Genomic DNA, 57,538 nt, shown 5'->3' with positions numbered 1-57,538 from the left:
CACAGCCGGCGAGGTACTTGGCCAGTCGCATCGGCCTGTCACCATAGCCGTCGTGGATCTGGATCTGCTGGAGCGCACGCTCACCGAACTCGGCGAACCCGCCTACCGTCTGCGCCAGGTGTGGCAGTGGACCGCCGCCGGCGCCGATTCCTACCAGGAGATGACCAACCTTCCGCAGGCGCTGCGCGGTGCATTGACAGCGGCGGTGCCCTTCTCGACACTCACCGTGCAGAGTGAGGCGCGGGCCGCCGACGGCACCGTCAAGGTGCTGATGCGCACCGCCGACGGGCGGCCACTTGAGGCGGTGCTGATGCGCTACCGCGACGGCCGCCACTCGCTGTGCCTCTCCTCCCAGTCAGGGTGCCCGCTCACCTGCACGTTCTGTGCGACCGGCCAGATGCGCTTCGGCCGCAACCTGAGCGCCTGGGAGATCCTCGACCAGGCGCTTTACTTCCGGCGCCTGACGCCGGTTGACCACTGCGTTTTCATGGGGATGGGCGAGCCGCTGATGAACCTCGACGCCGTGCTCGCCGCCTGCCAGCGGCTGCCGGACCTCGGCATCAGCAGCCGCCATACGGCGATCTCGACCGTCGGCTGGATCCCCGGGATCGACCGGCTCGCCGCGCAGCCGCTGCCGCTGCGGCTGGCGCTGTCGCTGCACGCTGCCAGCGCGGAGCTGCGCTCGACGCTGATGCCGGTCAACGACCGCTATCCGCTGCCCGACGTGCTCGCAGCCTGCGAACGCTTCTACGCACGCAAGCGCCGGCGCGTGTTCGTCGAGTACGTGATGCTTGCGGGCGTCAACGACTCAGTCGGCCAGGCGCGCGAGCTGGCGGCGATCCTCGACCCCACGATCTTCAAGGTCAACCTGATCCCGTATAACCCGACCGGGACCGGCCTTCAGGGATCGGCCCCGGGCGCGATCGCGGCGTTCGCCGCCGAGCTCGAGCGCCTTGGGCTGAGCGCGACCGTACGGCTCACCCGCGGACGCGAGATCGCCGCCGCCTGCGGACAGCTTGCAGCCGGAGCCGTGGCTGCCTAGCCACGGTGCGCACCGGCTGTCAGCGGAGCCCACACCCGCTCAGACGCCGGCGCGCGCCTCGCCGGCGCGCAGCAACCGCTCGCGCAGCTCGGCCTCGAGCTCCGGTGGCGCCTGAAAGGCGCTGATCGGCGGCAGCTCGTCGATGCCGCGCAGTCCGAACAGACGCAGGAACAGGTCGGTCGTGCGGTACAGGACCGCCCCGAACTGGGAGCGCCCCGACTCTTCGATGAGTCCACGTTCGAGCAGCGTCGCCGCCGCGGACTCGGCGTTGACGCCACGGATCCTGGCGATCTCCGGCCGTGAGACCGGCTGCAGGTAGGCGATGATCGCAAGCGTCTCAGCCTGCGCCGCCGTCAGCGCGGGCGTTCTGGGGCGCGCAAACAGCTGCCGCGCGGCCTCCTCAGCCTCCGGATGCGACGAGAGCGAGAAGCCGCCCGCCAGCTCCCGCAGCACGAGCCCGCGACCTTCCCGCGCGTAGCTTTGGACAAGCTCATCGATCGCGGCACGCACGTCCTGGACGTCGGCTTCGGTGGCGGCGGCGAGGGCGTCGACGGTGAGCGGATCCGGTGAGAGGAAGAGCAGCGCCTCGATCTTGGCGCTCATGGTTATGCTCATGCCGCCGCCGATCCGAGCTTCGTGTGGCCGTCCGCGGCCGGCCGCACCTCGATCGGGCCAAACGGCTCTGACTGGGCCCAGGTCAGCTCGCCCTGCTTGTAGAGCTCCAGCAGCGAGTAGATCGTCACCGCGACCGTGACCCGGTCGGCACCGGTGACCGCCTCCTCGAAGTCGAAGGCGCCGCGGCGCAGCAGCCTTCGCAGGTGCACGAGGCGATCGGCCACCGTGACCTTCGGGACTGAGATGTGGCGGACGTCAACCTCGGGCGGCAGCTCGAGCAGGCGGCCGATCGCTGCCGCCAGCAACGCCGGCTCGTAGCTCGCGGTGGCGTCGCTGAGCGCGGCGCGGCGCAGGCTCTCAGGCAGCGGGGCAGAGCGGAAGCGATACCCTGCCTGGGCACGCAGGTCGTCGGCCAGCTGCGCACCGGCACCACGGTAGCGGTGCGCGTCAAGCAACCGCTCGACCAGTTCGGTGGCGGCCTGGCCGGGATCGAGCTCCAGCTCCTCCAGTTCCTCCCCAGGCAGCATCAGCCGCGATTTCAGCTCAAGCAGCGCCGCGATCAGCACCAGGAACTCGGTGGCGGCCTCGAGGTCGAGCTCGCCACGCGCCTCGAGGTGGTCGATGTAGGAGATCACGATGTCGGCCAGGTCGACCTCGAGCAGGTCGACCTCCTCGCGCAGGATCAGCGTCAGCAGCAGGTCGAAGGGGCCGTTGAAGATCTCCAGATCGAGCTCGAGGTCGACGAGCCGCAGCGACCTGCGGATGGCGGGCTTCTGGCTCACAGACTGCGAGCTTATCCTGCCCTGCGGCCGACTCCCATCGCCTCGCGCACCGCGCGCATCGTCTCGGACGCGATCCCCCGGGCACGCTGCGCCCCGCGCTCGAGCTCCCGCTCGAGCGCGGGCTCGTCTGCCCGCAGTTGCGCGTAGCGCTCGCGCACCGGCGCCAGGTAGCCCGCCACAGCCTCGCCCACGGCGAGCTTGAAGTCACCGTAGCCAACCCCATCGAACTCGCGTTCCAGCTCCTGAACAGAGCTTGAACGCACGGCGGCCAGGATCTCGAGCAGGTTGCTGACCCCGGGCTTGTCGCGATGGTGGCGGATCTCGCGACCGGAGTCGGTCACGGCCGTGCGGAACTTCTTGATGATCACGTCGGGCTCGTCGGTTACGTAGACGGTGCCCTGCGGGCTGCCGCCAGTCGTCGACATCTTGCGCTCTGGGTTCTGGAGATCCATGATCCGTGCGCCGACCGGCGGGTAGTAGCCCTCGGGGATCACCAGAACCTCGCCGAAGCGGGCGTTGAAGCGCTGGGCCACGTCGCGCGTGAGCTCCACGTGCTGGCGCTGGTCGTCACCCACCGGCACCTGATCTGTCCGGTAGAGCAGGATGTCCGCGGCCATCAGCACCGGGTAGCCGAAGAGCCCGGCGGAGATGAACTCGTGCTGGGCGGACTTGTCCTTGAACTGCGTCATGCGCGTGAGCTCGCCGTAGGCGGTGGAGCTCATCAGCAGCCACTGCAGCTCGGTGTGCTCGGCCACGTCGCTCTGGCGCAGGAGGATCGAGCGCTGCGGCTCGATGCCGGCGGCGAGCAGCACGGCGGCCAGGTCGTAGACGTCGCGGCGCAGTTGCGCCGGGTCGTAGGGCACCGTTATCGCGTGCAGATCGACGATGCAGTAGATGCCGTCGCCGCGCTGCTGACCGGCCACGTACTGTTCGACCGCGCCGATGTAGTTGCCCAGGTGCTTGCGGCCCGTGGGCTGGATGCCGGAGAAAATGCGCACGGCGACGCAGCCTAGCGGCCCGCACGTCGTCTGGCTCCTCTGACGTGGCCGCCTGTCCTAAGCCGCTCCGCTTCCGGCGCCCGCCACGGCGGCAGCGTGACGTTGGTCTGAGCGCGCCAGCCTCCAGGCCACAATCACCCCGGCGACGGCACCGCAGAGATGGTCCTGCCAGGAGATGCCGGCGTGCGGCGCCAGGCTCGCGAGCAGGACCGCCCCCCATACCAGCGCAACCAGCATGCCGACCGCGAGCTCCCAAAGCCGGCGGTCGAAGAAGCCGCGGGCCATCAGGTAGGTCGCGTAACCGAAGACGATCCCGCTTGCCCCGATGGTGCTCGCGTTACCAGGGCCGATCAGCCACGTACCGAAACCGCCGACGACGGCGATGAAGCCGGTGACGATCAGCAGCCGTCTGGCGCCCTGCAGGGCGATGATCAGACCCAGCACGACGAACGGGATCGTGTTGTCGAACAGGTGCTGGAAGCTCGCGTGGATGAAGGGCGAGCTCAGGATGCCCCAGAAGCGCGTGATGTTGCGCGCGTAGATGCCATCCCGGTCAAGCCGGTAACCGTCCAGCGCATTCGCCACCTGGACCAGCCACATGACAAGCACGATCGCGCCCAGCGTGATCGGACCGTCTGACCGGATCGGCGCTTTGAACGACGCCTGGCGCAGATGCTGCGTCCAGGTCCGCTCGGGACGCTCGTCACTCACTCCTCAAGCATGGCAGCCCGAGCAAGCGCCAGGGCCACCGCCACGCGCCGCTCCAGGGACGGCAGGTGCAGGAACTCCTCCGGTGTGTGCGCGCCGCCGCCGCGCGGACCCAGACCGTCGACGGTCAGCGCAATCACGGCTGCCAGGTGGCTTGCATCGCTGGCGCCGCCGCGCGCGCGTGCCACCAGCGGCTCACCCAGCAGCCCCGCCGCGCGTTCGAGCAGCGGCGCGGCCGTTGCGCGCGCGTCCATGGCGGGCCAGAGGCGCTCCATCACCGGCTCGAGCCGTACGCCGCCGACCTCGGCCGGCAGCGCATCGACCACGCGCTTGAACTGCTCGGTGTCGTCGGCGCGCATGTCGAAGACCAGCTCGCCGCGCGCGGGCACCACGTTGCTAGCATCGCCCGAGCGCATCACCGTCGGCACGACCGTCAGACGCGACGCTCCCTGAGGGTCGTTCTGCGCCGAGCCGGCGATGGCCGCCTGGGCCAGCGCCAGCAGGGCGTTGCGCCCATCCTGCGGGGCCGCACCCGAATGCGCTGCCCGTCCGTGCGCCAGCACGCGCAGCGTGCCCGCGCCCTTGCGGGTCACGATGACGCCATCACGCCCCTGAGGATCGACCTCACCGGCCTCGAAGCACAGACAGGCGTCGTAACCGGCAAAGCGCTCGAGATGGCTGAACGGCACCACTCGCCACTCCTCGTCACAGACGAGCAGCACGGCGATCTCCGCGTAGCCCTCGATGTCCTGCGCACAGGCGCGGGCGACCGCGAGCGCCAGCGCGACCCCGCCTTTCATGTCGATCGTGCCCGAGCCCGTGAGCCGCTCGCCCTCGCGGCGGGCCGGCCGGTGCTCAGCGGTCGGCACGACGGTGTCGAGGTGGCCGAGCAGCAGCAGCCGTCGGCGTCCGTGGCCGCGGCGCCTCGCCAGAAAGTCCGGTGCGCATGAGGCCGTGGAGCAGGCCGGGCGTGTCACCTCCCAACCCGGGAGAAAGCCGGCACACAGGGCGATCGCCCGTTCCGCACCGGCCAGGTCCCCAGACGGCGTCGAGACGTCCACCAAGCTCGAGGTCTCGGCCACGACCCGCGGGGTGATCCGGGCCGCCAGCTCGGCAAGCTCAACACGCATCGCGTGCGGCTACAGCGGCTGGCGCACGACCGGGTGACGCGCAGCGCCGGCCTCGTCCAGCCTGCGCACCGGCGCCGTGTGCGGCGCCGTCCGCGCGATCTCCGGGTCCGTGGCGGCCTCGCGCAGGATCTCGGCCACCACCGCGGCGAAGTGGTCGAGTGTCTCACGGGTCTCGGTCTCGGTCGGTTCGACCATGAGCGCCTCATCGACGATCAGCGGGAAGTAAACAGTCGGCGGATGAACACCGTGATCGAGCAGGCGTTTGGCGAGATCGAGCGTCCGGATCCCCAGCTCGCGTTTCATCACGGCGCCGGAGAGCACGAACTCGTGCATGCAGATCCGGTCGTAGGCGGCCGGGAGATACTCGAGCACACCCTCCCGGCGCAGCCGCGCCAGCAGGTAGTTGGCATTGAGCACAGCCACCTCGGAGGCCTCGCGCAGGCCCGCGGCACCCAGCGAGCGGATGTAGGCGTAGCTACGCACGAACACTCCGTAATTGCCCTGGAAACCCCGCATCCGGCCGATCGAGTGAGGCCGGTCGTGGTCCAGGTCGAAGCTGCCGTCCTCGCGCCGGACCACCTGCGGCCGCGGCAGAAACGGCTCCATATGCGCCGCGACAGCGATCGGGCCGGCGCCCGGGCCACCGCCACCGTGCGGTTGGGTGAAGGACTTGTGCAGGTTGAAGTGAACGATGTCGAACCCCATGTCGCCGGGTCGGCAGATCCCCATGATCGCGTTGAGGTTGGCGCCGTCGTAGTAGAGCGTGGCGCCAACGTCATGCACGGCCTTTGCGATCTGTTCGATGTGGCGCTCGAAGAGCCCCAGCGTCGAGGGGTTTGTCAGCATCAGGCACGCCACATCGGTGTCGACGTGACGGCGCAGATCATCGATGTCAACGTTCCCGTACTCGTCAGTACCGATTTTGACGAGCTCGTAGCCGGCCATCGTCACAGTCGCGGGATTGGTGCCGTGGGCCGTGTCCGGTGTGAGCACCTTGGTGCGCCGGTCCCCGTTGGCTTCGTGGTACGCACGCGTGATCAGAACCCCGGTGAGCTCGCCGTGCGAGCCGGCACTGGGCTGTAGCGAGACGTGCGGCAGACCCGCGATCTCGCCGAGCGAGTGCTGCAGCCGCCACATCAACTCAAGCGCTCCCTGCGCATCGCCGGCCGCCTGCAGGGGGTGCAGGTCAGCGTTGCCGGGCAGGCCTGCGACGCGCTCATGCAGCTTCGGGTTGTGCTTCATGGTGCACGACCCGAGCGGGTAGAAGCCGGTGTCCAGGTCGAAGTTGCGCTTGCTCAAGCGCGTGTAGTGACGGACGATCTCCGGCTCGGAGACCTCCGGCAGACGTGCGCCCTCCCGTCGCCGCAGCTCGGCTGGGATCAGCTCGTCCAACGGCCGTTCCGGCACGTCCAGACGCGGCGCGATGAAGGCCCTGCGCCCCTCGCGTGACCGCTCGAAGATCGTGAGCTCATCGTCAGCCGCTTCGATGAACCAGCGGCTGGGTGGTGCTGTGAGTTGATCGCTCATGCAAGCGCCTCCGCAATCGTGTCAACCAGCAGATCGATGTGAGTACGCGTACGTTTCTCGGTGATGGCAACGAGCAGACAGTCCTCGGCGTACCGGTAGCCGGGGTTGATCCCGGCAGCACGGCAGCGGGCGAGCACCGCGTCCACGTCACCGTCGATCCTGATCGCGAACTCTCGCACCACGGGCTGTTGATGGACCGGCGTGACGCCGGGTATTGCCGCCAGACGCTCACGGGCGTAGGCGGTGCGCTGCGCGAGGAGCTCCGCCAGCTCCACCAGCCCCTGCCGGCCCAGCCAGCTCAGATAGATGACGCCCGCAAGCGCATTCAGCGCCTGCGCGGTGCAGATGTTCGAGGTTGCCTTCTCGCGGCGGATGTGCTGCTCGCGCGTCTGCAGGGTCAGGACATAACCGCGTTTGCCCTCCGCGTCGCGCGTCTGACCGACAAGCCTGCCGGGCAGACGGCGGATGAGTTCCTCGGTGACCGCGAAGAAGCCGAACGAGGGCCCGCCGAAGTTCAGATGATTGCCGAGCGTCTGCCCCTCGCCGACGACAACGTCGACACCCTGGGCGCCTGGCGCCTGAAGCAGCCCGAGCGAGACCGGGTCCGCGGCGCAGACGACGAGCGCGCCGCTGCGATGAGCCACATCGACGATCGGCGCGAGGCGCTCGACCGCCCCCAGGAAGTTCGGCTGGCTGACAATCACGGCGCTCACGTCCTCGTCGAGCCCCGCCTGCCGCAGCGCCTCCACTGAGGTCACTCCGTCCCGCAGTTCCACCACCTCCACCGTCATCCCCCAGCCGTGCGCGAGCGTCGCCAGCGACTCGACCGCGTGCGGGTGAACGCCGGCGGAGACCAGGAAGCGGCTGCGGCCGTTGTGCAGTTTTGCCAGGTAGCCGGCGGCCGCCACCGCGCTCGGCCCCTCGTACACGGAGGCGTTTGCGACAGGCAGGCCGGTCAGCTCACAGATCGCGGTCTGGTATTCGAACATCGCCTGCAGGCCACCCTGGGAAACCTCGGGCTGGTAGGGCGTGTAGGGGGTCAGGAACTCGGCTCGTGCGGTGATCGAGTCGACCAGCGCCGGCACATAGCTGTCGTACATGCCAGCGCCCAGAAAGGTGATCTGCTCGTCGGTGCTGAGGTTGCGCTGCGCCAGTGCCGCGAGCTCGCCGTACACCTCCTGCTCGGAGAGCCCGTCGTCGAGGGCCAGCGGGCCCTCGACGCGCAGACCGGCCGGCACGTCGGCAAACAGCTCCTCCACCGATCCGACGCCGATCGTCGCGAGCATCTCGCCGAGGTCAGCGTCGGTTACCGCCGTGTAGCGGCTCACGGGAGCGTCGCCTTGTAAGTCGCGGCGTCCATCAGCTCCTGCGCCTCGGTGGGGTCCGTGAGCCTGACCCGCACCAGCCAGCCATCGCCATAGGGGTCCTCGTTGATCTTCTGGGGCTCGTTGGTGAGGGACTCGTTGACCTCAATCACCTCGCCGGAGAGCGGCGCAACCACATCAGAGACCGCCTTGACCGATTCCACCTCGGTGTAATGCTCGTCCTTGGCGAGCTGCGCCCCGACCGCCGGCGGTGTGAAGAAGACGATCTCGCCGAGCGTGTCCTGCGCATACCAGGTGATCCCGAACGTGCTCGGGTTTCGCACTTTTGGGCCTGTAGCGGCATAGCGGCGTAGCAGGTGGTGGTGGTGGGCGGGGCCGTGGCGGGCTGGTGTGGCCTGTTGGCGCGGTGTCGGGGAAGGAGCATCGGCGGCTTGCGCGAAAGCGGTTGCTGTCAACATAACCCGTCCGTCGCGGCCAAGGGGAGGCACGCTGCGCGGCTTCTCTTGGAGGCTGCCGCCGATGCTCTGCGTCCCATCTTCGCTGAACGAGCTGCTTGTCCTGTTTGAGTCGTGTTTCACCCGTCCCACGTTTGAGACGTTCCGGGGGGTGTTGGTCGGTCAGGTCTCGCAGACCTCTCTGCGGTGCGTGACCGGGATGCTGACAGGCTCAAGGCTGTCGGGGGTGTGGCATCACGCGCGTTGCCACCGGTTCTTCGCCAATGCCCGCTGGTCCGTGGACGAGCTCGGGTTACGGCTCGCCTGCCTGATCGTTGAGCGGTTCACAGAACCGGGTGCGAGCGTGCTGGTCGCGGTCGACGACACGCTCCTGAAACGCAGGGGACGCCGGATCCACGGCACCTTCTGGCATCACGACGCGACCGCCAACAGCCGCTCAGGCTCGGTCGCGTGGGGGAACAACTGGATCGTGGCCGGGATCTGTGTCAAGCTGCCGTTCCTGCAGCGCACCGTATGTTTGCCGGTCCTGTTCCGGCTCTGGCAGCCGCGGCGCGAACAGTTCGTCAAGCAGCACAAGCCCGATCCTGAGCGGCCCGGGAAGGTCAAGCTGGCCAGGGCGATGGTCTGCCTGCTCGCCAAACGGCTGCCGGATCGCCAGATCAACGTGGTCGGTGACAGCGCCTACATCAGCCAGGCGTGGCGTGCTGCACCCAAGCGGGTGACGATCACATCGAGGCTGCGTAGCAACGCGGTGATCTACGCCCCTGCGCCGCCGCGCACCGGCAAACGCGGCCGGCCACGCAAATGGGGCAAACAGCTTGAAAGCCTTCAACAGATCGCAGCCGACCCCGCCACCGAATGGGTAAAGACGACCGTCAGGCGCTACAGCAAAACCGAGACGCTCGAGCTGGCTGAGATCAACTGCCTGTGGGAGCCGCTCGGCGCCGAAACCCCGGTCCGTGTGATCCTCGTCAAAGACGACACCAAGCCGTGCGGCTACCAGATCGCGCTGATCACCACCGACCTTCACGCCACCGCCGCGCAGATCGTCGAACGCTACGCAGACCGCTGGCCGATCGAAGTCGCCTTCCAGGACGGCAAAGAACTGTTCGGCGTCGGTGATGCCCGCAACCGGACCGAGAAAGCCGTGCAACGGACCGTCCCATTCCAGTTCTTGGCGATGGACCTCACGATCATCTGGTACGCGCTCTACGGACATCACCCCGACATCGTCACAGAGCATCGCGCCCGCGCCCCCTGGTATGTCTCCAAGACCACCCCATCATTCCAGGACATGCTCGCCAAGCTACGACGAGTGATCATCGCCACCCAATTTCAACCCGAACAGGCCCGAACCCCCACAACCCAGGAAATCAACCAAGTCCAGCAAGCATGGGCAGCCGCCGGCCTATGAACTGCGAAACCCGAGAACGTGGCCTCTCCGGGGTTGTCTGGATCGATCCTCGCCCAGTCGTGATCAGCGTTGTACTTGAGGTCCTCGGGATAGTTCGGGTCGGCCATCTAGCGGTCCTTTGGGTAGAGGGGCTTGCTCGCAACGGTCGCGGCGCGCAGCGTGCCGCGCACATCGATCTGAAGCTGTTGGCCGGGTGTCGCCCGCCACGCCGGCAGGTAGGCGAGACCAACGCCACACTCCAGGCTCGGCGAGTAGGTGCCGCTGGTGACCACGCCGCCGCCATCGGGCTCGCCGCCCTCGGCCACCCGCGGCAGCACCGGGTTACCGGCCCGTGCGATGCCGGGGCCGTCGAGCACGAACGGAACCAGCAGCTGCGCCGGGCCGGCGGCTCTGACGGCCGCCACGCGCTCGGCGCCGATGAACCCGGTGCGCTCGGCGCAGGCCCAGCCGAGCCCCGCCGAGATGGGGTCGTGCTGCTCGTCAAGGTCGTTGCCGTAGAGGGGGAAGCATGCCTCGATGCGCAGCGTGTCACGCGCCCCGAGCCCGGCGGGTTGGGCGCCCGCCCGCACGAGTGCATCCCAGAGCTTCGGTGCCAGCTGCGGTTCGCAGAGCAGTTCGAGCCCGTCCTCACCGGTGTATCCGGTGCCGCAGGCGAGGACTGGGACACCGCCCACCTCACAGCGGTCGCAGTGCATCCGGGCCGGGAGCGCTCCGCTGGTCAACCCGGCCAGCAGCGCCCGTGCGCGCGGGCCCTGGACGGCGAGCATCGCGTAGCGGTCCTGGTGATCGCTGACCACGGCCACCCCACCGTCGTTGTGAGCATGGACCCAGGCGAAGTCCCGCGCGTGGTTGGCGCAGTTGGTCACCAGCAGCAGCCGTGTCTCTGACAAGCGGTAGATGAGCACGTCGTCGAGCACACCGCCGTGCTCATCACAGATCAGGCTATAGCGCGCCGAACCGATGCCGAGCGAGCCGACCTCGGCGGTCAGCAGGCGCTCGCAGAGGGCGACCGCGCCGTCGCCGCTGACCTCAATCTGACCCATGTGTGAAACGTCGAAGATGCCAACGTCGTGGCGCACGGCGAGGTGCTCCTCGCGGATGCCGACGTACTGAACCGGCAGCTCCCAGCCGGCGAAGTCCACGAGCTTCGCACCGGCTCGGAGGTGCTGCTCATAGAGAGGTGTGCGTCTGAGCGTCTGTGAGCCAGTCTCTCCCACAAAGCGCAGCGTATAGCCCAACGCGGCCGGATGGTGGCCGGGGCCGTGGACGGGGCCAATTGGCGAAGATTCATCTATATGAGCCGCCGCACCGCGTACAAAAGTGCGCGGCGGCGCCGAAAACCGGCCGTCGCCCCCCTGCTGCGTAGCGCGCGGCCGCGTGGCCGGCGCTCAGCGATCCTTCAAAAACGACGGGATGTCGATCTCATCGTCGCGAATCTCGAGGCTCGAGCGCTGGCGGTCATCGAAGGTCACGTCCCTGCGGTTGCCGCGCTGACGCCCCGAGCCCACCCCCGACCCCAGACCGCGCCCGCGTGAGCTGCCCAGCGTGCCACGGTGGCTGTGGTCGAAGCCCGTCGCAATCACGGTGACCCGCACCTCGTCCGCCATCGCATCGTCGATCACCGCGCCGAAGATGATGTTGGCGTTGGCGTCGGCTGCGCCCTGCACTATCTCCGCCGCCTCGTTGACCTCAAAAAGTCCCAGGTCGCTGCCGCCGGTGATGTTGAGCAGGATGCCGCCCGCGCCCTCGACCGATTCCTCCAGCAGCGGTGAGGAGATCGCTTCCTTGGCAGCCTCGCCGGCGCGGTTCTCGCCGCTGGAGCGGCCGATTCCCATCAGCGCTGAGCCCGCGTCACGCATGATCGTGCGCACGTCTGCGAAGTCCAGATTGATGAGCCCGGGAATCGTGATCAGGTCGGTGATGCCCTGAACCCCCTGACGCAGCACATTGTCGGCCTCGCGCAGTGCCTCGGTGAGCGAAGCGCGACGCTCGACCACCGCCAGCAGCTTCTCGTTGGGGATCACGATCAGGGTGTCGACGTGCTCGCGCAGCCGGTCGATTCCGTCCTGTGCCTGCCGCGCGCGCTGCTTGCCCTCGAACGCAAACGGCCGCGTCACGACGCCCACGGTCAGGGCGCCAATCTCGTTCTTGGCGATTTCAGCGATCACCGGCGCGGCGCCGGTCCCGGTCCCTCCCCCTTCGCCAGCGGTCACGAACACCATGTCGGCGCCCTTCAGCGCCTCCTTGATGTCGTCGCGCGACTCGGCCGCCGCGCCCTGACCGATCTCCGGGTTGGCGCCCGCCCCAAGTCCCTTCGTCAGATCGGTGCCGATGTTGAGCTTGATGTCGGCGTCGCACATCTGCAGCGACTGCGCATCCGTGTTGGCCGCGATGAACTCGACGCCGCGCAGTCCCGCGTCGACCATGCGGTTCACCGCGTTGGTCCCACCACCGCCAACTCCCACGACCTTGATGACTGCTAGATAGCTGCCGCTTCCCATGATTAGTTGTCCGACTCTCGATTCAAGATTGAGCGTTTGACCCGACCGCGAGTCTCCGCAGGGGCGTCGCACGTTACGGCCATATCTTCGGCCAAGTCAACGCCGAGTACCGTTACGCAACGATCCTTGCAGATCGGCTGACTCTCGATCAGGCTCCGAGAGTAGAGCAAACCCACACCCTAAGTCTCTACTAGAGACTTAGGGTCGCCGGGGCTAGCCGCTGCCGGCGCCTGTCGCAAGGCCAAGCGCCGCGGCACGCGACGGCGAGACGCCCACTCCCGCGGCGGGGTGCACAGGATCGGTCAAGACGATGTAGGAGGCACCCACGGAGTACTTGTTCTGCAGCACAGCGATCGCCGAGCGCCACTTCTTGGCGAGCTCGACGGCAGCGCCGAAGTAGAGCTGCGGCCCCTTTCGCAACTGCACGACGACCCCGTGCTGCGCGCTCCAGGTCGCGTTTGCGATATGCGAAATCAGCGCGTAGGGCGCCGCGGCCAGCACAGCCACCGCCGACCGCGCGCCGGGTGCACTGACCGTCGGGCCGGTGGGCGCCTGCGCAAGCGGCAGGCGCGGCAGCCGTACCCCGGGCACCGCGCCGCCGACCAACCGGCCGTCGGCTGCGACGACGCGACTCTCAGAGCCAAACTCGGCGACTGCGACGGGAACCTGCTCGGCAACGTGAATGGTGACCGCATGCGAGCCGCGGCTCGAGACCGACAGCCCCTGGACAAAGCGGAACCGTGCGACTGAGGCTTCGAGCTTGGCCACGTTCACATCGAGTGTCGTCATCCGCAACGCAGCGCCCGTCAGTGCGGCCTGGATCTGGCCCACATCGGGACCAGCCAGACCGGTGATCCGCACGGTCCGCACCTGAACGAAGCTCGAGCTTCTGTACCAGGTCCAGCCGAGCCACCCACAGCCGCATAGGAGCACCGTCAGGACCGCCACCCACAACGGCCGCGGGCGCCGCGGCCTGAGACGCCCCAGCAGCGCGCGCCGTTCACTCGCCGCTCCTGGCCCAGTCCAGCCGTCGCGGATCACTCGGATCTCCCGCCGCCAGGGAGTTCGACCTCGCCGAGCACCTGCACCTCGGGCTCCAGGACGATGCCGAAACGCTCCTGCACGCGGTCACGACCGAGGGTCATCAGCGCAACGACATCGGCCGTCGTTGCAGCGGCCACGTTCTCAATGAAGTTGGCGTGCTTGGCACTGAAACATGCCCCTCCGACCCGCAGCCCCCTGCAGCCGGCGGCATCCAGCAGCTGTCCTGCCGTGCGCCCGCGGGCCTCCGGGTCGGCCGGGTTCTTGAACGTGGAACCGAAGGTGCGTACGCCACTCGGCTGGGCTTCACGACGCTGGCGGCGTAGCTGAGCCAGATGCTCGCGCACGGTCCCTGGGTCTGCGCGAGAGAGCCGGAACTGGGCGCGAGCCACCACCTCTCCGGCGACCAGGCTCGAGCGCCGGTAGGCGAATCCGAGATCTTCGGGACAGCGGCGCTCGCTGCCCGCGTGGCTGACAACATCCACCCAGTCGAGCACGCTGGCCAGCGCGCCGCCGTAGGCATTGGCGTTCATCCGGACCGCACCTCCGACCGTGCCCGGGATGCTGACTCCAAACTCGAGTCCCGCCAGACCGGCTCGGGCCGCCGCGGCCGCCACCGCCGGCAGGCGGGCACCGCCTCCACAGATGATGTGTCCGCCGACTTCAGGTTCGAGCTCGATCTCGGCAAGGTCTCCGTCCAGCTTCAGCACCAGGCCGCGGACGCCGCTGTCCGCTACGAGCAGATTCGACCCGGACCCGATAACCCCTACCTGCAGGCGCGTCCGTGCCGCCCATTCAAGGGCGCGCTGGAGCTCTTCGACGCTCTTCACGCGCGCAAAGAACTCGGCTCGCCCCCCCGTGCGAATCGTGGTCAGCCGCGCCAGCGATACGTCTCGCTCGATCTCGGCGGGCCTCTCAGATAACGGTCGCATCACAGCGTCGGAGCGTAGTGGGGTCCCAGGACACCGCGCGTTCGGTGGGCGCGAGAGCTGCAGGCGCTCAACCGTGGCCGGTTTCTGGGTCGCCGGCGGTCGCACCGACAAGCGCACGGCCCAGGGAGTCGATGTTGCCAGCGCCCATGAGCACGCACACGTCCCCGGGTCGGAGCATCACGGCCAGCCATCGCTTCGCGTCGTCGAGCGTCGGCATCCAGGCCACGGGGGCGCCGGCATCGGCGACTGCCGCTGCGACCAGGTGGCCGCTGACACCGGGGTAGTCCGAACTGCTCTCACGAGCGGCATATATGTCGAGCACCGCCACCAGGTCAGCGGCGGCCAGCGCCTGCCCGAATTCGCGCGCAAGCGCCCGCGTACGGGAGTAGAGGTGTGGCTGGAAGACCGCCACCAGTCGCGTGGCACCCAGCTCATGTGCGGCGGCGATCGTGGCCGCCACCTCGGTTGGGTGGTGCGCATAGTCGTCATAGACCGGCACGCCTGAGCGCGTGTGACCGAGCAGCTCCAGTCGGCGACGCGCGCCATGAAACGACCCGATCGCCGACACCGCGACGCTGGGCGAGGCACCGGCGAGCGCGGCCACGGTGAGAGCCCCGGCTGCGTTTATGGCGTTGTGCACACCCACGAGCGCAAGGCGCACCCGTCTGCCCTGCCACTCGAAGGTCATTCCCGACGGCTCCGCGCGCGGAGCGTGCACATCGTAGGTCAGCGTTCGGGGTGCCGAGGCCGCGATACGACGCAACTCGGGTCGGTCCCACACCACGGCCGTGTCGGCGGCGCCGGCAAACTCGGCGAATGTGGCTTCGAGCTCCAGCCTCGACCCATAGGTGGCGTGGTGGTCGAGCTCAGCGTTGGTGATCATGGCGATCTCGGGCCGGTAGCGCAATAGCGAACGGTCTGACTCGTCGGCCTCCAGAACGATCCACTCGCCGGAGCCCCAGCCCGCGTTGCGGCCGGTGTCGCGTAGCTCAGCGCCGACCACGTAGGCGGGGTCCAGCCCGCAGGCTCTCAGAACGTGCGTGATCATGCCGGTGGTCGTGGTCTTTCCGTGGGTACCGCTGACCGCGATGCAGCGCTTCAGACTGGCGATCTCGGCCAGCAACGCCGAGCGGTGCAGTGGTGCCCCATCACCGGCGCCAAGCTCCGGATTGTCAGCCGCGACCGCACTGGAGTACACAACCTGCGCACCGGCCGGCACGTTTTCGGCGCTGTGCCCGATGCTTGGTGTGATCCCCGCCGCATTCAGCGTCTGGGCGTATGGAGAGACGCTGCGATCCGATCCGCTGACCGTGGCGCCAAGCTCCTTAGCGATCAGCGCCAGACCGCTCATACCGGCGCCGCCGATGCCGACCATGTGCAGACGGCGCCCTGCCCAAGGCCGACTGCTCATGGTTTCAGCTGCACGCGCTCGTTGCCTGCGCCGGCCACCCCGCTACCACCGGCGGCCGCCGCAAGAACCTCGGATGCGATCACCGCGGCTGCGTGCGGCCGAGCCAAGCCAAGCGCCGCTCTGCCCATCGCCTCGAGCCGTGAGCGGTCAGCCAGCAGGGCATCAACCTCAGCGCGCAGACGCTCGCCGGTGAGCTCCTCATCGCCGATCACGCACGCGGCTCCGGCACGCCGCATGTACTCGGCATTGACCCGCTGATGGTCGGCCGTTGCGTGCGGGTATGGGATCAACACGGCCGGCCGGCCGGCTGCGGCCAGCTCCCAGATCGAGCCGCCAGAGCGTGCCACGGCCAGGTCGCAGGCCACTATCGCATCAATCAGCCCGTCGAGGTAGCCGACCAACTGGTAGCCAGCTCGCGGTGCGCGCAGCTGCGGCAGGTCCCGCTCACCGGCGGCGTGCAGAACCCGGAACGACCTGTCGGCGAACGCCTGGATGGCGGCCCGGTTGATCGAGCGGGCCCCCTGGGAGCCACCGAACACCAGGACCAGTGTCTCGCCGGCGCCAACGCCGAAACGGGCTCTTGCGGCCGCCCGGTCAGGCGGCAGGGGCGGGATCGGCCGCCCGGTGACGACGAACTTTGGTGGGTCGTGTTCCGGCAGGGGCAGCGCCAGACAGACACGGCGTGCGAAGGGTGCGAGCATCCGGTTGGCGAGGCCCAGGTGGGCGTCGATTTCAGCGATCACGAGCGGAATCCGCAACAGCGCCGCCGCCAGACCGACCGGCGCGGCGACGTAGCCGCCGCCGCCGTAGACGGCCTGCGGACGGGCTCGGGCCAGCAGCCGCACCGCGGCGCCAACGGCCGCGAGATCCACCAGCGCCGCCTGCGCGAGCGCAACTCGCCTGCCTCTCGGCAGCGACTGCACACGCAGGTGATGAAGCCGGTAGCCGGCCTCCGGAACGAGCCGCGCCTCCACGCGGTCACCGCCGACGAACTCGACGCGGGCGCCGTCAGCCTCGAGCTGCCTGGCTACCGCCAACGCGGGCACCACGTGCCCTGCGGTCCCGCCGGTAGCCACCACGATCAGCGGCTTGCTCACTGCTGACTCCCCAGGTCGTGTTTGCTGGCTCGTCGTCCACTAGCCGCAGCTCCCGTGCCGCTGGTCGAGCTATGCCGAGCAGCAGGCCGACGGATGCGAGCATCACGATCAGGTTCGTGGGCGCATAGGAGATGAAGGGCAGCGGCACGCCTGTCAGCGGCGCGATCCCGAGCACTACGAAGATGTTGAGGATTCCCTGGCAAAGGATCAACGAGGTGAGGCCGAAGGCGAGGAGCTTCAAGTATCCGCTTGCGGCACGACGGGCTGTGCGCAGGCCAGCGTAGGCGATCATCGCGTACAACCCGACGACGGCCACGATTCCGAGCGTACCCAACTCCTGTCCCACCACAGCAAGGATGAAGTCGGACTGCGCCTCGGGTAGCCACATCTTGCCCACCGACTGCGCCAGGCCGACCCCCCAGAGACCGCCGGAACCCACCGCCATCTGCGCCTGCGTTGCTTGGAAGCCGGCGCTTGTTCGCTCCGAAAGCGGGTGCAGGAATGAGGTCAGGCGCGCGAGCTCGTATGGGTGCACGAGGATCATCAGCCCCACGCCGGCCGCGGCGAGCAGCAGGACGCGCAGCAGATGGCCGTTCGGGGCACCAGCAACCGCAAGCATCGTCATGATCGTCGCGAAGCACACGAATGCGGTGCCGAGATCGGGCTCCACGGCGATCAGCAGGCACGCGGGGCCCAGTGCAACCGCAATCGGTGCGAGGGCCTGCTTGAAATCACGCTGCAGGCGTCGCGGGTTGTCAGCCAGGTAGCGAGCCGCGTAGAGCACGAGTGCAAGCTTTGCGAGCTCTGATGGCTGAAACTCGAGCGGCCCCACGGCGAACCAGCGACGTGCGCCCGCCACATCGCGACCGAGACCCGGTACGAGCACAACCAGCAGCAGTCCGCATGATCCAAGGAGCATCAGGCGGGTTAGTTCTGGGGTGATCAGTCTCAGGCCGTACTGCTCACAGAACCGCATCACGAACAGACCGATGGCGATCGCGATCAGGTAGACGACGAACTCGCCGGTACCGTAGCCGCCAGCCAGCGCGCCTAATGGTGAGGAGGCGCTGTAGACCATCACCGCGCCGAACGCGATCAGGCACAGCGTGGCTGTCATCAGAATCTGGTGCTCAAGCGGCGGGGCGAGCCTGCGGGCGCTTCGGACATGGGGTGAGCTTGGCGGCATGACCGTCTAATTCCACGCGTGTGCGCCAAAGCCTTCAGCGGCTCGGGCACGAGGTCGCAGCGTGGAGATCTCTCAGCGAGCGCTGCTCGTGCCGGCCGGAGGCAATGCTCGCGCACCGATCATGGGCGCCGCAATGCGGACCGCTGCGGGCTGCGAATCGGGCACGGAGATCTGGTAGAGCGTGAAGCCGATCGCCCCGCACGCGGCTGCCACGATCCAGAAGCGCAGCATGATCTTGGTTTCCGACCAGGCCTCCATGACGAAGTGATGGTGGATCGGGGCCATCTTGAAGACGCGCTTGTGAAAGACGCGGAACGAGAAGACCTGAACGATCACGCTGGTCGCCTCAAACACGAAGATCCCGCCAATTACCAGCAGCAGGATCTCGGTGTTGGTCATGACCGCCAGGCCCGCTATCGCGCCCCCGATAGCCAGCGAGCCGGTGTCGCCCATGAACACGCTCGCAGGAAACGCGTTGAACCACAGAAAGCCGATCGAGGCGCCGCACAGGCAACCGGCAACCAGTTCCAGATCGTGGTCCTGCGGTCCAGTGACATAGGTGATTCCGATGTAGGTCAGAAGCGCGATCGCGCCGCAACCGGCGGCAAGGCCATCGAGCCCGTCGGTTAGGTTGACCGCATTGGTCGTGCCCGCAAACACCAGGTAGATGAAGATGATGTAGACGGGCACCGGCAGGCTGATGCTCGCGTCGAACGGTCGCAGCGATACCGAGTCAGACATGCCGGCCCGGTGCGTTGCAACCCACCAGAGGCCGATCGAGATCAGCAGCAGCACCACCATCTTCGTGCGTCCTCGGATCCCGAGCGAGCGGCGCTTGAGGATCTTGGTGTAGTCGTCGGCCAGACCCAGCGCCGCACAGGCCAGCGTCGCGCCGAACACACCCATCGAAGCCCAGTCGTGTGTTGAAAGGAACAGATACGGAATCGCGAACGCGAGCACGATGATGATCCCGCCCATCGTGGGCGTCCCCTTCTTGCCCTGGTGCTGCAGCAGCTCCTCCTGGATCTGCTGGCCGAACGATCTGAGCCGCAGAAAGTCGATGAAGCGCGGGCTCAGGAACAGACACATCAACAGCGATGCCGAGCTCGAGATCAGCACCCTGCCGGCCTGGGTGCTGAGCGAGTGTGTCGCAGCTGTCGCGATCACCATGCGCCACCCGCGATCAAGCGCTCACAGACGCGCTCCAGCCCGACCGCATTGGAGCCCTTCACCAGGACGACATCGCCTGGGCGGACGATCTCAGCGACCAATTCGCTGGCCGCGTCGGCGTCGGAGGCGAGCACCGTCTGGGAGTCGAACGCCTGCGCCATCGCCACGGCGCGCGGGCCGACGCCGACCAGCAGGTCCGCACGGCCGTTCGCGTAGGCACCGACATCGCGGTGGTAGCGCTCGGAGTCAGTGCCCAGCTCGAGCATGTCTCCGAGCACCGCGACGCGCCTTCCGGTCGCTGCGCTGGCAGCCAGCACTTCGAGCGCAGCCTGCATCGAAGCCGGGTTCGCGTTGTAGGCGTCGTTGATCAGCGTGACTCCGCCAGCCGTCACCTGTCGCTTACCACGCCCAGGTGATGGCTCGAATACCAGCCTGTGCCCGGGCCGCACGCCAATGGCATCCGCTGCCGCAATCGCCGCCAACAGGTTGTGGCGCAGGTGCGGCTCTGTGAAGTTGACCTCCAACGCCAGGCGCTCTCCGTGAATGGCGATCTCGAGCTCGGCTGTGTCCTGGCTCACCAGGCGAACATCGCCTTGGACACCGAAGGTGACGGTGCGGACGTCGTCGCGCAGGTGTGGGGCGAGCAACCGCTCGCCCGCCGGCAGCACCGCCGTGGCACCGGGCGCCAGCGCGGCGATCAGTTCCGCCTTCGCGCCGGCCACAGCCTCGAGCGAACCCAGCTGGTCGAGATGCGCTGGGCCGATGCTGACGATCACACCGACATCGGGCTCCGCGATCCGTGCGAGCTCTGCGATCTGCCCAGGTCCACGCATCCCCATCTCCAGCACCAGAACCTCGCTGCCGGCGGGAGCGTGGAGGATCTGCAGGGGCATCCCGATCTCCGTGTTGAAGTTCGCCGCCGAGGCCACTGTCCTGCGGTACGGCGAGATCAGCTTCGCGAGCAGCTCCTTGGTCGTGGTCTTGCCGGTGGATCCGGTCACGGCAATGACACTCGCGCCAAGCTCCCGGCGCCACGCGGTGGCGAGGCGTTGCAACGACTCCAGCGGCTGCTCGGAGACCAGCACGACGCTGTCTTCAGGCGAGCACTCTTGGTCGGGGGCGACAAGCACGCCCCAGGCTCCCGCTGCCTGCGCGGCCCGCGCGAAGGCTCCGCCGTCGGCGTTCCTGCCGGGCAAGCCGACGAAGAGGTCGCCGGCACGCACCTCGCGTGAGTCGATCACGACCCGCGCGGGACCGCGTGCGCCGGCTGCCGACCGGCCAACGAGCGTGGCACCAGCCGCAGCGGCGACCTTGTCAGCGTTCCACGATCTCATCGGGGACCGAGCGTAGCTGTGGAAGCCGACCGACACAGCGGCACCGCTCAGCGACCCCCATGGAACTGGGCCAGCGCTTGGCGTGCGACCGCCGCATCGTCGAATGGCAGCTTCACGCCACCTGCGAACTCCTGTCCCTGCTCGTGACCCTTGCCCGCGATCAGCACCACATCGCCGCTGCGCGCAGCTGCGATCGTCGCGCTGATCGCGGCGCGACGATCGGCGTCGTGCGAGACAGGCCGATCTATCCCCTCCAGGATCTCTGCGATGATCGCCTCGGGCGACTCGGAACGCGGGTTGTCCGAGGTAACCACGACGTGGTCGGCGAGCCTCGCGGCGATCGCGCCCATCAGCGGACGCTTGCCGCGGTCACGGTCGCCGCCGCAGCCGAACACGACATGCAGCTCACCGGTGCAGAGCGCGCGCGCGGTTCTGAGCACGTTCTCGAGCGAGTCCGGCGTATGCGCGTAGTCCACGATCACCGCGAAGTCCTGTCCGGCATCGATTGTCTGGAAACGTCCCGGGACCTGCCCGGCGTGCTCGATCGCGGCAAGAGCCGCGTCAGCGGCGACGCCCAGCTCGCGCGCGGCGGCGTAGGCGCCGAGCACGTTGTACACGTTGAAGCGTCCGCGCAGGGGCGAGCGCACGCTCGCGCTGCCCTCCGGCCCACGGATCACAAAGCGCGAACCTGACAGCTCCGTGTGGACATCGCTGGCCAGGTAGTCGGCGTCGGCTCGGTCGATGGCAAAGGTGCGCGGCGCCTTGACCTGGACGTCTGCCGCCAACCGCCGACCGTAGGGGTCGTCGATGTTCAGAACCGCCCGCGCCGCGGCGACATCCGTGAAGAGGAGGCGCTTTGCTTGAAAGTAGTCCTCCATCGTCACGTGGAAGTCGAGGTGGTCCTGGGTGAGGTTCGTGAACAGGCCCAGGGCGAAGCGGGAAGCCGCTACGCGGCCGAGCGCCAACGCATGCGAGGAGACCTCCATTACGCATGCCACATCGCCACCGTTGAGCATCGCCCTGAACGACCTCTGCAGGTCGATCGCCTCCGGTGTGGTGCGTTCGAGCTGCGCCGGCTCTCCGGCGATGACACTGCCGACGGTCCCCAGCAGACCGGTCTGTCGGCCGTCAGCCTCAAGCATCGCTCGCAGCAGGTGGGCCGTGGTGCTCTTGCCGTTGGTACCGGTGACACCGGCGAGCAGGAGCTGGGATGTCGGGTCGCCGTAGAAGGTTGCGGCGGCCTGTGCCATATGAGCGCGGACGTCGTCCACCACCACCTCCGGAACGCCAAGCCCCAGCGGGTGGTCAACCACCAGCGCCCCAGCGCCACGCCGCACGGCGTCTGCCGCGAACTCGTGGCCGTCCGAGGAGGAGCCGCGGACACAGAAGAACAGGTCGTGTGGCTGCACGCGGCGGTTGTCATAGGCCAGACCGGCGATCGCGACCGCTGGTGCGCCCGGAAACAGGACGTCCAGATCCATCGGCGCCACAGCGTAGCTATGGCGTTGGCGGCATCGCGGGATGCATCGCCGAGGCTGGGCATGCCTTCGGTGGGCAGGGGTCGATGCCAAAGTGCGGCACCGCCCAGCCGACAATCTTCTGGAAGGCGGGCGCGGCGACGCTGCCGCCGTAGATCGAGCCCTGCGGGTCGTCCACGACGACGAGCACCACGAGCTGCGGCTTGCTGGCCGGAACCATCCCCACGAAGGAGGCGACGAACTTGGTTGCGGAGTACTGGCCGTTGACAGCAACCTGCGCGGTGCCTGTCTTGCCAGCCATGTCGTATCCCGGGATCGCGGCGCCTGACGCCGTACCGCCGTCGGCAAGCACGCCACGCAGCATGTAGCGCAGCTCGCGCGCGACCTTCGCCGACACGATACGGCGGCCCTTGGGCTCGGGCACGCGGTGGCCACCGATCGACTGGATGATCTGTGGTGTGTGCAGCACGCCACCGTCGGCGACGGTGTCGTACAGCTGAATCATCTGCATCGGCGTCACCGAGATGCCCTGGCCGAACGGCAGGTTGTACATCGAGAAGCCCGAGTACTGCGACGGTTGCAGCACGATGCCCCGCTGTTCCCCGGGAAGTGCTACCCCCGTCGGCCGGCCGAAGCCGTACTCGCTCACCCAGTGCCCGAAACGCTCGGGCCCAAGTCGCTTGCCGATCTCCACCGCCCCGATGTTGCTCGAGAACTTCAGGATCTGGGCGATCGATAGGTTCTCCCAGCCGTGGGTCTCGGCGTCGGTGACGATGTGGCCGTAGGCCTGCAGGTACGGCGGTATGCGAATCACCGTGGACGGAGTGATGAGGCCGTCTTGCAGCGCGCCTGAGACCGTGACCGCCTTGAAGGTCGAGCCGGGCTCGTAGGAGAAGTCCACCGCCTGATCCTCGGCCGCCGGCAGGCGCCCGTGGACCGAGCTCAGCGCGGTGGCCGGTATGTGGTCGAGGTTGAGCGACGGCCAGTTGGCCAGCGCGAGGATCTGGTCCGTCTGAGGATCGGTGACGATCGCAGTGGCGCCCTGCGGCTTGTACTGTGCCCCCACGCCGTCGAGCACGCTCTGCACCTCGGCTTCGAGCGGCGCGGAGATCGTGAGCCGTATGTTCTGCCCGGGTACCACCGCCTTGGCGGTGGTCACAGCGATGGCCCGACCCTGAGCGTCGATCACCGTCTTGCGCACCCCAGCCCGGCCGGCGAGTTGCTTGTTGAACTCATACTCGAGCCCGTCGAGTCCCTTGTTGCCTCCAACCCAGCCGATCACCTGGGCGAGCTCGCTCCCGCGCGGGTACACGCGGCGTTCGGTCGGCACGTCCCAGATGCCGTTGATCCCGACCGAGCCGCCTACCTGAAGCGACATGATCCGGTCGGCGGTGGCGACGGACACGTCGGCGGCGAGCTCGACGTAGCCGAGCCGTGGGTGACGCAGGAGCGCCAGTGTGCTCGCTGTGGTCCTGCCGACCAAGGGTGCCAGGGCCGTTGCGACGCTCGTCAGGTTCCGGTATGTCTTGTCGATCAGCATCGGGTCGGCATAGATCGCTTCGGCCGGCTCGCTGATTGCGTACGCCACGCCGTTGCGATCGGTGATCTCGCCCCTGAGCGCAGGGACGGGAAGCGTCTGAACCTGCTGGTCGGTCGCAGCCTGACGCAGCGCCGAGGAGCGCACCGTCCCCAGGTAGCCGGCTCGCAGCACGCCGAGCAACAGCAGCACCATGACCGCTCCAAACATGAGCCCGACGCGACGGTCGATCGCATCGACGGAGCGGCGTGGCGTAGTCGTCGACACGTCGCCCCTATCCCCCGGCTCCGCTGCTGGTCGTACCGGCAGCGCTGAGGGTCGTCGTCGGTGCCGTGGGCTGGGCGCCAATCGCACTGAGCGTGGACCCGGCCTGTGTCAGCAGCGCGTCGTGCTGCTGCTCGGCAGCCAACCCAGCGAGGAAAGCCGTCGCAGACGGCTTGCTGATATTGCGGATCGCCGCGCTCACATGCGCGCCAGCCGCCGCTTCCAGGAAGTGCACATCCAGCGGGTTTGGCAGGTGCATACCGTATGAGGCGGCCAACCGCTCAATGCGGCCGTTGTCGCTGAGCGCGGAGATCCTGGCAGCGAGGATCGCGTTGCTGCTCTGCAAGCTCGCCACCTGTTGCACGCCACTGCCCACACTCGCACTCAACTTCAACACCTCGACCCGCAGCCCCACGATCAACACCAGCATCGCCGCCACGAGCGGTATCCATGCCCGGCCCCTGACGATCCTGTCAAGCCGCGGTGCCTGCACACGCAGCGTCCTGCGCGTCGCCGTCGCCTGTGTAGCACCGCGAGCGTCCGCAGCCGCGGTGGCGCGCTCTGCGTGAGCATGGTCAAGCTCGCGCTCAAGCGCGGCGAGCGCCGCCTTGGCACGACCCGACGGGCGCGTCTGTGGTCGCACGCGCGCAGGGCTGCGAACCGCCGCCGATGGCGTCCGGACGGACCCGTCCGAGCGTGGGCTGTACCGCTTGGACGGCTTAGGAGCGGCGCTCGGGCGCTCACGCCCACGGCCAGCTGCGGTGGCTGGGGTCTGAGCCATGCTCTACAGCGCCTCGAGCTTACGGGCTGCGCGCAGGTGCGCGGACCTCGACCTGGGATTTGCCGCGACCTCGCCGGGCGTGGGAGCGATCGCTCGACGAGTGAGCAGCTCCGCCTCGGGCTCACGACCACAGACACAGATCGGCAGCTCGGGCGGGCAAACACAGCCACGGGCACGCTGCGCCAGAAAGCGCTTCACCCGGCGGTCCTCGAGCGAGTGAAACGAGATGACCGCCAGCCTGCCCCCGTCCGCGAGGACGTCCCAGGCCAGCGGCAGCGCCGCATCGAGCTGCGTCAGCTCGTCGTTCACGGCGATGCGCAACGCTTGGAACGTGCGTTTGGCCGGATGCCCGCCGGCGAACTGCGCCGGAACCGGTATCGCAGTCTTGATCACGTCCACCAGTTGCTGGGTCGTCGTCAGGGGAACACGGCCGCGAGCCCTGTTGATCGCTCGCGCGATCGCGCCGGCGAAGCGCTCCTCACCGAATTCACGCAGCAGGCTCGCCAACCTGCGCTCGTCCCACGTGTTGACGATCGTCATCGCGGTGAGCTCCTGAGCCGGGTCCATCCGCATGTCCAGGGGCGCGTCATACGAGTATGAGAAGCCGCGCTCCCACGTATCGAGCTGCATCGACGACATCCCCAGATCCATGTAGACGACGTCAGCCCTCACACCCTCGGCGCGAAGCAGCGCCAGGCCGGCGACAAAGTCGCTGCGGATGAACCGCGTGGCGCAGCCCAGATCGGACGCAAGGTCGGCAAAGCGTTCCTGCGCAAGCGGATCCCGATCGATCCCGACCAGCGTGCCCGCGTGCCCGATCCGTGCGGCCACCAGACGAGCGTGTCCCGCCGCGCCGAGCGTGCAGTCGACGACGACGGCACCGGGTTCCGGGTCGACGAGATCGATCAGCTCGCCGGCCAAGACGGGCACGTGCGGCGTGGTCATGTCAATCAGTGTTGTCAAAGCTCGCAGCTATCTCAGAGAAGCGGGACAGGGCAAGGCTGTTGTAGTGGCCGAAGGCGGTGCGGTCCCAGAGCTGCATGTGGTCCCCGGCTCCCGTGATCACCACGTCGCGGTCCAGTGCCGCGAACTCCCTCGCCGGTTGGGGAAGCACCAGACGGTTCGCGGAGTCGAGCTCCAGATCCCAGGAGTTCCCGTAGAGCAGGTTGCTCAGATCGCGCGCACGAGGACTCAACGGGTTCAACTTCGCCAGCGCTGCAGAGGCAAACGCGTCGTAGTCGTCCGGACGCCAGATCGATAGCGAGCGCGTTTCGCCGATCTCGGTCTCGGGCGAGAACGCGACCACCACTCCGGCCTTCAGAGCCTCGCGATAGCGAGCGGGAATCGTCAGCCGGTTTTTCGTGTCCAGCGAGTGTTCGAAGGTTCCGCGGAAGATCAAGGTTGCTCATGTGGCTTGCGGGAGATTGGAATCCGGGTGGCTGGATGGGAGGAGTCCCGCCACCCGGATCCCTGCATGCGTGCCCCACCTTAACCCATTTTATCCCACTTTGCAACTCGATAAATGCTCCAGGCCCCACCACGCCATCAGCCCGGCCGCGCGCCCCCAGCAGACTGGTCCCCGAACCCTCTACGCCGCCAGCCTGAGTCGTTGAGGGCCCCGGGAACTCCGCATGGCCTCGCCAGGCGGCGCGGGCTCCACAAGTCGGTAGCCGACCCCCCACACGTTGACCACGTAGGCCAACCCTTCGCGCGAGAGCTTCCGACGCAGTCGTGATGCGTGCGAGTCGAGTGTTCGCGTCCTTGTGGCGGTGCTCCCACCGTCGCTCCAGCCCCATACGGTCGCCATCAGCTCAGCCCGCCCGAAGACCCTGCAGGGGTCTCCCGCCAACACCAGCAGAAGGCTGAACTCCTTGTTTGACAGGCAGACTGGCCTGCCACTTACCCAGACCTGCCGGCCGGCCACATCCACCGTCAGCGGGCCGACGCGCAGCCGTGCCGGCACCTTCTTACGTCTCGCTCGGCGCAGCAGGGCGGCCACACGCGCCCGGAGCTCCGCGTAAGCGACGGCGCTGCGAGCGACGCAATCATCACACCCGCGATCAAGCGCCCGGATGCGATCCAGCGCCGAGCCGCCTTCGACGAGAGCAATGATCGGCAGGTCACAGTCCACGGCGGGCTGCAGTGACCCAGCCGAACGGACGCGATCGACCAGAACCAACCCGTCCCCGTCGGGCAGCCTGCGGTCAACCAAGAGCAGACCGACCGGCGCTCTCCCCAAGAGCTCCAGTGCACCGGCCAGCGAGCCGGCTTCGACCACCGCGTATCCGTCGGCGGTCAGGTTGTCACCGAGAAACGCACGCGCCGCGCGGTCCTGGCTTGCCACCAGGATGGTTTCCATGCTGTCTGTTGCCGTCACAGACAATGGAGTCCTCGACGCGGCCGAATTAACCCCCCCTGGCTGCGCGGCAGTGGCTCTTAGGGCGCAAATACCGAGATTCCATGCAACATCACTTTCACGGGTGCGCGCAGGCAGGAGTCGGCCATAAGATGCCGACGGCATGTACCGCCGCGGCAACTATTCCTCAGGAGAGGACTTCGTCCTCGAATATGGAGACCTGCGCTTCACCTTCAACGAGCGCGACTTCAGCGAGCGCTGTGAGCAGGCGGCACGCCGGCTTGGGTTCATCGGCGATGGGATCACCGACGATGAAACCGAGGATCTCATCAACCTGGTGGTCAACGGCGAGGTTACCGATCCGGCCTCGGCGCTGGGCCAGCACGTAAACGATTGCTGGCCGGAGCTCGTGGGTCCGTCTGACCGCTCACTCGTCCACTGGCTCCGGCGGTTGATCTTCCGTAGCGCCTGGCTCGATCAGCGGGTGAAGGAGGGCGAGCTGAGCATCATCTTCGACGATGCCGGCGGTGATTTCGTGTACATCCAGCCCGAGCGAGGCGGCGAGCCGATTGCGTTGGCACCGGAGCCAAGCTGGGGGCGAGTCGCCTACGTCCGGCGCTGAGATGCTAAGCGTCAAATAAGCGCTTAAGCCATCGCTTAGTTTCGCGCGACTCCACTGAGCAAACCGCCCGTTGACCGTTTACGCTGGCGGCAATGAATGCGCGGATCTGGCTGGTAATACCGACCTACAACGAGGCCGAGAACGTCGCACCGGTCGTCCGCGCGGTCGCCGCGGAGATGGCAAGGATCGCGCCGGGTGAGCACCGGATCCTGATCGTTGACGACAACTCGCCAGACGGCACCGGGCGTCTCGCCGACGAGCTCGCGCTCGAGCTGCCGGTGCTTGAGGTCCTTCACCGCAGCGACAAGGGTGGGCTCGGCCGTGCCTACATAGCCGGCTTCCAGCACGCCCTCGCAGGTGGCGCCGAGCTCGTGGTCGAGATGGACGCGGACTTCTCCCACGACCCGCGCTACCTGCAGGAACTTATCGCCGCCGCCGACGACGCCGATCTCGTGCTCGGATCGCGCTATGTACCAGGTGGCGCAGTCCGCAACTGGAGTCTGATGCGTAAGCTGATCAGCCGCGGCGGCAGCACGTACGCACGTCTGGTGCTCGGCATCAAGGTCAGGGATCTGACCGGCGGTTTCAAGTGCATCCGGCGCAACGTGCTGGAGGCGATCGACCTGGACACGCTCCGCGCCGACGGCTACGTATTTCAGATCGAGGTCACCTACCGTGCGATAAGCGCTGGCTTCAAGGTCACGGAGGTCCCGATCCTGTTCGTCGACCGAACCACTGGATCAAGCAAGATGTCGGGGATGATCGCGATCGAGGCGATGCTTCTGGTGCCGAGGCTCCGGCGCCAGCGCACACGTCAGCTGACGAGGTCGCGGTGAGCGCAGATCGCAGGCGGCAGTCGCCCAGGAGCCGTGGGCCGCAGTGAGCGTGCAGGCGCCACTGGGAGCGGCCCTGGACGGTGCTGGCGAGGTCGATACGAGACATCGCCTGCCTGGGCGATCGCCACTACTGCAGCAGCTGCGCGCGGTCGAGCGAGCCCAGCTGGTCGGCGTCAGCGCCACCATCTTCGTCCCGCTGCTGGGCCTGCTGCTCTGCATGGCGGGCACCCGCACACCGTCGCTTGTACCGCAGTCGATCGCTCTGTGGCCGCTCGCATCCGGCATGGCGGGACCGCTGCAGTACGTCGGCATACACCTCAGCGTCGGCGAGGTCGTCACCGGGCTGGTGGCGGTGCTCGCCGCCTACCTGGTCGCGGTCAGATACAGCGATCACGTCCCGGCGCGCGTGACCATATGGGCAGTGATCGCGTTCACGGTGATCGTGCTCGTCGGCCCGCCGATGTTCTCCACCGACGTCTTTTCCTATCAGGCGTACGCGCGGATGTTCGCCCACTATCACATCAACCCATACACGCACGGACCGGACGTCATCCAGCTGGACCCGCTCTACAACTACATAGGCGCAAAATGGATCGCCACGCCGAGCGTCTACGGACCGCTCTTCACGCTGCTCAGCGCGATCTTTGCGATGACCTCGGTCGCGTTCAACGAGTTCGCCTTCAAACTGATCGCCGCCCTCGCGAGCGCGGGCACGATGGTGTTCATCTGGAAGGCCGCCAAGCGCCGCGGCGTCAGCCAGCCGCGCGCGCTCGCCCTCTTCGGCCTGAACCCGCTGGTCACGCTCTACGGTGTCGGCGGTGGCCACAACGACCTGCTGATGCTGTTGCTGAGCACTGCGGGCCTCTACGCCACGCTGGCGCGACGGGACGGCGCGGCCGGCGGTCTGATCACCACCGCAGCCGCGGTGAAGCTGACCGGCGCAATCACCCTGCCCTTCGCACTGGCGAGCGAGACCGGCCACGAACACAGCCGGCGCAAGCGCTTCGTGCTCGCGACCGCAGCGGTGACCGCCGTGGTCGCAGCCATGAGCTACCTGGCCTTCGGAACAGGGGTTTTGCATCTCTCGAGCACGCTGCAGCAGGTTCAGTCCGAAGGCGCGTGGCAAAGCCTCCCAGGCTTCTTCTTCTCAATCGCGCGCTTGCCGGTCTCGCACGCGGTGCAACTGGCGGACGAGGCAGTGCTGGCCGGCATCGTGGCGTGGCTGCTTCGGCGCGTGTGGCAGCGCAGGCTCGACTGGATCGAAGGGGCCGCATGGGCGACGTTCGCAGTGCTCGCAACCGCCTGGTCGCTGTTGCCGTGGTACGTGTGCTGGCTGATGCCACTGGTCGCGCTGACCAACAACCGCCGCCTCTGGCGGATCGCAACCGTGGCGACCCTGATGGGCGGCACGATCATGATCGCTGGTGCCTTCCCCAGCTGGAACTGGTTGTAGACGGGCGTCAGGCTGACGGCTCGCCGCGCTAGCCCCCAGCTGGGCTGGGGCCGCCGAGCGTGGCAGGGCGGACCTCCTGCGGCTGTCCTTCAGGCGACTGCAACAGGTCGGCCGGCTGGAGCGACTCGAGCCGCTCGACCCTCCTGGCCAAGGCTGCCATCGCGTCAGCGATCGGATCGGGCAGATGTGCCCAGTCAGCATCCGGACCGTCGGGCTTGCGCCCCTCGATCCGTACAGGGCGTCCGGGGATACCGACCACCGTCGAATCCGGTGGGACATCGTGAATCACAACTGTGTTCGCGCCGACCTTCGCCCCGCGCCCGACATCGATCGGCCCGAGCAGCTTTGCGCCCGAACCGATGATCACCTCGTCGTGCACCGTGGGGTGGCGCTTGCCGGTCGCAAACCCGGTGCCGCCGAGCGTCACGCCCTGATAGATCGTCACGTCCGCGCCGACCTCCGCCGTCTCACCGATCACGACGCCCATGCCGTGATCGATGAACAGTCCGGGCCCGATCCGGGCGGCGGGGTGAATTTCGATGCCGGTGAAAGATCGTGTCAGGAGCGCGATCATACGGGCCGGCAAGCGCCATCCGGCAGCGAAGAGACGGCTGGCGACGCGGTGCGCCAACAGCGCCTGCACACCGGGCCAGGCGGCGAGTATCTGAAGCGACGAGACACCCTCTGCAGCCGGATCACGGCTGCGCACGGCCGCCAGATCGCGCCTCACCTCGGTGATCGCCGCCCGGCAAGGCCTCGCCAAACTCATCGCCACACGCTACTCCGGCCACCGTCAGGCGCGAACCAGGCAAGCGAGACGTAGCGCTCGCCAGAGTCTGGCAAAACCACCGCGATCCTCGCTCGCGCGAACTCAGGCCGGGCCGCCATCATCAGGGCCCCCGCGACGGCAGCCCCGGCCGAGATCCCGGCGAGCACCCCTTCGCGCGAGGCGAGGTGCTGTGCGGCCAACACCGCGACATCATCGGCGATCGGCAGCACCTCGTCGATCACCTCGCGGTTGAGCACCTTCGGCACAAAGCCAGCACCGATCCCCTGGATGCGATGCGGGCCTGCAACCCCGCCCGAGAGCACCGGCGAAGCGGCTGGCTCGACCGCCACCACACGCACCTTCGGGTTGCGGCTCTTCAGGTACTCGCCAACCCCGGTGATCGTGCCCCCGGTGCCGACACCGGCGACGAACACGTCGATGCGGCCGTCAAGTGCATCCCACAACTCAGGGCCCGTGCCCCGGCGGTGAGCTTCGGGGTTGGCTGGATTCGCGAACTGATCAGGGAGGTACACATCGTCGCGGCCGGCCATGTCCTTGGCGGCCTGTACCGCCTCGTGCATACCACCAAGAGACTCGGTCACCTCGACGCGCGCGCCGTAGAGCGCCAGCAGCCGCTCGCGCTCACGGCTCATGCCCTGCGGCAGGGTGAGCACGAGGTCATACCCCTTCGCGGCGCAAACGAAGGCCAGCGCAATCCCGGTGTTCCCGCTTGTGGCCTCGACGATCGTCGTGCGACCCGGTTCTATCCGACCCTCGCTCTCCGCCGCCTCGATCATGGCCAGACCAATGCGGTCCTTGATGCTGCCGCCGGGGTTGAAGGCCTCCACCTTCGCGAACAGTGCCGCTTCCGAGTCCGGCGGCAGCGTCCGCGTCAGCCGAACCAGTGGTGTGTGGCCGACGTACGCGGCAATGCTGTTGGCGGCTTGAACCATGCAGCGCTGAATCTAGCGGCGGCGGCCTCAGATGAAGTACATGGCCTGACCTTCGACCCGCGCCTCGCGCTCGGCTGCCTCCGCAACTGTGCAGTCGCGCAGCACCGCAGTGGCGGCTCGGGCGGCGTCAGCGAACACCCCGCGGGCCTGCGCGCCGAGCGGCCCGTCCAAGAGTTCCACGACCTCGAGCACGGTCACTTCCGTCGCGGATCGGGCGAAGCTGTAACCACCCTTTACCCCGCGCTGCGAGCGCAGGACACCCGCGCGCCTGAGGGTCGCGAGCAGTTGCTCCAAGAACTGCAGCGGTATCTGACCACGCCGGGCAAGCTCGGCGACGGGCACCGGGCCTCCGTCGCCGAGGCGGTGCAGTTCGATCAGCGCACTCAGCGCGTATCGGGATTTGCTGGTGATTGAAAGCAGCTCAGATCCATCCACGTTCGGTCGCTATGAGGACCGCCTGGGCACGATCCATCGCGCCCAGTTTGCCGTAGACGTTGTGCAGATGCGTGCGCACAGTGCTGGTCGAGAGCCCAAGCTCGGATGCGATCTGCTTGTAGACCATGCCTCTGGCAAGCCGTCTGAGCACGTCGACCTCGCGGGCGGACATCGGACAAGGGTCGATCTGACGGGGTCGGTCGGAGCTGATAGCAGTCGGCAGCTCATACATGATGCGCCGCAGCTGCTCGGCGCTGAGGTTGACCGTGCGCGCGGCGCCCAGCAGCTCCGATGGGGCAACCGAGGCGCCGAGCAGGTAGTGAGCGAGCATATCCGCAAGCCTGATGATCGCCGCCTCGCCACTGGCGTTTGTGGAGTGGTGCGCCTCGATCGCCTGGGCCACCGCCGCCGGCATCCCCCAGCGCCTGGCCACCACCCCGCCGACGACTGCATGGTCCACCCCGAGCTCACGTCGTTCGCGAGCCACGCGCTCATCCGGTGTCCGCGCATCGGCGTGGACCTGAGCCGGATACCCCGGATAGGCGTGCACGAGCACGAGCTTGCCGAGGTCGTGCATCATCGAGGTCACCATCAGCCGGTCGCGTTCCTCGTGATGCACCTCTGCAGCGATCCGCTCGGCGGCTCGCTGCGTGGCGCTGCCGTGCAGCCGTAGGCGCTCCGGAAGGTTCTGCCACGCAGCGGTGCGCTCGAAGAAGTCATAGGTGCGTGCACGCTGCACGATCGCCAGGATGGTGGCAGAGGAGAGCATCTCGACCGCGCGCACGGCGCTGTCCACGCGGCCACGGGAGGCTTTCTCGCCGCGGTTGGCCAGCCGCATCACGGCGATCGTCAGAGCGAGGTCACCTTCGACAGCTCGCACCAGGTCAGCCGTGGTCGGCTCTCCCTCGGCAAACAGGTCAACCACCCGGTCGCGCGTCGCATTCAGCATCGGGAAGGCCTCGAGCGCCTCGAATGCAGAGGTCAGGCGCCTACCCTGGCCCTCGTTGTGGTGGCGCTCACGGGCGGCTGCCGGGTCGGTGGGACGGCCGATCGTGTTTGCGGTGAGGGCCACTTGCTGGTTGTGCGCAGGAGAGCAGTAGGGGACCGGTGGGGACATCCCACCACCGCTGCTATCGGCAGTCGGCGGCGATTTCTTTAGCCCTCGCCCCCGCTGTCAGCCGGCTAGCGCCCGGTCGATCAGCGCGACGGTCCTGTCGCGACCGAGCACTGCGACCGTCTCGAAGATCCCCGGCGAAACGGTCGTGCCCGCGATCGCGACGCGCAGCGGCTGAAAGACCTGTCCGGGTTTGAGCCCACGCTCAGCCACGACGGCGCGCAGCTGCTGCTCCACCGCGTGTGCATCGAAGACCTCAAGCGCCGCCAGTCGCTGCCTGACCTCGGTGAGAACATCGCGCGCGCCCGCGGCGCCAAGCACCTTTGCCAGTGCGTCAGGGTCCGTGCGCGGGCCATCAAACAGAAATCCGGCGAGCGGCCAGAAGTCGGCAAGCGTCTGGATCTTCTCGCGTGAGATCTCGACCGCCGCACGCAGGCCGCTGCGACCGGTGAACTGCTCAAGCCGGCGCGTCAGCTCATCGACCGGCAGCGCCCGCAGGTGCATGCCGTTCAGATGCCTGAGCTTCTGTTCGTCAAACACCGCGGGGCTGCGGGAGACGCGGTCCAGGCGGAAGCGCTCGGCCATCTCGGCCATCGTGAAGAACTCCTCGTCGGGCGCGAAGCCGGTACCGAGCAGAGCGATGTAGTTGTTGACGGCCTCGGGGAGGTAGCCTCGGTCTCGCAGCTCCTGAACCGACGCGGCACCGTGGCGCTTTGAGAGCTTCTTGCCGTCGGCGCCAAGCAGCATCGGCAGGTGCGCGTAGCGCGGTGGCTCGGCCCCCAGGGCGTTGAAGACGAGCAGCTGCTTGGGCGTGTTGGAGATGTGATCCTCGCCGCGCACAACGTGCGTTATGCCCTCGTCGAGGTCGTCCACGGCGACCGCAAAGTTGTAGAGCACCGAGCCGTCAGCACGCGCGATGATGGGATCGTCCATACTCGCGTTGGGGAAGCTCACCTCGCCGCGCACCAGATCGGTAAAGCTCGTGACACCATCGTCCGGAACGCGCAGGCGCACCGCACCGCTCGCCTCGGGCGTGCCGCGGAAGCCGCGGTCGGCGCCGTGGCGCTCCTTGTAGGCGCGCACAACCTCCGCGTCCGCGCTCGAGTGGTAGGCATGACCTTCGGCCAACAGCTGCGCCAGCGCCATGCGGTGGCGGGGCGTATTGGCGATCTGCGAGAGCGGCCCCTCATCCCAGTCCAGCCCGAGCCAGCTAAGCGCGTCGAGGATCTGCTCGACGTTGGCCTCTGTCGAGCGCTCACGGTCTGTATCTTCGATGCGCAGCACAAACGATCCCCGTCGCCCGGCGGCGCCCTCGCCGGCGGGCCCGTTGGCCAACAGCCAGTTGTAGAGCGCCGTCCTGGCGCCACCGATGTGCAGGGCGCCGGTGGGTGATGGTGCGAAACGAACTCTCATGATGACCGGAGGCCCATGCTAGACACAGAGGTTCCAGGACGGCCTGCAGGATGCTGATCGGCGCCCATGTCTCCCCCGCCGGCGGTCTCTACAAGGCAATTGAGCGCGGCACTGAGCTCGGCGCGGAAGCGATTCAGATCTTCAACCAGTCCCCGCGCATGTGGCGCCCCACCGCCTACAGCGAGGATGACCTGGCGCGCTTTCGTGAAGCCCGGTCGGAGAGCACCGTCGAAGCCGTGCTGATCCACGCCGTTTACCTGCTCAACTGCGGCTCCGAAGATCCTGAGATAGCCGCCAAGTCGCTCACCTCACTCACCCATTCGCTGCGGATCGGCGAGGCGATCGGAGCCAGCGGCGTCGTGCTTCACCCCGGCTCGGCCAAGACCGGTGACGTCGGGGCCGCGATCACGCGCGCCGGCAGGGTGATCGCTGAGGCACTCGCCGAGTCGGAGCACTGCGAGCTGCACCTGGAGGACACCGCCGGCGCCGGCGGCACGCTGGGACGGTCCTTCGGCGAGCTGGCGGCGCTGATCGACGCCGCCGGCGCCTCGAGCCGCCTCGGCCTATGCCTGGACTCCTGCCATCTGCTCGCCTCCGGCTACGAGGTCCGGACCGTGGACGGGCTGGCGCGCACGCTGTCTGAGTGCGACGCCGCGGTGGGACTGACGCGCCTGCGATCACTGCACCTGAACGACTCACTCATCGGCCTTGGCTCAAACCGTGACCGGCACGCGGCTCCCGGAACTGGCGAGATTGGCGCCGACGGGCTATCGGTCTTTCTTTCAGACCCGCACTTTGAGAGCCTGCCGGTGGTGCTGGAGACAGGTAGCGCCGACGGCGCCGTGAGCGCCGCCGACATCGAGCTCTTGCACGGGCTGCGCACGCGGGGGCTATCGATGCGTGAGGCTGCGTAAAAGGGGTAGGGTGTGTGAGGTGAGCGGAGCGCAACGACGCCAACATGCATCGAGGCAGGCCGCGGACGCGCTTGTCGTCTTCGGCATCACGGGAGACCTCGCGCGAAAGATGACGTTCAGATCGCTCTACCGGCTCGAGCAGCGCGGCCTGCTGGAGTTACCGGTGATCGGGGTTGCCGTGGACGACTGGAAGGTCGAACAGTTGGTCCAGCGCGCACGCGAATCGATCCAGGACAGCGGCGAGCAATTGGATGAGTCTGTCTTCGCGCGTTTCGCCGATCGTCTGCGCTATGTGAGCGGCGACTTTGCCGACGCGCAGACCTACAACCGGCTCGTGCGGCAGCTTGGCCACCTGCACAACCCGACCTTCTACCTCGAGGTGCCGCCCAGTCTCTTTGAGACGGTGATCGCCGGTCTGCACACGGCCGGGCTGCTCGGCAGCGGCGAGCGCGTCGTGGTGGAGAAGCCGTTCGGGCACGACCTCGCGTCAGCGCGCAAGCTGGCCGCCGACCTGCACAAGTATCTGCACGAGGATCAGCTCTACCGAATCGACCACTTCCTCGGCAAGATGGGTCTTCAGGAGATCCTCTACCTGCGCTTTGCCAACACCACGATCGAACCGATCTGGAACCGCAACTACGTCTCCTCGGTGCAGATCACGATGTCGGAAACGGTCGGGGTTGAGGATCGCGGGCACTTCTACGACCCCGTCGGAGCGCTACGCGACGTCGTGGTCAACCACCTCCTGCAGGTCGTCGCCGCGGTCGCGATGGAACCACCCGCCGGCGGCGACGCCGACACGCTGAAGACCGCCAAGTACTCGGTCCTGCGCTCGATGGCCAACGCCGATCCGGCCCACTACGTGCGCGGCCAGTACGAAGGCTACCGGGCGATCCCCGGCGTCGCCGCGGACTCGACCACCGAGACCTACGCAGCGCTGCGATTGGAGATCGAGAACTGGCGCTGGGCCGGGGTGCCCTTCTTCCTGCGCACGGGCAAGTGCCTACCCGCCAAGCAGACCGAGGTGCGGCTCGTTTTCAAGCATCCACCGAAGCTCGCCTTCATCCCGACCACCGCCCGTCTGCCGCAGCCCGGCCAGATCATCGTCAAGATCGACCCGCGCACAGGCATCAAGATGATCGTCGATGCGCACCGCGCAGACACGCGCGGAGCCTCTGAGATTGACCTTGAGATGGAGTTCGCACAGGAGGGCGGCGAGGGTCCGACCCCCTACGAGGTGCTCCTGCACGCCGCGATGATCGGTGATGGCACGGCGTTCACACGCCAGGACAGCGTCGAGGAGAGCTGGCGGGTGATCGAGCCGCTGCTGAACAACCCGCCCGCGGTCATCCCGTACGCCTGCGGCTCCTGGGGCCCGGCCGAAGCCGACAAGCTGCTCAACGGCTACGGCGGCTGGCGCGCACCCTGGCTCACCGCGGCGCCCGCAACGGACGCTCAGAACCAGTAGTGAGAGCGAGCGCGGCGGACCCGCGCGCTCACGCCGCCGCAGCGGCGTTACCCGGTGCTGCCGGCAGCAACGCAGCCCCCAGCTGCTGGGCCAGCTCGGCGTGCAGGCCGGCGGTGCGCATCACCCGGTAGCCGTTGCCCAGCCTCAGCCTGCGTGTACCGCTTGAGCCCTCGAGCGCGAGCACGACCTCGGCGTCACCGGGATAGGCCGTGAGGATCTCACGCAGGTCATCGATGAGGTCGGACGCAACCAGGTCTGCATTCAGCCGGATCTGAAGCGGCTCCGGGGCGGCTGGGATTGAGGCCGCCTCTCGCTCTGCCGCGCGCAGCTCGGTGTCGGTCGGCGCGAAGCGCTCAACCGAGGAGACCACCACGCACGTCCTAGCCGCATCCTTGTGGTCAACCTTGCCCTTGACGATCACAAGCGCGTCCTGCTGGACGGCCTCCCCGGCATCCTCAAGGGCGTCGGCAAAGATCACGAGCTCCACCGAGCCGTGGAGGTCCTCCAGTGTCGCGAACACCATCGGATCCCCCTTCTTGGTGCGCAGGCGCCTGAGCTGACCGATCATGCCGCCGAGCGTCACTCGTTCCCCGTCCCGGCGCTCGCCGAGCGCCCCGAGGTTCACGTCGGTGCGGACCGCGAGCGCAGCACCGACCGCCTTCAGCGGATGCGCCGAGATGTAGAGCCCCACGGACTCCTTCTCCATGGCGAGCAGCTCGCCCTGCTCAAACTCCCCGGTGGGGATCGGCGCGTGGCTCGGACGGCCAGCAGACGCCGCACCGCCGTCGCCACCGAGGTCCACACCGAGATCGAAGATCGAGCCCTGGCCGATCTGGGCGTCCTGCTGCGCCTTTTGACCAGCCGCCTGCGCCTGTTCGAGTACCGAGAGCATGCCCATGCGCGTTGCGCCGGTGGTGCCAAAGGCGCCGCACTTGATCAGCGCCTCGATCGCCTTCTTGTTCACAGCCCGGCTGTCGACGCGCTCGCAGAAGTCAAAGATGTCGATGAACGGCCCATCCGCACGCGCGGCTTTGATCGCCTCCACGGCCGCGTAGCCGACCCCCTTTACGGCATCCAGCCCGAAGCGGATGTTGCCGTCGACCACCACGAAACGGTGGTCTGAGAGGTTGACGTCGGGCGGCAGGATCTGAATCCCCATCTGCTCAGCCTGAGCGACGAAGAACGGCACCTTGTCCTTGGTGTCCATCACCGAGGAGATCAGCGCCGCCATGTACTGCGCCGGGTAGTTGGCCCGCAGCCACGCCGTGCGGTAGGAGATCAGCGCGTAGCAGGCGGCGTGGGACTTGTTGAACGAGTAGTCCGCGGACTTCTCGTTGGTGGTCCAGATCCAGTCGATCACGCTCTCGCTGGTTCCCGACGCACGACAGCCGGCCACGAACTCGGGCTTCAGCTTGGCCATCGCCTCACGATTCTTCTTGCCGATCGCCTTGCGCAGGTCGTCGGCCTTGGCGCCACTGAAGCCCGCGAGCTGGCGGGAGATCATCATCGCCTGCTCCTGGTAGATGATCACGCCCTTGGTTGACTCGAGAATCGGGCGCAGACGCTCATCGTGGTAGTCGATCGAGTCGGGGTCGTGCTTGCCGCGCGCGTAGGCGGGGATCGAGTCCATCGCCCCGGGTCGGTAGAGCGCACCGAGCGCCACGAGGTCGTCGAACTCGGTGGGGCGTACGCGCTTGAGCGCCTCCCTGAAGCCCTCGGACTCGAACTGGAACACGCCGATCGACTCGCCACGGGCGAGCATTCGGTAGGTCTTCTCGTCATCGAGCGGCAGCGTGGCCATGTCCGGACGACTGCCGGTGGAGCGCTCGATGATGTCGAGCGCATCCTCGATCACGTCGAGGTTGCGCAGACCGAGGAAGTCCATCTTCAACAGGCCCATGGCCTCGACTGGTTTCATCGAGAATTGCGTGACGGTGCGATAAATCTTCTCGCCACGCTCGTCGGTGCGGTTGGTGTCGGCGAGCTGCACCGGCACCAGGTCTGTGAGCGGTTGCGGCGCGATAACGACCGCGGCGGCATGGATCGAGGCGTTGCGGACGATCCCCTCAAGTCCCTTTGCGACCTCCACGATGCGGTGCGAATCGGCGTTGCTCTGCACCTCGACCGCCAGCGGCTGGCCTGGCGCAAGGCAATCCTCGAACTTCGGTGCGCGTCCCTGCTCCGGGTCGGGGATCAGCTTGGCCAGCTTGTCGCCGAGCGCATAGGGATAGCCCAGTACGCGGGCCGCGTCCCGGGTGGCGGCGCGCGGGAACATCTTGCCGAAGGTGATGATCTGCGCCACCGAATCCCGGCCGTACTTGTCGGTCACGTACTGGATCACCTGTTCGCGGCCACGCACCGAGAAGTCGATGTCGATGTCCGGCATCGACACGCGCTCGGGGTTGAGGAAGCGCTCGAACAGCAGGTCGTAACGCAACGGGTCGAGGTCCGTGATGCGGGTCGCGTAGGCGACCAGTGACCCCGCCGCCGACCCGCGACCGGGCCCGACGGGGATGCCGTGGTCCCGCGCCCACTTGATGAAGTCCCAGACGATGAGGAAGTAACCGCTGTAACCCATGCGCTCGATCACGCCCAGCTCATACTCGGCGCGCTCGAGCGCCTGGGCCGGCACCGGGTCGCCGAAGCGCCAGGCAAGGCCCTCCATCACGAGCTGGCGCAGATACTCGGACTCGACCATCCCGTCCGGACAGTCGAAGCGTGGGATCAGCTGCTTGCCGAGCTCGATCTCGACATCGCAGCGCTCGGCCACCTCCAGGGTCGAAGCCAGCGCCTGCGGCCAGCGGGCAAACTTCTGCACCATCTCGTCGGTGGAGCGCAGGTAGAACTCGTTGGTGTCAAAGGTCAGCTTTGGCGCCTCGAGCGTCGACTTCGTCTGCACGCAGAGCAGCGCCGTGTGGTTGTCATAGTCCTCACGGCGCAGGTAGTGCACGTCACCGGTGCCGATCAGCGGCCGGCCGAGCTCCCGCGCGATCCGCTCGATCCCGAGGTTCGCCTTGTCCTGAGCGGCGATGCCGTTGTTCTGAACCTCGAAGTACACATCCTCAGGCCCATAGATCTGGATCAGCTCGTCGGCGACCGCCCGCGCCTCGTCCTCGCGGTCGGCCACCAGCGCCTGACAGAAGCGCGAGGCGAGACAGCCGGTGAAGGCGATAACCCCCTCCGAGTACTTGGCCATCAGCTCCGCGTCGACCGTCGGCTTGCCGCGCTGCAGGCCCTCCAGAAAGCCTGCTGAGCAGAGCTTCACAAGGTTCTGGTAACCGACCGCGTTCTCAGCCAGCAGCGTCAGGTGATAGCGCTTGCCACGCTTGGTGCGGTCGTCTGTGACATACACCTCACAGCCCTGAATCGGCTTGATGCCATGCTTCTTGCAAGCCTGATACAGCTCAACGGCGCCGTTCATGACGCCGTGATCGGTGAGCGCCAGCGCCGGTTGCCCGAACGCCGCCGCCCGCTCCGCGAGACGGTCGATCTTGGCGGCGCCGTCGAGCAGCGAGTACTCAGAGTGGACGTGGAGGTGCGCGCAGCCGAGGCTCATCGGAGAACCGAGGATAGGCCCCTGCCCGGACAGTCAAACCCGGTCCTCAAGCAAATTGCGCAGACCTTGCTTGAAGGCTCGCCCCGCGCCGCTAGCCCCCTGGCTGCACCGGGGGGTCGTCCTCGCGCGCGGGCGTACGCTCACGCAGACGCCTGAGCGCCTCGTCCAGCCGCGCCGGCGAAACGCCACCAGCGAACTCGCCGCCACCATCGGGCCGCTGCCCCGGCTCGGAGTCGGGCAGCGGCCGCACGGCGGGCTCTGGCGCCGTCCGCGCCTCGGGCTCGACCTGGCGGGCAGGCTCGGGTGCCGGGGGCCCAGCCACCGCCCGCCGGCGCCACGGCCAGCGGCTCATCGGCTGTTGCGCACCTGCCAGGCCATCCGCGACTGCAGCGACCACAGCTCGATGAAGCCCGGCGACGCCTCCTGGCTGAACAGCCCGCCTGACTCCGCAAAACTCGCAAGCTGAGCGTCGTAGACCGCGTAGGGCGACTGCCTGGTCACCACTCGCGCCGACCCCTTGAACAGCTTCACCCCGATCCGGCCGGTGACCTGTGAGTTGGCGGCCAGCATGTAGGCGTCGAGGTCCGAGCGCAGCGGCTCCCACCACAGCCCCGCATAGACCAGGTAGGCCCACTTCTGGTCGAGCATCGTCTTGAACTGGTTCTGGTGGATGGTGCCTACCAGCCGTTCGAGCTCGGCGTGCGCCGGCAACAGAATCGCTGCCGCCGGCACCTCGTAGATGTCTCGCACCTTGAGGCCCACGATCCGGTCCTCGATGTGGTCGACGATCCCGACCCCGTGACGCATGCCAGCCGCCGCGACCCGGTCAAGCAGCTCCACCAGACCCAGGCGCGTGCCGTCCAGGGCAACCGGCACCCCGGCCTCGAACTCGATCTCGATCGTCTCCGGCTCGTCCGGGGCGAGTTCTGGACGCGTCACCAGCTGGAATACGTCCTCCTGCGGGGCCACCGACAGATCCTCGATCCAGCGGCCTTCACTCGAGCGTCCCCAGAGGTTGTCGTCGATCGAGTAGGGCGCGACCTCGGCCCCGCCCTTGACCGGGATTCCGTGCTCGCGCGCGTAGGCGGCCTCCTCGTTGCGACCCATCTTCCACGACCGCACGGGCGCGATCACCTTGAGCTCCGGTGCCAGCGTCGCGACGGTCGACTCGATCCGCACCTGGTCGTTGCCCTTGCCGGTGCACCCGTGCGCGATCGTGTCGCAGCCGGTCTGGCGCGCCAGCTCAACCGCCAGCTTGGCGATCAACGGCCGCCCGAGCGCCGTGAACAGCGGGTAGCCGAGGCCGTATATGGCATTGGCGCGGATCGCGGGCACGACGTACTCGCGCGCGAACTCCTCGCGCGCGTCGACCACATGCGCCTCCACGGCCCCCAGCGAAAGCGCCTTGCCGCGCACGACGTCGTAGTCCTCGCCAGGCTGGCCGAGGTTGACGGTCAGCGCCACCACCTCGGCCTGGTACTCGTCCTGAATCCACTTGAGCATCACGCTCGTGTCCAGGCCGCCGCTGTAGAGCAGCAGCACGCGCTGCACGTCCTCGGGCCTGGCCAGGTAGGTTGCGGTCGGTTCGGTCACGTTCGCAAGGCTAACGCGGCGAAGTGATCGCCGCGTTCCTCGAAGTCGCGGTAGGCGTTGAAGCTCGGCGCCGCGGGCGAAAGCAGGATCACCGCGCCGGGCTGCGCGCGCGAGGCGGCCAGGCGTGTTGCCTCCCGCATGTCTCCCGCTGTCGACATGCGGGCCGCGGCGAAACCAAAGGCCGCCGCGGCGGCAGCGATCGCCTCGCCGGTGTCGGGCAGCAGCACGAGCGCCGTCGGCTCACGGCGCAAGGCGAGCGCCTGTCCGAGCGGAGCGTAATCCTGAGCGCGGTCGGCACCGCCGGCGATCAGCACCAGTGACCGCCCGGCAAAGGCTTCGATCGCCGCCACCGCCGATGCCGGCGTGGTCGAGATGCTGTCGTCAACCCACTCGACCCCACGCGCGTCGACGTGCACCGTCTGCAGACGGTGCGGCAGCGGCTCAAGCCCCGTCAGCGCGCCGGGGAGGTCGGGCAGCGGCAGTCCGGCCGCCTGGATCGCCGCCACCGCGGCCGCGACGTTCTGCGCGTTGTGCGCGCCGCGCAGCGGGACCGCGGCGGCCGGCACGACCAGCGGCCAGTCGCCGCGGTCGCCAAGCGGGCGAACCGCGGCGCGGACCCCGGGCAGGTCAAAGAGCCGCAGCTTGTCGGCGCGGTAGCGCTGCTCGCTGCCGTGCCAGTCGGTGTGCTCGCGCGAGAGGTTGGTGAGCAGCGCGACCTCCGGCCCGACCTCCAGGTCGGCGATCTGGTAGCTCGAGAGCTCGAGCACCACCCAGGTCGCGGGGTCGAGTCCGATCAGCTCGATCACCGGTCGGCCGATGTTGCCGGCCAGCTCGACGCTCATGCCCGCGCGGCGCAGCAGGTGCGCGACGATCGTGGCGGTGGTGCTCTTGCCCTTGGTGCCGGTCACGCCGATCACATGCCGGCCACCGCGCTCGGCCAGCCATAGGCCGGTGGCGGTGCCGACGGGCAGGCCGGCGGCGCGGGCGGCCTGGATCAGCGGCTTGTAGATCGAGACGCCGGGCGAGCGGATCAGCACGTCGGCGTGCGCGAGCGCTGCACGCGCCTCCTCCTGCGGGGTGTCCTCATCGATCACGGCGCTGATCACCGTGGCCGGCAGGCGCGCCGCCAGCTGGTCGCGCAGCGCGCGGGTCTCGCGCCCCAGCCCCCAGAGCGCGACCCGCCGTCCGTCAAGCTCCGAGAACTTCACGCACCGAGCCGATCAGCTCGCCCGGGATGTCGTGCTCCTCGCCCAGCTCAAATAGCGCAGCGATCTGCCCGGCGCTGAGCTCATGGCCTGCGAGCACGGCGCCAGCCAGCCGCCTGACGTTGGCGTGCTCGCGCCACAGCGGGCTTGCGTCGAGCAGCTGGACGGCCGCGAGGCTCTCCTGCAGCTCGCCCACGCACTCGAACGGCTTCTGATCCACGCCGCCGACCAGGCGGACGAACCCGTCGTACTGGGAGGCATCATCGAGCAGGTCGGCGCCGAAGATCTCAAGCATGTGCTCGGGAGTGCTGAACGGTGCCAGGATCAGAAACACGAAACGGCACTTGTCGCAGTTACAGCACCAGGAGCTGGTGCGCCGCTGCGGGTCGAGCGCGAACACGCGGTTGCAGCTGGTGAACACCGGGTGGTAGCGCTCGAGCCGCGCAAAGGCCCTGGCGATCGAGAGCTCTGAGGCGGGACGCAGGAGCGAGAAGATCCGCGGGGCGCCGTCGATTTCGGCGGTGGCGTCCGCCAGCAGCCGTTCGGCGCGACGGCCCTTGGAGAACTGGTGGTTGACCTCTACGCCCTGCCACTGGAGACTGCCGACCGAGGCGCTGCGCTCGTTGGCCATCGCCACCGCGTCGATCCCCTGGGTGGCGGCGGCGAGCAGCGCCACAGCGCTGACGATCGCGGTGACCGGGACGTGCCCGTTGAGCGCGCCGCGCGCATTGAGCTCAAGCAGCCGCGGGTCAAGGGTGCGCCTGATGATCAGGCGCGGCAGGCTCGCGACCTCGGCGCTTGCGCGGATCGGTGGCGCGTCACCAACCGAGAACAACGTCACCTCGAGGCCGCTTGCGCGAGCGACCTCAACCGCCACCGCGGAATCCTTGCCACCGCCGAGGGGCACCAGCAGCGAGCGCAGCTCGCGCTGCTGGGCGCTCGGGGTCGTGTCGTCGCCGCGGGGGAACTGCGGGCGCGGCAGCGCCTCGAGCGAGTTCACATAGGCAAACTCGGCGAGGCCCTCGGAGTAGAGCGCCGCCAGCAGCTGCGCGGCCGCAGCGGGCGGGGCGCCGGTCTCGCAGACTAGGTGCTGTGGCACCGCCGCCTTGTAGTAGCTGATGCCGGCGATCCAGTGCAGCAGGTCGAGCAGACCTTCGAGCGCCGGGGTCTGCACACGCGGGGCCGGGAACTCGAAGCGCTCCTCGAACTCGTTGTCGTCGAGCGCATAGCCGAGCCGCACCTGCCCGTCCGGGGCGATGCTGCGGTAGGTGAACTGGAAGGAGCGGACCGCCTGCGGACTGAAGTCTTTGACTGGAAGCGTTGACACGAGCACTAGCGTAGTCTCGCTGGCTGATGGCTTCAGACGTTGCGATCATCGGCGCCGGGATCGTCGGCTGCGCCAGCGCGTACTTCCTCGCCCAGCACGGTATGTCGGTGACCGTGCTCGACCGGTCGGGGATCGGAGCCGGTGCGTCGGGGCGCAATAACGGCCTGGTCGAGCACACCTACGACGCGCTCACGACCGCGCTCTATGAGGAGAACGTGGCGCTGCTTGGCGAGTTCCTCGGCGCGGCGATGCCGGGCGAGCCGGTCGGCGCGATGCTGCTGGTCGAGGACGAAGCGACCGCGCGCGAGCTGGCGGCCCACTACGGCAGCTTTCCCGAGCTCGCGCCCGCGGTGCTCGACCCCCAGCAGGCGCTTGCGGAGGAGCCGCTCCTGGCCGGCGACATGTGGGGCTGTCTGCTGCACACGGGCTATCCGATCAGCCCGCTCACCGCGACCGAGACGGTGGCCGAGCACGCCCGTGCGGCGGGCGTGCGCTTTCTGCTGGGCGAGGCCGCCGATCTGGCGGCGCTACGACGCACGCACGGCGAGGTCGTGGTCGCCGCCGGCACAGGCACCGGGCCAGCCCTGGATGGGCTGATCGACGCCGGTGCGGTCACGCCGCTGTGGGGGGTGATCGTGCTGGTGGAGCTCACCCGCCACCCCCGGCACGCGCTGATCGAGGGGACGCTCACGCGCGGGCTGCTGGCAGGCGCGATCGATGACGTGGCACCGTTCACGCTGCTCGACAGCCCGAGCTGGCTGGCGGTCGGCTCGACATTGCTGGCGGGTGAGGAGCCGCGCGGCGAGGACTGGGGCCCGCGGCTGCTCGACCGCGGACCACGGTTCGTACCGTCGCTCGCCCAGGCGCGCGTGCGCTCGACGCTCGTCTGCGCGCGCCCCAAGTCCTTTGACAACCGTCCGTTGCTGGGGCGAGTCCCAGGGCAGGAGCATCTGTGGATCGCCTCCGGGCACGGCGGGCGCGGGCTTTCGCTGGGGCTCGCCTCCGGGCGCCTGCTCGCCGACGCCATCAGCGCAGGCGATGAGCGCCTGATCCCCGAGCCGTTGTCAAGCGCCAGGCTCGAGCACCCCGGCGGGCGAGCTGACCGACCGTGAGCCAACGCTGACCACCCCTGCGCCCCAAATCAGACGCCCTCGCCCTGATTTGGGTAAAACCGAGCGTCTCAGGCGCACCGGATGCACAAACTGGCGGGCCGGCGCGAGCTTTGGGGCGTAGGTGATGTCCCCAGCCCCAGCTTGGAGGCTCAGTGGATGAACGCGGTGCGACCGTCGCCCACGTCGAGGATGCCCGTGGCACCGGCGGCGGTTATGAACCGCAGCTGCGCGTGCAGAGCCGCCGTCACCGTGGCAGGCGATGCGGGCCGCAGCAGCGTCACCGCACCGCTGCCACGGATGACCACGCGCGCGCTGCGGTGGCGGTGAGCGCTCACTTGCACGATCAGGAGCAGTCCGTCAGCGCGGTTCGATGCCTCGCTTCCCGCGTACACGGCCACCTGCTCTGCACCGCCCGAGACCAGCCAGCCGTTCGTGTAGACCAGACCGGAGGCTGAGGGCGGGCGGACCTGAACGCCAAACTGGACCACCGGCGGGCGTCCGCGTGTGCGGGCACGACCGGCGATCAGGCTGAAGAGGACGATCACCACGACGAGCGTGGCCGCGACGACCCAGCTGCGGTGACGCACAACCCGGTCGGCGACGCGCGGCCGGCCAGGCTGAGGTGATTTCTGATCCTCGTCGGACAACTGCGGGCCTAGCTCCCGGCGGGCGGCGCGGAGGGGCGCAGCCGCCGCTCGATCTCGGTCCAGAGCGCCACGTAGGCCACAGCTGCCGCGCTGGCGGGCGCGAATACGTTCACCGGGTTGCGCTCCTCCCCCATCAGCTCCACCTCGTCAGCGGTGGGTATCGCAACCCCGAGCACCGTCAGCTGGTCGATGCCGCGCAGGCGCTCCATCACCTGCAGGTGCAGCGGGCGACTGACATCCGCCATCGAGAAGAAGGCGAACGTCGCGGTGCCACTGCGGCGCCCGACCTTACCTGCGCGCGTCAGCTCCTCAAGCTGCTCATAGGCACGCGAGGAAAGCGTGGCTGGGATCACCGGGACGAGCAGCGCGTCGGACGCCTCAAACACCGCCTCGGACACCAGCGAAATGCTCGGCGGGCAGTCCAGGAAGATGTAATCGTAGTCAGCCCGCAGTGGCGCAAGCACCTTGCGCAGGCGGGCGGCCGGCTTCTTGAACTGGTCAAGCGCGAGGTCGAGGTGACGGTAGGAGAAGTCGGCCGGCAACAGGTCGAGACGCTCGTGGTCGGTGGCCTTGATGTGGTCGCGAGCCGAATTGCGCTTGCGCAGCAGCCCCCGCCCGCCACCCTTGACCTTCGGGCGCACGCGAAAGAGGTAGGTGCTGGCCGCCTGCGGGTCGAGGTCCCACAGCAGCGTCTGGTGCCCGGCCGCAGCCGCGAGGTAGGCGAGGTTGACGGCGGCGGAGGTTTTGCCGACCCCGCCCTTGATGTTGTAGGTGGCAATCACCCTGGTGTCGCGCTGTGGGTTGGTCATCGGGTCGCTCTCTCAGATCAGTCAATCGAATACTCGCGCCACCAGCTTGCGCTGTCGTGCGGACGCGAAGACGTTGAAGCTCGACTCGAAGTGCTCACGAGCCTCTGCCTGCTGGGTCTCAAGCCTGGCAATCACGGCGCCGGTGGCAAGCAGCGCGGCGGCGCCACCCGCCTGCGCGGCCAGCTCGGGCGCGAGCTGCCGCAGCGTCGTGGCGTGTACCGCACAATCCTGGTGGCGTCCGAGCACGTCCTGCAGCTCCTTGAGCGCCGTGATCAGCTCGCTCACGGCGGTGTTGTCGAACAACGCCAAGCCGAAGAGCTCAAGCAGATAGCGGAGCTCCTTGCCCTGCTTGCGCAGAGCATGGTATGCCTGCGGCTCCATGGGTGCGCTGATCGCGCCGCCGGCGCGGACGATGCTGCGGTGCAGACGACGGATCCGTGCCGCGGCGAGCTCCGCCACCGGGAGCGCCGCCGCGGGCGCCCGTTGCGCGGCATCCTGCGCCAGGCGCGTGAGGGTCCTGTCAAGCTGCGCGGCCCGCGGGCTGCGCAACGTCACCGTCATCTCGGCCCGTGCGCGAGCGAGCCGGCGCTCCAGCAGCAGGCGCACAGGCGCCAGCTCCGCGGTCGCCGGGTCGAGCGTCACGAGCAGCACCTCCAGGTCGCGTGTGGCGCCGGTCTGGGCGCCAAGCCAGCGCAGCTCTGCCACGATGCGCGCGGCTGGCTCCGGCAAAAACGCGGCGCGCATCTGCCGCACAACGCTCCGTGCCCGCCGGTTGGCGACCCGCAGGTCGTGCAGGAACTCCGGGTCCTCGCCCACCAGCACGCCCGGAAGGTTCGCCTGCTGGATCTCGAGCAGGCGTTGCAGAACCCGCGCCGCCGCCACGTTTGCGGGCTCATCCACCACCATCGGCACGCGCGCCTGCTTCCACTGCCAGGACGGACGCAGGCCCCCGCGCTCAAGCCAGCAGCGGATCCGCTCGCACTTGCGCTCGTAGCCGCGCAGCGGCGTGAGCGTGAGCCACTGACTGCCGCCGGCCAGCACCCGCACCCGGATACGACAGACCAACTTCTGGCGTTCGTCACGCACGTCGATAACGCCGTCCGGCGCCCGCGTCACCCCGTAGCTTGGCGGTAACGCCGCCCGCACCTGCGCCGCCGCGTCAGCGTACGTGAAGAGCTCGCCGCGAGCGCTCACGCTAGGCCAGCCGCGCGAGACACGCGAGGGCCTCGTCGATCTGGTCCTCCGTGACGATCAGCGGTGGTTCCAGCCGCAGGCTCGAGGGGCCGGTGGCGTTCAGAACCAGGTGCTGTTCCGAGAGCGCGCGCCGCGCGAGTTCGACGGCTGACACGCCGGGCACGAGCTCGGCGCCGACCAGCAGCCCCCGCCCGCGCACGGACTGAACGTACGGCAGCTCCGCGAGCCCGGCCATCAGCCGCTCGCCCGCGCTCCTGACATGCTCGAGCAGAGCCTCCTCGGAGCAGATCTCAAGCGCGACCAGCGCCGCCGCGCAGGCGACAGGACCGCCGGCGAAGGTGGAGCCGTGGTCGCCGGGACGCAGCGTGTCGGCCAGGCGCGCGCCGGTCACCAGCGCGCCGATCGGCAGGCCGCCGCCCAGTGCTTTGGCGCTGGTCAGGGCGTCCGGCACAACGCCGGTCTGCTGATAGGCCCAGAGCGTCCCGGTGCGCCCCATGCCGGTCTGCACCTCGTCGAAGATCAGCACCGCGCCGGCCGCGTCGCAGGCGCGGCGCGCAGCGGCGAGCAGCTCCTCTGAGAGCGGCAGCACACCGGCCTCCCCCTGGATCGGTTCGAGCAGAACGGCGGCGGTCCGCGGCGTGACGGCTGCCGCCAGCGCGGCGGGATCCTTCTCGCAGGCCACAAAGCCCGGGACGAGCGGCGCAAACGGCGCCTGTTTTGCCTCCTGCGGGGTGGCCGATAGCGCCCCGTAGGTGCGGCCGTGGAAGGCGTCGCGCAGCACGACGATCTCCCCGCCCGGACGGTGGCGCCGAGCGAGCTTGATTGCGGCCTCGTTGGCCTCCGCGCCCGAGTTGCAGAGAAAGACCTTGCCGCCCAGGGAGCTCTCTGAGAGCGCGGCCGAAAGCCGCATGGCCGGCTCGGTGTAGTAGAGGTTTGAGACGTGCGTGAGCTGCGCCGCCTGCTGCGTGACGGCGGCGATCACCCGAGGATGACAGTGGCCGACGTTGAGCACGGAGATGCCGGCCAGAAAGTCAAGGTACTCGTTGCCCTGATCGTCCCACAGCCTGACACCGTCCCCACGAACGAACGCCACGGGGCTGCGCGCGTAGGTCGGGATCGCGTAGCGGCGCTCCAGCGCCTGAAGCTCGGAGAGCGTCACAGCTGGCCACCAAAGGAGCTGATCTTGGTGCCCGAGCCGGCGTCGGTGAAGAGTTCCGTGAGCAGCGAGTGCGGCACGCGTCCGTCCACGATGTAGGCGGCGCTGACCCCGGCGCGCACGGCCTCCAGGCACGCGTTCAGCTTCGGTCGCATCCCGCCTGAGACGCCGGGCAGCGCTTGCTCAAGCGCATCCGCGCCGACCTCGGAGATCAGGCTCTCCGGATCGTTCGGGTCACGCAGCCAGCCGGCCACATCGGTCATGAACATCACCTTGTAGGCACCCAGCGCTGCGGCGACCGCAGCGGCCGCGTCGTCGGCGTTGATGTTGTACGAGTTACCGTCAGCGTCCGCACCGACGCTCGCGATCACCGGTATGTAGTCGGCGGCGATGTGGGTGATCACACCGGTGTTGACGTGGTCGATGTGACCGACGAAGCCAATGTCGGCGCCGCTTGGCGCAGACATGCGGCTGGCGCGAAACAGCAGGCCGTCGTCACCGCTCAGGCCGACCGCCGGCTGACCGTGTCGGTTTATCTGGAGCACGATGTCCTTGTTCACCTTGCCGACCAGCACCATCTTCACAAGCTCGACGGTCTGCTCGTCGGAGACCCGCAGACCGTCCACGAAGCGCACCGGGAGGTCCAGGCGCTGCATGTAAGAGGTGATCTCCGGACCGCCGCCGTGCACCACCACCGGGTTCATGCCCACATACTTGAGCAACACCACGTCGCGAGCGAACTCGTCCTTGAGCAGCGGGTCGACCATCGCCGCGCCGCCGTATTTGATCACCACGGTCTTGCCGTAAAACTCGCGGATGTAGGGCAGCGCCTCGAGCAGCGTCTCCACATCGCGTTTGGGGCGCGGCTGGTTCACGTCGTGTACTCCGCGTTGATCGTCACATACTCGTGGCCGAGATCTGAGAAGTAGCGCTCAGCCTCGGCGCCTTCGCCGGGCAGCACAACCTCGTATTCGACCTCATCGCCCGACACCGCTTCGGCGAGCGCCCGCTGGTCGTAGGCGACGTAGGCTCCGTTGACGCAGACGACGATGCCCTCGATCGAGATGTCAACGTGAAGAGGCGCCATGCCCGGCAGCACAGCCCCGACGACCTGGATGATCCTCCCCCAGTTCGGATCGCCGCCGTAGAGGGCTGTCTTGACCAGTGGCGAGTCGCCGATCGCGTGCGCGAGGCGATCAGCGACGTGCTGGTCGCCGCCCTTGACCACCACCCTGCCGACGCGGCGTGCGCCCTCGCCGTCCTTGACCACCAGCAGCGCGATCTGCCGCATGGCGGCATCGAGAGCCTCGCCAAAGGCGCGTTCGTCGGCCGTCTTGGGCTCGATTCGCACACCGGAGGCGCCCGAGGCGAGCAGCACAATCGTGTCCGAGGTGGAGAGCTGGCCGTCGACGCTGATGCGCTCAAACGAACGCTTGGTGCAGACCGACAGCAGCAGGTCAGCCTCCTCGGGCTCGATGACGGCATCCGTTTGCACGAACACCAGCAGCGTCGCGAACTTCGGCGAGATCATCCCGGCGCCCTTGGCCTGCACGCTGAGGCGCACGCTGCCGGCGCTCAGCGCCACGTCGAGCGTGACCTGCTTGGGGAAGGCGTCGGTGGTGCGGATAGCCTGCGCGAAGTCATCGCCGCCGGCGGGCCGCAGCTCGCCACCAAGGCGTGGGAGCCCGTCGAGGATGCGCTCGACGGGCAGCGGCACGCCGATCACGCCGGTGGAGGCCACGGCCACCTGGTGGCGGTCAACGCCCGCCGCTGCCGCCGCGGCCGCTGCCATCGCGGCAGCGTCGTCGAGCCCCCGGGCACCGGTCGCGGCGTTGGCGTTGCCGGAGTTGACAACCACGGCACGCAGCTGCCAGAGCTTTGCCTCCCGCAGGCTGTAGAGCACCGGCGCCGACTGGGTGCCCGAGCGGCTGAAGCGGGCCGCGCTGGTCGTGGCCGGCGCGTCGGAGACGATCAGTCCAAGGTCCATGGCGCCGTCAGCCTTCACACCGCAGGCGCCGCCAGCCGCCCGGAAACCCTTCGGCAGCAGGCCATCTGAAGCCTCACTGACGTTAGCCGGGGCGCTGACCCAGCGCGACTGAAAGAACGAGCCGCTCACCTGGTGATGCCGGTCCCCTCCGGCAGGCCGAACATCAGGTTCAGGTTCTGAACCGCCTGCGAGGCGGTGCCCTTCCAGAGGTTGTCGATCGCTGCGAACACGATCACACGTCCGGTGCGCTCGTCACGGAAGACCGCAATCCGGCAGATGTTGGTCTCGCGCACGGCGCGAACCCCCGGCGGCTCGTTCGCGAGCTCCACGAACTGCTCGTGGTCGTAGGCGTCGTGGTAGAGGCGGTGCAGCTGCTCGAGCGTGACCTGCGGGTCGCTCAGCGTCACGTAACAGGACACAAGCTCGCCCTGGTCAAGCGGCAGCAGATGGGGCGTGAACGTGATTTGCAGGCTGCTGCCGAGCGCCGCAAGCTCCTGCTCAATCTCCGGCGTGTGACGATGACGCGGCACACCGTAGGCGTTGACGTTCTCGTCGACGGTGACGAAGTGGGTCTTCTCGCTCGCCGTCCGGCCGGCACCCGAGACCCCCGACTTGGCGTCGACGACGAGCTCCGCGATGAGGCCCTCCCGCGCGAGCGGCGCGAGGGCGAGGATCGTGGCCGTGGGGTAGCAGCCGGGGTTGGCGACCAGGTCGCAAGCCGCAATCTGCGCGCGATAGAGCTCGGGAAGCCCGTAGACCGCGCCGGCGAGCAGTCCGGGCTCCGGGTGTGGCAGATACCACTCCTCGTAGGTGGCAAGGTCACGCAGGCGGAAGTCGGCACTCAGGTCGACGACCCGTACGCCACGGGCGTACAAAGCCGCCACAAACTGGGCCGCGGCGCCATGCGGGTAGGCGACAATCGCAGCGTCGACCTGCGCGTGACGCTCAAGGTCGGCCTCCTCGAGCAGCATCGGCACGCGATGCTGAGGATAGAGCTCGTCGATCCGGCGGCCCACGTCGGCGCGGGCGGTGACGTGACGCAGCTCAAACACGGGGTGTTCGTGCAGCAGCCGGGCCGCCAGCGAGCCGGCATAGCCGCCGGCCCCGAACACGGCCACCGTCGGCTGACTACTGGGCGTCACGGATCCTCCCGCCGAGCTGCCCGTCCACAGCGGCGATGATCAGTTGGCGCTGGCGCGCAACCTCCTCGTCGGTGAGCGTGCGATCGCCGGCCGCGAAGCTGAGGCGCACGGCCACGGACTTCAGGTCGGCGCCGAGCCGCTGCTCGTCACGAAAGACGTCGAAGACCTCGCTCGAGCGAAGCAGCGGCGCACCGGCGCTGTCGATCACGGCGAGCAACTCGCTGGCGGGCACGTGCTCCCCGACGACGATCGCCAGATCCTCGTGAACGGCCGGGAAGCTCGTCAGGTCTGCGAAGGCATGCGGGCCCGGTGGCTCGATCGCCGAGAGGTCGATCTCGAAGGCGGCGACCGTCTCGCTCAGGCCCCAGCCTGATGCCACCCGTGGGTGAATCTCGCCCACCCAGCCGACACCGGCGGCCCCGACCTGCACCGTAGCCCGACGCCCGGGATGCAGGAATGGGTGTTCGGACCCGGCCATGAGCTGCCACGGGACGCCGGCGCTAGCGAGCACCGCACCCAGCAGGCCCTTGGCGGCGAAGAAGTCCGCCTGCGGCGGGTGCTGCTCGCGCCAGGTGGGTGCCCGCACAGCGCCGCAGACGAGCGCCGCCAGGTGGTGCGGCTCGCGCGCGACACCGCTGACCCCGGAGCTGTCCGGCAGATAGACCGCCCCCGACTCGAACAGGGCAAGCCTGGTGGCACCGCGTGCGTGGTTGCGGGCGGCCACGTCGAGCAGCGAGGCGATCAGACCCGTGCGCATCCGCGCCTGCTCCGAGGACATCGGGTTGGCAAGCTCGACCGCGGGCTCGCCGTCCAGCAGCAGCCGCGCGGAGACGTCCGGCGCTTGAAAGCTCCAGCCGACGATCTCGTGCAGGCCATGGGCGGCCAACCCATCCTCCAGCCTGCGCCGCAGACGCTGTGGGGCCGTGAGCCGTCCAAAGGCGGTCCGGCGTGCAGGCAGGGTGGCTGGCAGGCTCTCGAGCCCCGCGAGCCGCGAGACCTCCTCGATCAGGTCCGCCTCGCGTGTCACATCCGCGCGTCGAAAGTCCGGCACGGTGACGTCCAGGCCATCGGCGGCGTCGGCGGTCCCGAAACTGATCGTCTGAAGCAGTTCGCGGCAACGGGCGCGCGGGACGCTCATGCCGAGCAACCGCTCGATGCGCGCGTCGCGCAGATGGATCGTCACTGGCGGGGGCGGGGGCGCGCCAAGGTCAAGCGTGCCCGGCCGGACGGTGGCGCCACAGAGATCTTGAAAGAGCCTGGTGGCGACAGCCTGGGCCCAGAGCGTCTGCTCGCGCGCAAGGCCCTTTTCAAAACGGGTTGAAGCCTCGCTGCGCAGCCCCAGCGCCTGCGAGGTCGCATGGATGTTCGGCCCGTTCCAGGTCGCCGCCTCGCTGAGGATGCTGGTCGTCTGGTCAGAAACCTCGGAGCGCCCGCCGCCCATCACCCCGGCGATCGAGGTTGGGCCGTCACCGTCCTCGATCACGACCGCCCGCTCGCTCAGCGTGCGTTGCTGGCCGTCGAGCGTCTGGATCCGCTCTCCGTCATGGGCAGTGCGAACCGTCAGCCGCCCGCCGGCGATGCGCTCCCGGTCGAAGGCATGCATCGGCTGACCGGTCAGCAGCATCACGTAGTTGGTGATGTCGACGACGTTCGAGATCGGGCGCTGTCCGCAGGCCATCAGGCGGGCCTTCAGCCACAGCGGGCTCGGGCCGACGCGCACACCGTCGAAGATGCGCGCGGTGAAGCGGGGGCACAGCTCATCGCCTGCCTGGTTGACGATCGTGATGCCGTCGAGCACGCCGAAGCTGCCCGGGTCGTACTCCCAAGGGGCGGGGCGCAACTGTGCTCCTGTGGCGGCGGCAACCTCGCGCGCCACCCCGTAGATCGACAGGCAGTCGGGACGGTTGGGCGTGATCTCGAGGACGAGTACTTCGGTGGCGATCGGGGCAACATCGGCCAGCGGCGTGCCGGGCGCGTGAGCTTGATCGAGCACCATGATGCCGGTGTGTTCGTCGCTGATCTGGAGCTCGCGCTCGGAGAGGATCATGCCCTGCGACACGATGCCGCGCAGCTTGGCCTTCTGCAGCCTGGTGCCGTCCGGCATCACCGCACCGGGGCGTGCCACACCGACCGTTTGGCCGGCGGCCACGTTCGGAGCGCCGCAGATGATCTGCGCCGGTGTGGAGCCGCCGGTGTCGACCATGCAGACGCTGAGCCGGTCGGCATCCGGGTGTTTGCGCCGCTCGAGCACGTGGCCGACCACGAAGTGCTCGAGCTCGCTCACACCGTGGTGCTCCACCCGCTCCACCTCGGTCCCGGTCAGCGCCAGACGCTGAGCAAGCGTGTGGGCGTCCATGTGCAGCTCGCAGTACTCGCGCAGCCACTCCATCGGCACCCTCATGCGAATTGCTCCAGAAAACGGATGTCGTTGTCGTAGAAGAGGCGCAGGTCGCTGACGCCATGCTTGAGCATCGCGATCCGCTCGATTCCCATCCCGAAGGCGAAGCCCTGCACGCGCTCCGGGTCGTAGCCGTTGCCGGCCACGTAGGCGAGCACGTTCGGGTCGACCATGCCGGAGCCGAGGATCTCAAGCCAGCCTGTCCCCTTGCAGATGCCGCAGCGCTCGCCGCCCGCCACGACGCCGCCCGAGCAGTTGAAGCAGGAGACATCCACCTCCACGCTCGGTTCGGTGAACGGGAAGAAGTGCGGCCGCAGGCGGATTTCGCGCTCGGGCCCGAAGATCGCGCGCGCGAACGCGAGCAGTGTTCCCTTGAGATCGGCCAGCGTGATGTCCTCATCGACCGCCAGACCCTCCACCTGGTGAAACTGCGGCGTGTGCGTGAGGTCGGAGTCGCGCCGGTACACGCGGCCGGGCACGATCAGATAGACCGGCGGCGGGCTGAGCTCCATCGCTCTGATCTGCATCGGGCTCGTGTGCGTGCGCAGCAGCACCTCGTCGGAGATGTAGAACGTGTCACTCCAGGCCCGCGCGGGGTGCTGGGCGTCGTGGTTGAGAGCGTCGAAGTTGTAGCTGACGGTCTCGATCTCTGGCCCCTCGGCGACGTTGAAGCCCAGCCCGATGAAGACATCCTCGATCTCGCGCCGGGTCTGGGTGATGAGGTGCAGACGGCCGATCGCGGGCAGCGGGTCGCCCGGCAGCGTCACGTCGACACGCTCAGCTTGCAGGCGCGCATCGAGCTCGCTCACAGCAAGCTCTCCGGCGCGCTGATCGAGCAGTGAATCGATCGCCCGGCGGGCCCGGTTGGCGGCGCTGCCGACGGCCGATCGCTGATCCGCAGGCAGCTGCGCGACCTCGCGCAGCAGATTTGGCAGCTCTGCCTTGCGCCCGAGGTAGCGAACGCGCAGCTCCTCGATCTCGGCACTCGATGCGGCGACAGCAGCCGCCGCCTGCGCCTCACGCTCGAGCTGCTCGATCCGGTCGGTCACGCTCATGTCCCGCTGATCCTACGAGTTGCTGTCCCGGGACAGCTCGTACATGGCGATGGCGGCAGCCACGGCTGCGTTCAGCGACTCGGTGGCGATCGGAATTTGCGCCTCGTGGTCGGCGTGACCAAGCAGCTCCCCACCGAGTCCTTCCCGCTCCGCGCCGATCATCAGGGTCACCGTGCCGGCGCGCTCAAGCTCTCTGACCACGGCTGAAAGCGGGCGGGTTGCGCGCGCATCCAACGCGAGCTTGACGCCCGGTAGCGCTGCCACGGACGCCGACACGACCGGAACGCTGAAGATCGCGCCCATGCTCGCCCGCACCGCCCGCGGGCTGAAGGGATCGGCACTGCCCGGACCGAGCGCCACACAACCGGCGCCAAACGCGGCTGCCGAGCGCAGCACGGCACCGACGTTGGCAGGGTCAGACAGGCCGTGCAGATAGACGCAGAGGCCGTTTGAGTGAGCCAGCGCGCCGCCCTCGAGCCAGCGCTCCCGGTAGACGGCCAGCGTCCGCGTGCCCGAGGCGAGCTCGCTGACAGAGCGCAACACGGCCGGGTCAACCTCGATCCCCGGCAGGCCGCTACCGCTCGCCGCAAAGCGCTCGACCGGCTCCCAACCGGCCGCGTCGGCGGCGCTCAGCAGGTCCTCGCCCTCGGCGACGAAGAGCCCGAGCCGCTCACGCTCGCGGCGGCGCGCGCGCAGCTTGCGGACGGTCTTCAGCTTGTCGTTGTGAGGGCTTGTGATCATCGTGATGTCAGGAACGAAAAAGGGCGCCGTCCCGTGGGAGCGGCGCCCTGTGGCGGTGCTGGTCTGCGGCGCTGCTCAGCCGACGGCCAGCGCCTCCTGGGCGCGTTGCGCGATACGTCGGAAGGTCTCGGCGTCGTGCACGGCGATGTCAGCCAGGACCTTGCGGTCAAGCTCGACGCCCGCCAGCTCAAGGCCATGGATGAGCTGCGAGTAGGACAGCCCGTTGAGCCTGGCAGCGGCATTTATGCGCGTGATCCACAGCCGGCGGAAGTCCCGCTTGCGGTTGCGGCGATCGCGATAACGGTACTGGTCGGCCTTGAGCACAGCCTCCTTGGCCACCCGGTAGCGACGCGAGGCGTCGCCGCGGAAGCCCTTGGCCATCTCCAGGGTCTCACGGCGCTTCTTGCGCGCGTGCACAGAACGCTTGACGCGGCTCATGACTTCTTGGCTCCCAGCAGTGTCTTGACCCGCGGCGCGTCGTGATCGGAGAGGATCACCGGGCTCGCGAGGTTGCGCTTGTACTTGGGCGACTTCTTCTCGAGGATGTGACTCGAG

General features: G+C 68.3%; 54 protein-coding genes (2 of these 54 cut by a window edge). 8 read left to right on the top strand and 46 right to left on the bottom strand.

The annotated features are described in order from the left end of the window. Positions 1-31, bottom strand: the beginning of a protein-coding gene (locus M3M54_RS02805; RefSeq protein WP_249020664.1) for a pseudouridine synthase. 764 nt of this gene lie to the left of the window's left edge; only the first 31 of its 795 coding nucleotides appear in the window; it begins with the start codon at positions 29-31; the stop codon falls past the left edge of the window. 21 nt (positions 32-52) lie between these two features. Here M3M54_RS02805 and rlmN point away from each other — a divergent pair, with 21 nt between their 5' ends. Next, complete coding sequence (rlmN, locus tag M3M54_RS02800; protein ID WP_249020663.1) at positions 53-1,042, top strand: 23S rRNA (adenine(2503)-C(2))-methyltransferase RlmN; 990 nt, start codon at positions 53-55, stop codon at positions 1,040-1,042. A 39-nt stretch (positions 1,043-1,081) separates the two neighbouring features. Here rlmN and scpB read toward each other — a convergent pair whose 3' ends face one another. Genes scpB through M3M54_RS02760 form a run of 8 tightly spaced genes read right to left on the bottom strand, consistent with a single transcriptional unit; the run spans position 1,082 to position 8,450 of the window. Next, positions 1,082-1,657, bottom strand: coding sequence for an SMC-Scp complex subunit ScpB (scpB, locus tag M3M54_RS02795; protein WP_249020662.1), 576 nt, complete (start codon positions 1,655-1,657; stop codon positions 1,082-1,084). Continuing rightward, positions 1,654-2,439 carry a ScpA family protein gene (locus tag M3M54_RS02790; RefSeq protein WP_249020661.1) on the bottom strand — a complete coding sequence of 262 codons (786 nt, stop codon included), beginning with the start codon at positions 2,437-2,439 and terminating at the stop codon, positions 1,654-1,656. The genes scpB and M3M54_RS02790 overlap by 4 nt, the downstream gene beginning before the upstream one ends. An 11-nt stretch (positions 2,440-2,450) precedes the next feature. Beyond that, positions 2,451-3,437 (bottom strand): tryptophan--tRNA ligase, encoded by a 987-nt coding sequence (gene trpS, locus M3M54_RS02785; RefSeq protein ID WP_249020660.1) that lies wholly within the window; start codon positions 3,435-3,437, stop codon positions 2,451-2,453. A 57-nt stretch (positions 3,438-3,494) separates the two neighbouring features. Next, on the bottom strand, positions 3,495-4,148 hold the full coding sequence (locus M3M54_RS02780) for a rhomboid family intramembrane serine protease (RefSeq protein ID WP_249020659.1): 654 nt from the start codon (positions 4,146-4,148) through the stop codon (positions 3,495-3,497). Continuing rightward, positions 4,145-5,275 carry a M20/M25/M40 family metallo-hydrolase gene (locus tag M3M54_RS02775; protein WP_249020658.1) on the bottom strand — a complete coding sequence of 377 codons (1,131 nt, stop codon included), beginning with the start codon at positions 5,273-5,275 and terminating at the stop codon, positions 4,145-4,147. The genes M3M54_RS02780 and M3M54_RS02775 overlap by 4 nt, the downstream gene beginning before the upstream one ends. Positions 5,276-5,284: 9 nt before the next feature. Continuing rightward, positions 5,285-6,802 (bottom strand): aminomethyl-transferring glycine dehydrogenase subunit GcvPB, encoded by a 1,518-nt coding sequence (gene gcvPB, locus M3M54_RS02770; RefSeq protein WP_249020657.1) that lies wholly within the window; start codon positions 6,800-6,802, stop codon positions 5,285-5,287. After that, positions 6,799-8,130 carry an aminomethyl-transferring glycine dehydrogenase subunit GcvPA gene (gene gcvPA / locus M3M54_RS02765; RefSeq protein ID WP_249020656.1) on the bottom strand — a complete coding sequence of 444 codons (1,332 nt, stop codon included), beginning with the start codon at positions 8,128-8,130 and terminating at the stop codon, positions 6,799-6,801. The genes gcvPB and gcvPA overlap by 4 nt, the downstream gene beginning before the upstream one ends. Further along, on the bottom strand, positions 8,127-8,450 hold the full coding sequence (locus tag M3M54_RS02760) for a glycine cleavage system protein H (RefSeq protein ID WP_249020655.1): 324 nt from the start codon (positions 8,448-8,450) through the stop codon (positions 8,127-8,129). The genes gcvPA and M3M54_RS02760 overlap by 4 nt, the downstream gene beginning before the upstream one ends. A 196-nt stretch (positions 8,451-8,646) precedes the next feature. Between M3M54_RS02760 and M3M54_RS02755 the strand changes: the two genes are divergently transcribed. Further along, positions 8,647-9,996, top strand: a complete 1,350-nt coding sequence (locus M3M54_RS02755; RefSeq protein ID WP_249019411.1) for a transposase — start codon at positions 8,647-8,649, stop codon at positions 9,994-9,996. Between the two features lie 107 nt (positions 9,997-10,103). On the opposite strand, the gene gcvT is transcribed toward M3M54_RS02755, so the two are convergent. From gcvT to M3M54_RS02680, 15 genes are all read right to left on the bottom strand, one after another. Then, complete coding sequence (gene gcvT, locus M3M54_RS02750; RefSeq protein WP_249020654.1) at positions 10,104-11,213, bottom strand: glycine cleavage system aminomethyltransferase GcvT; 1,110 nt, start codon at positions 11,211-11,213, stop codon at positions 10,104-10,106. 171 nt (positions 11,214-11,384) lie between these two features. Then, positions 11,385-12,497: a cell division protein FtsZ gene (ftsZ, locus tag M3M54_RS02745; protein WP_249020653.1), complete on the bottom strand. Its 1,113-nt coding sequence runs from the start codon at positions 12,495-12,497 to the stop codon at positions 11,385-11,387. Positions 12,498-12,710: 213 nt separating this feature from the next. Then, the gene (locus M3M54_RS02740; protein WP_249020652.1) at positions 12,711-13,358 is read right to left on the bottom strand and encodes a cell division protein FtsQ/DivIB; all 648 of its coding nucleotides are present in this window, start codon (positions 13,356-13,358) and stop codon (positions 12,711-12,713) included. Between the two features lie 176 nt (positions 13,359-13,534). After that, positions 13,535-14,470 carry a UDP-N-acetylmuramate dehydrogenase gene (gene murB, locus M3M54_RS02735; protein ID WP_249020651.1) on the bottom strand — a complete coding sequence of 312 codons (936 nt, stop codon included), beginning with the start codon at positions 14,468-14,470 and terminating at the stop codon, positions 13,535-13,537. Between the two features lie 67 nt (positions 14,471-14,537). Next, positions 14,538-15,881: a UDP-N-acetylmuramate--L-alanine ligase gene (murC, locus tag M3M54_RS02730; RefSeq protein WP_249020650.1), complete on the bottom strand. Its 1,344-nt coding sequence runs from the start codon at positions 15,879-15,881 to the stop codon at positions 14,538-14,540. Continuing rightward, on the bottom strand, positions 15,878-16,978 hold the full coding sequence (locus M3M54_RS02725; RefSeq protein ID WP_249020649.1) for a glycosyltransferase: 1,101 nt from the start codon (positions 16,976-16,978) through the stop codon (positions 15,878-15,880). The genes murC and M3M54_RS02725 overlap by 4 nt, the downstream gene beginning before the upstream one ends. Then, complete coding sequence (locus tag M3M54_RS02720; RefSeq protein ID WP_249020648.1) at positions 16,890-18,095, bottom strand: FtsW/RodA/SpoVE family cell cycle protein; 1,206 nt, start codon at positions 18,093-18,095, stop codon at positions 16,890-16,892. The genes M3M54_RS02725 and M3M54_RS02720 overlap by 89 nt, the downstream gene beginning before the upstream one ends. A gap of 141 nt (positions 18,096-18,236) precedes the next feature. Continuing rightward, complete coding sequence (gene mraY / locus M3M54_RS02715) at positions 18,237-19,331, bottom strand: phospho-N-acetylmuramoyl-pentapeptide-transferase (RefSeq protein ID WP_249020647.1); 1,095 nt, start codon at positions 19,329-19,331, stop codon at positions 18,237-18,239. After that, positions 19,328-20,668: a UDP-N-acetylmuramoyl-tripeptide--D-alanyl-D-alanine ligase gene (gene murF, locus M3M54_RS02710; RefSeq protein ID WP_249020646.1), complete on the bottom strand. Its 1,341-nt coding sequence runs from the start codon at positions 20,666-20,668 to the stop codon at positions 19,328-19,330. The genes mraY and murF overlap by 4 nt, the downstream gene beginning before the upstream one ends. Positions 20,669-20,715: 47 nt before the next feature. Continuing rightward, positions 20,716-22,149 (bottom strand): UDP-N-acetylmuramoyl-L-alanyl-D-glutamate--2,6-diaminopimelate ligase, encoded by a 1,434-nt coding sequence (locus tag M3M54_RS02705; protein ID WP_249020645.1) that lies wholly within the window; start codon positions 22,147-22,149, stop codon positions 20,716-20,718. 16 nt (positions 22,150-22,165) lie between these two features. Further along, a complete protein-coding gene (locus M3M54_RS02700; RefSeq protein WP_249020644.1) occupies positions 22,166-23,950 on the bottom strand; it encodes a penicillin-binding protein 2 in 1,785 nt (594 codons plus the stop codon). 7 nt (positions 23,951-23,957) lie between these two features. Beyond that, positions 23,958-24,590, bottom strand: coding sequence for a hypothetical protein (locus M3M54_RS02695; protein ID WP_249020643.1), 633 nt, complete (start codon positions 24,588-24,590; stop codon positions 23,958-23,960). Between the two features lie 141 nt (positions 24,591-24,731). Continuing rightward, positions 24,732-25,691, bottom strand: a complete 960-nt coding sequence (gene rsmH, locus M3M54_RS02690) for a 16S rRNA (cytosine(1402)-N(4))-methyltransferase RsmH (protein WP_249020642.1) — start codon at positions 25,689-25,691, stop codon at positions 24,732-24,734. Beyond that, positions 25,675-26,127, bottom strand: a complete 453-nt coding sequence (locus M3M54_RS02685; RefSeq protein ID WP_249020641.1) for a division/cell wall cluster transcriptional repressor MraZ — start codon at positions 26,125-26,127, stop codon at positions 25,675-25,677. Before M3M54_RS02685 ends, rsmH begins: the two co-directional genes overlap by 17 nt. 189 nt (positions 26,128-26,316) lie before the next feature. Beyond that, the gene (locus M3M54_RS02680; protein ID WP_249020640.1) at positions 26,317-27,087 is read right to left on the bottom strand and encodes a response regulator transcription factor; all 771 of its coding nucleotides are present in this window, start codon (positions 27,085-27,087) and stop codon (positions 26,317-26,319) included. 160 nt (positions 27,088-27,247) lie between these two features. Here M3M54_RS02680 and M3M54_RS02675 point away from each other — a divergent pair, with 160 nt between their 5' ends. From M3M54_RS02675 to mptB, 3 genes are all read left to right on the top strand, one after another. Next, positions 27,248-27,706 carry a hypothetical protein gene (locus M3M54_RS02675; protein ID WP_249020639.1) on the top strand — a complete coding sequence of 153 codons (459 nt, stop codon included), beginning with the start codon at positions 27,248-27,250 and terminating at the stop codon, positions 27,704-27,706. Between the two features lie 92 nt (positions 27,707-27,798). Then, the gene (locus M3M54_RS02670; protein WP_249020638.1) at positions 27,799-28,542 is read left to right on the top strand and encodes a polyprenol monophosphomannose synthase; all 744 of its coding nucleotides are present in this window, start codon (positions 27,799-27,801) and stop codon (positions 28,540-28,542) included. A gap of 43 nt (positions 28,543-28,585) precedes the next feature. After that, entirely contained in the window at positions 28,586-29,995 is a 1,410-nt protein-coding gene (mptB, locus tag M3M54_RS02665) for a polyprenol phosphomannose-dependent alpha 1,6 mannosyltransferase MptB (protein ID WP_249020637.1), read from the top strand. A 28-nt stretch (positions 29,996-30,023) separates the two neighbouring features. Here mptB and cysE read toward each other — a convergent pair whose 3' ends face one another. The 5 genes from cysE to gltX all read right to left on the bottom strand — a co-directional run bounded on the left by cysE (position 30,024) and on the right by gltX (position 34,679). Then, positions 30,024-30,764, bottom strand: coding sequence for a serine O-acetyltransferase (gene cysE, locus M3M54_RS02660; RefSeq protein ID WP_249020636.1), 741 nt, complete (start codon positions 30,762-30,764; stop codon positions 30,024-30,026). Continuing rightward, the gene (gene cysK / locus M3M54_RS02655) at positions 30,761-31,717 is read right to left on the bottom strand and encodes a cysteine synthase A (protein ID WP_249020635.1); all 957 of its coding nucleotides are present in this window, start codon (positions 31,715-31,717) and stop codon (positions 30,761-30,763) included. The genes cysE and cysK overlap by 4 nt, the downstream gene beginning before the upstream one ends. Before the next feature lie 27 nt (positions 31,718-31,744). Beyond that, complete coding sequence (locus M3M54_RS02650; protein ID WP_249020634.1) at positions 31,745-32,152, bottom strand: Rrf2 family transcriptional regulator; 408 nt, start codon at positions 32,150-32,152, stop codon at positions 31,745-31,747. After that, positions 32,139-33,224, bottom strand: a complete 1,086-nt coding sequence (locus tag M3M54_RS02645) for an HDOD domain-containing protein (protein ID WP_249020633.1) — start codon at positions 33,222-33,224, stop codon at positions 32,139-32,141. Before M3M54_RS02645 ends, M3M54_RS02650 begins: the two co-directional genes overlap by 14 nt. A gap of 102 nt (positions 33,225-33,326) precedes the next feature. Then, entirely contained in the window at positions 33,327-34,679 is a 1,353-nt protein-coding gene (gene gltX / locus M3M54_RS02640; RefSeq protein ID WP_249020632.1) for a glutamate--tRNA ligase, read from the bottom strand. 50 nt (positions 34,680-34,729) lie between these two features. Between gltX and M3M54_RS02635 the strand changes: the two genes are divergently transcribed. Beyond that, positions 34,730-35,593 carry a deoxyribonuclease IV gene (locus tag M3M54_RS02635; RefSeq protein WP_249020631.1) on the top strand — a complete coding sequence of 288 codons (864 nt, stop codon included), beginning with the start codon at positions 34,730-34,732 and terminating at the stop codon, positions 35,591-35,593. Between the two features lie 19 nt (positions 35,594-35,612). Then, complete coding sequence (gene zwf, locus M3M54_RS02630) at positions 35,613-37,061, top strand: glucose-6-phosphate dehydrogenase (protein WP_249020630.1); 1,449 nt, start codon at positions 35,613-35,615, stop codon at positions 37,059-37,061. Between the two features lie 28 nt (positions 37,062-37,089). Here zwf and dnaE read toward each other — a convergent pair whose 3' ends face one another. The 5 genes from dnaE to M3M54_RS02605 form a co-directional block, all read right to left on the bottom strand. Beyond that, complete coding sequence (dnaE, locus tag M3M54_RS02625) at positions 37,090-40,617, bottom strand: DNA polymerase III subunit alpha (RefSeq protein WP_249020629.1); 3,528 nt, start codon at positions 40,615-40,617, stop codon at positions 37,090-37,092. 91 nt (positions 40,618-40,708) lie between these two features. Then, the gene (locus M3M54_RS02620) at positions 40,709-40,969 is read right to left on the bottom strand and encodes a hypothetical protein (RefSeq protein WP_249020628.1); all 261 of its coding nucleotides are present in this window, start codon (positions 40,967-40,969) and stop codon (positions 40,709-40,711) included. Continuing rightward, the gene (locus M3M54_RS02615; RefSeq protein WP_249020627.1) at positions 40,966-42,210 is read right to left on the bottom strand and encodes an argininosuccinate synthase; all 1,245 of its coding nucleotides are present in this window, start codon (positions 42,208-42,210) and stop codon (positions 40,966-40,968) included. The genes M3M54_RS02620 and M3M54_RS02615 overlap by 4 nt, the downstream gene beginning before the upstream one ends. Then, positions 42,207-43,418, bottom strand: coding sequence for a UDP-N-acetylmuramoyl-L-alanine--D-glutamate ligase (gene murD / locus M3M54_RS02610; RefSeq protein WP_249020626.1), 1,212 nt, complete (start codon positions 43,416-43,418; stop codon positions 42,207-42,209). Before murD ends, M3M54_RS02615 begins: the two co-directional genes overlap by 4 nt. Then, positions 43,399-44,742: a hypothetical protein gene (locus tag M3M54_RS02605; RefSeq protein WP_249020625.1), complete on the bottom strand. Its 1,344-nt coding sequence runs from the start codon at positions 44,740-44,742 to the stop codon at positions 43,399-43,401. The genes murD and M3M54_RS02605 overlap by 20 nt, the downstream gene beginning before the upstream one ends. A 26-nt stretch (positions 44,743-44,768) precedes the next feature. Here M3M54_RS02605 and M3M54_RS02600 point away from each other — a divergent pair, with 26 nt between their 5' ends. Further along, positions 44,769-45,854 carry an FAD-binding oxidoreductase gene (locus tag M3M54_RS02600; RefSeq protein ID WP_249020624.1) on the top strand — a complete coding sequence of 362 codons (1,086 nt, stop codon included), beginning with the start codon at positions 44,769-44,771 and terminating at the stop codon, positions 45,852-45,854. 149 nt (positions 45,855-46,003) lie between these two features. On the opposite strand, the gene M3M54_RS02595 is transcribed toward M3M54_RS02600, so the two are convergent. From M3M54_RS02595 to rpmI, 12 genes are all read right to left on the bottom strand, one after another. Next, on the bottom strand, positions 46,004-46,501 hold the full coding sequence (locus M3M54_RS02595; protein ID WP_249020623.1) for a hypothetical protein: 498 nt from the start codon (positions 46,499-46,501) through the stop codon (positions 46,004-46,006). 8 nt (positions 46,502-46,509) lie between these two features. Then, positions 46,510-47,310: a ParA family protein gene (locus M3M54_RS02590; RefSeq protein ID WP_249020622.1), complete on the bottom strand. Its 801-nt coding sequence runs from the start codon at positions 47,308-47,310 to the stop codon at positions 46,510-46,512. 21 nt (positions 47,311-47,331) lie between these two features. After that, positions 47,332-48,504, bottom strand: coding sequence for a CHAD domain-containing protein (locus M3M54_RS02585; RefSeq protein WP_249020621.1), 1,173 nt, complete (start codon positions 48,502-48,504; stop codon positions 47,332-47,334). Between the two features lies 1 nt (position 48,505). Beyond that, positions 48,506-49,663 (bottom strand): acetylornithine/succinylornithine family transaminase, encoded by a 1,158-nt coding sequence (locus M3M54_RS02580; protein ID WP_249020620.1) that lies wholly within the window; start codon positions 49,661-49,663, stop codon positions 48,506-48,508. Continuing rightward, the gene (argB, locus tag M3M54_RS02575; RefSeq protein ID WP_249020619.1) at positions 49,660-50,535 is read right to left on the bottom strand and encodes an acetylglutamate kinase; all 876 of its coding nucleotides are present in this window, start codon (positions 50,533-50,535) and stop codon (positions 49,660-49,662) included. Before argB ends, M3M54_RS02580 begins: the two co-directional genes overlap by 4 nt. After that, positions 50,532-51,776, bottom strand: coding sequence for a bifunctional glutamate N-acetyltransferase/amino-acid acetyltransferase ArgJ (gene argJ / locus M3M54_RS02570; RefSeq protein ID WP_249020618.1), 1,245 nt, complete (start codon positions 51,774-51,776; stop codon positions 50,532-50,534). The genes argB and argJ overlap by 4 nt, the downstream gene beginning before the upstream one ends. After that, a complete protein-coding gene (gene argC / locus M3M54_RS02565) occupies positions 51,773-52,789 on the bottom strand; it encodes an N-acetyl-gamma-glutamyl-phosphate reductase (RefSeq protein ID WP_249020617.1) in 1,017 nt (338 codons plus the stop codon). The genes argJ and argC overlap by 4 nt, the downstream gene beginning before the upstream one ends. After that, positions 52,776-55,190 (bottom strand): phenylalanine--tRNA ligase subunit beta, encoded by a 2,415-nt coding sequence (pheT, locus tag M3M54_RS02560; protein ID WP_249020616.1) that lies wholly within the window; start codon positions 55,188-55,190, stop codon positions 52,776-52,778. Before pheT ends, argC begins: the two co-directional genes overlap by 14 nt. Beyond that, positions 55,187-56,236 (bottom strand): phenylalanine--tRNA ligase subunit alpha, encoded by a 1,050-nt coding sequence (gene pheS, locus M3M54_RS02555; RefSeq protein WP_371878637.1) that lies wholly within the window; start codon positions 56,234-56,236, stop codon positions 55,187-55,189. The genes pheT and pheS overlap by 4 nt, the downstream gene beginning before the upstream one ends. An 18-nt stretch (positions 56,237-56,254) precedes the next feature. Beyond that, entirely contained in the window at positions 56,255-56,983 is a 729-nt protein-coding gene (locus M3M54_RS02550; protein WP_249020614.1) for an RNA methyltransferase, read from the bottom strand. Between the two features lie 75 nt (positions 56,984-57,058). Next, positions 57,059-57,421, bottom strand: a complete 363-nt coding sequence (gene rplT / locus M3M54_RS02545; protein ID WP_249020613.1) for a 50S ribosomal protein L20 — start codon at positions 57,419-57,421, stop codon at positions 57,059-57,061. Continuing rightward, positions 57,418-57,538, bottom strand: the 3' portion of a protein-coding gene (gene rpmI / locus M3M54_RS02540) for a 50S ribosomal protein L35 (protein WP_249020612.1). 83 nt of this gene lie beyond the right edge of the window; the window shows 121 of its 204 coding nt (coding positions 84-204); the start codon falls outside the window, past its right edge; the stop codon is at positions 57,418-57,420. The genes rplT and rpmI overlap by 4 nt, the downstream gene beginning before the upstream one ends.

Source organism: Conexibacter sp. S30A1 (genome assembly GCF_023330665.1).
Lineage (GTDB): Bacteria > Actinomycetota > Thermoleophilia > Solirubrobacterales > Solirubrobacteraceae > Palsa-465.
Note: the sequence above shows the minus strand (reverse complement) of the source record. Positions and strands in the feature narration are given on the sequence as shown.

Excerpts from the sequence above, each read along its gene's own strand:
- gcvPB (WP_249020657.1), bottom strand. The coding sequence starts at position 6,802 with ATGAGCGATCAACTCACAGCACCACCCAGCCGCTGGTTCATCGAAGCG.
- scpB (WP_249020662.1), bottom strand. The coding sequence starts at position 1,657 with ATGAGCATAACCATGAGCGCCAAGATCGAGGCGCTGCTCTTCCTCTCA.
- M3M54_RS02600 (WP_249020624.1), top strand. The coding sequence starts at position 44,769 with ATGGCTTCAGACGTTGCGATCATCGGCGCCGGGATCGTCGGCTGCGCC.
- M3M54_RS02680 (WP_249020640.1), bottom strand. The coding sequence starts at position 27,087 with ATGGAAACCATCCTGGTGGCAAGCCAGGACCGCGCGGCGCGTGCGTTT.
- M3M54_RS02755 (WP_249019411.1), top strand. The coding sequence starts at position 8,647 with ATGCTCTGCGTCCCATCTTCGCTGAACGAGCTGCTTGTCCTGTTTGAG.
- M3M54_RS02590 (WP_249020622.1), bottom strand. The coding sequence starts at position 47,310 with ATGACCAACCCACAGCGCGACACCAGGGTGATTGCCACCTACAACATC.
- murC (WP_249020650.1), bottom strand. The coding sequence starts at position 15,881 with ATGAGCAGTCGGCCTTGGGCAGGGCGCCGTCTGCACATGGTCGGCATC.
- M3M54_RS02635 (WP_249020631.1), top strand. The coding sequence starts at position 34,730 with ATGCTGATCGGCGCCCATGTCTCCCCCGCCGGCGGTCTCTACAAGGCA.
- rplT (WP_249020613.1), bottom strand. The coding sequence starts at position 57,421 with ATGAGCCGCGTCAAGCGTTCTGTGCACGCGCGCAAGAAGCGCCGTGAG.
- murF (WP_249020646.1), bottom strand. The coding sequence starts at position 20,668 with ATGAGATCGTGGAACGCTGACAAGGTCGCCGCTGCGGCTGGTGCCACG.
- pheT (WP_249020616.1), bottom strand. The coding sequence starts at position 55,190 with ATGAGGGTGCCGATGGAGTGGCTGCGCGAGTACTGCGAGCTGCACATG.
- M3M54_RS02620 (WP_249020628.1), bottom strand. The coding sequence starts at position 40,969 with ATGAGCCGCTGGCCGTGGCGCCGGCGGGCGGTGGCTGGGCCCCCGGCA.
- M3M54_RS02775 (WP_249020658.1), bottom strand. The coding sequence starts at position 5,275 with ATGCGTGTTGAGCTTGCCGAGCTGGCGGCCCGGATCACCCCGCGGGTC.
- M3M54_RS02670 (WP_249020638.1), top strand. The coding sequence starts at position 27,799 with ATGAATGCGCGGATCTGGCTGGTAATACCGACCTACAACGAGGCCGAG.
- ftsZ (WP_249020653.1), bottom strand. The coding sequence starts at position 12,497 with ATGGGAAGCGGCAGCTATCTAGCAGTCATCAAGGTCGTGGGAGTTGGC.
- dnaE (WP_249020629.1), bottom strand. The coding sequence starts at position 40,617 with ATGAGCCTCGGCTGCGCGCACCTCCACGTCCACTCTGAGTACTCGCTG.
- cysE (WP_249020636.1), bottom strand. The coding sequence starts at position 30,764 with ATGAGTTTGGCGAGGCCTTGCCGGGCGGCGATCACCGAGGTGAGGCGC.
- M3M54_RS02705 (WP_249020645.1), bottom strand. The coding sequence starts at position 22,149 with ATGGATCTGGACGTCCTGTTTCCGGGCGCACCAGCGGTCGCGATCGCC.
- M3M54_RS02550 (WP_249020614.1), bottom strand. The coding sequence starts at position 56,983 with ATGATCACAAGCCCTCACAACGACAAGCTGAAGACCGTCCGCAAGCTG.
- murB (WP_249020651.1), bottom strand. The coding sequence starts at position 14,470 with ATGCGACCGTTATCTGAGAGGCCCGCCGAGATCGAGCGAGACGTATCG.
- M3M54_RS02720 (WP_249020648.1), bottom strand. The coding sequence starts at position 18,095 with ATGACAGCCACGCTGTGCCTGATCGCGTTCGGCGCGGTGATGGTCTAC.
- M3M54_RS02675 (WP_249020639.1), top strand. The coding sequence starts at position 27,248 with ATGTACCGCCGCGGCAACTATTCCTCAGGAGAGGACTTCGTCCTCGAA.
- cysK (WP_249020635.1), bottom strand. The coding sequence starts at position 31,717 with ATGGTTCAAGCCGCCAACAGCATTGCCGCGTACGTCGGCCACACACCA.
- gltX (WP_249020632.1), bottom strand. The coding sequence starts at position 34,679 with ATGAGAGTTCGTTTCGCACCATCACCCACCGGCGCCCTGCACATCGGT.